A 41051-nucleotide genomic window follows, 5' to 3' on the forward strand; every position below is an offset into this window, starting at 1 on the left:
CTGAGGTTCAACTTTCAGAATCTCCTGGCCTGCAAATTCGGCGACGGAGACGTAATCACTGCTGAGAAGATAATACTCGGTATCGTCCTTTTTCAGTGGAAAAGGATCCTGATATACAAATGGTTTATTCGACATTGTGCTCTCACTTACTGCCTGGATGATTATAATTCGGGCAGACACTCCATTTGCCCGTAGAAAAGCGAGTCAGTTGATTTTACACAATTCTTTAACAAAAACTGAGACAAAGACGACTTTTTCTTCTCCCCGGTTGCTTATCGCCCGTTTGCTGGTTTAATAGAGAGAATAATTATCAAGTGGAACAGGGATTGAGAATGCAAAAACTCATCAACTCAGTGCAAAACTACGCCTGGGGAAGTCACACCGCCTTAACCGAACTGTATGGAATTGCCAATCCAGACAACCTGCCGATGGCCGAACTGTGGATGGGAGCGCATCCGAAAAGTAGCTCGCGGATTCTGGATACTACCGGTCACCAGCGTTCGTTGCGCGAAGTGATCGACAGCGACAAAGCGGCCCTGCTCGGCGCTAAAGTGGCTGAGCGCTTCGGTGAACTCCCTTTCCTGTTCAAAGTTCTTTGTGCTTCACAGCCGCTGTCGATTCAGGTTCATCCAAACAAACAAGCTTCAGAGGTGGGATTCGCGAAAGAGAATGCCGCCGGGATCCCGCTTGATGCCGCTGAGCGTAACTATAAAGATCCGAATCACAAGCCGGAGCTGGTTTTCGCCCTGACGCCGTTCCTCGCGATGAACGCCTTCCGCGAATTTGCCGAGATCGTGAACCTGTTGCAGCCAGTGGCCGATGCTCATCCGGCTATTGCCCAGTTCCTCGCACAGCCGGACGAAGAGCATCTGCGTAAGCTGTTTGCCGGCCTGCTGAATATGAAAGGAGAACAGAAGACGCATGCGCTAAGCGTCCTGCAGGTCGCGCTGGATAACGAACAGGGCGAGCCGTGGCAGACTATTCGCCTGATTGCCGAATTCTATCCAGACGATAGCGGCCTGTTCTCTCCGTTGTTGCTCAATGTCGTCAGGCTTAATCCGGGTGAGGCGATGTTCCTGTTCGCGGAAACGCCGCACGCCTACCTTCAGGGCGTGGCGCTGGAAGTGATGGCCAATTCAGACAACGTCCTGCGCGCGGGGCTGACGCCAAAGTACATCGATATTCCTGAACTGGTGGCTAACGTCAAATTTGCAGCAAAACCGGCGAACGAGCTGCTGACTCAGCCGGTCTCCCACGGAGCGACGCTGGATTTCCCGATTCCGGTTGATGATTTTGCCTTCTCCCTGCACGATCTGTCGGCACAGGCGACCACTATCGCTCAGGATAGCGCGGCGATTCTGTTCTGCGTTGAGGGTGAAGCGGTTATCACTAAAGGCGAGCAGAGTCTGGCGCTGAAGCCGGGCGAATCGGCCTTCATCGCGTGTAACGAATCGCCAGTGCAGGTGAGCGGCTCCGGGCGTGTGGCGCGCGTGTTCAATAAGCTCCAGTAATATACTGAACTTTTTAGCCACAGTTGCCAGACTTTCCCATCATGACAACACAACCAGGTGGTACCCTCCGCCTGGTTTCATTTATGGATAAATACTATGAAAAAATCGCTGGTCGCAGCAGGAGTTATCATCGCGCTGGGCGTCGTCTGGACAGGCGGAGCCTGGTACACCGGGAAACAGCTGGAAAGCCATATTGCTGCTATGGTGCAGCAGGCTAATGCCCAGTTGCAAAATAGCTTACCGCAGGCAGGCGTGGAGCTGACTTACCAAAACTATCAGCGAGGCCTGTTCAGCAGCCATTTGCAACTGGTGGTTAAACCCATTTCCGGAAAAGAGACCGGCTGGCTCGCCGCCGGGCAATCGCTGCTTTTTGACGACGTTGTCGATCACGGCCCCTTCCCGCTGTCTTCACTCAGAAACGGCAATCTCGTCCCATCAATGGCTGCCGTCAAAACCACGTTAGTCAACAATGACACCAGCAAGGCGCTGTTCAATATTGCGAAAGGCGATACGCCATTCACCATTGATACGCGTATCGCATGGAATGGCGATAATCAGTCCGCAATTGTGCTCAAACCACTGGATTACACCAACGGTGAGGAAAAAGTCACCTTCAGCGGCGGCCAGTTCCAGTTGGATACCGACCGCGAGGGCAAAACCATCAGTCTGACCGGCGAGGCGGACAGCGGGCAGATCAACGCAGTCAACGAATATAACCAGAAAGTCCAGTTCACCTTTAATAACCTGAAGGCTGATGGCAAGACCCAATTGACCAGTTTCAACGAGCGCATTGGCAAACAAACCCTCGCGCTGGAAAAGATGTCAATTGGCGTTGAAGGCAAAGAGCTGGCGCGGTTTGAAGGAATGAAAATCGATGGCAATTCTTCGCTGACCACCGATGGTAAAGGCATTAATAGTCAACTGGATTACACCGTGAACAGCCTGAAACTGCAAAATCAGGATATCGGTGGCGGCAGGTTAACCGTGAAACTGGACAATATTGATGGCCAGGCTTTCCATCAGTTCAGTCAAAAATACAATGCCGAAGCGCAGGCGCTGATGGCGGACCCGCAACTGGCGCAGAACCGCGATCTGTATAATCAGGCGCTGGTAAAAACGTTTTTAAATTTGCTGCCGATGATGCTCAAAGGCACTCCGTCACTGACCATTTCGCCGCTGAGCTGGCACAATGCGAAAGGCGAAACCACCTTAAACCTTTCGGTTCTGTTGAAAGATCCGTCGCTGATCACCGCGCCGCCGCAAACCCTGGCGGATGAAGTGGATCGTAGCGTTAAGTCCCTCGACGGCAAGCTGGTGATCCCGGTAGCGATGGCGACAGAGTTTATGACCCGAATTGCCGGGCTTGAAGGCTACCAGCCGGCAGACGCCGCCAAACTGGCAGATCAGCAGGTGAAAGGCCTGGCGGCTATGGGGCAGATGTTCCGTATTACCACCATGGAAGATAACGCCATTACCACCAGCCTGCAGTACGCTGATGGCCAGGTGACGCTCAACGGGCAGAAAATGCCGCTGGATGAGTTTGCCGGGATGTTTGGATTAGGGCTTCCGGTATCTGAGCCAGCAGCGCCGCAAGAAGCGGTTCCGCCAGCCGCTTCACAGCAGTAAGCAACGAATAGCCCCTTACGAGGGGCTATTTCCGGGTAACCAGTCGGGGGGACATTATCTGATTTCTGGCCGTTCCCTGCCCCTCTGTCATACGCCGTAAAATACAATCCGCCAGGCTTTTTCCCATTTCACGCGCAGGGGTTATCACCCAGGTCAGCGGCAGATCGTCCAGCGCGGCTTCGGGTAATTCGGCAAATGCCGCCAGCGCGACGCGCTGTTCAAAATAGCTTTCAACACCATCTTCGCCGCTCTGCCGCCCGGCGCGCATCAGACCAAACCATGCACCGGTAGCAATCACGCTGTTGTAGCATAACACCGCGCTAATCGTTGGATTTTTCCGTAACAGAGCCGTCATCGCTTCTGCCGCCTGCTTCTGGCTCGCATCACACTCAATCACCCATTCGCTATGAAACGGCAGACCATATTTCAGCAAAGTCGCACAGTAGCCGCCTACCCGCTCGGCACGAGTTAAAGATGAACTTTGTCCTCCCAGCCATGCAATGCGCTGATGCCCACGGCGGATCAGATGTTCGGTGACGATTTGAGCCGCCTGCATGTTATCCGGACGGATCAGATCGACATCGTCGAGATAGCTGGCTCGGGAAGCAAATACCAGCGGCATGCCAGCCTCCGCCGCCCGATCGCGCAGTTCCGCGCCCTGGTCAATCGCCCCGGCAATCACAACGCCATCAACGCCTTGCGATACCAGGGTATCAAAACGCTGGAGCATTTTTTCACCACAATGCCCTCCCTGAGTCAGGAAAACCATTTTGCCCTGAGACTCAAGCGCATCGGTCAATCCGGCAGTCATTTCCGCATAGAACGGTTTCGACAGATCGCTGACAATCAGGCCGATAACGCCACTCTGCCCGCCGCGCAGAGATGCCGCCTGCCGGTTACGCACAAAGCCTAATTGCTCAATCGCATGATTGACACGCTCGCCGGTTGCCGACGAGATACGTCCTTTGCCGCTCAGCACCAGCGATACCGTACTGACCGATACCCCCGCCGCCTGCGCGACATCATTAATGGTGATTTTCTTCGCGATAGCCATAACTTCAGGCCGACTCCCTTTGGCTGTCGATAAAACGTTTTATCATCATGCTCTCTTTATAAACCTTATTATCGCTTGAATATGTGATTTTTATCGCACTAAAAAAAGGTAAAACGTTTTATCTTGCCGTCACGTTACCTCCTACCAATAACATAAAGAACCGGGATTCGTGTTATGACGACGAAAACAGCAACCAAAATTACGATGTGGGAATTTTTCCAGCAGTTAGGGAAAACCTTTATGTTGCCCGTGGCGCTCCTCTCCTTTTGCGGGATCATGCTGGGGATCGGCAGCTCTTTAAGTAGCCATGATGTTCTTACTCTCCTGCCATGGCTGGATCTGCCGCTGCTACAGGCGGTGTTTGTGTGGATGAGTAAAATCGGCTCATTCGCCTTCAGCTTTCTGCCCGTGATGTTCTGTATCGCCATTCCATTGGGTCTGGCCCGTGAAAACAAAGGCGTTGCCGCTTTCGCTGGTTTTGTTGGTTATGCCGTCATGAACCTCGCGGTTAACTTCTGGCTGACAGCAAAGGGGATTCTGCCAACCACCGATGCTGCTGTTCTTAAAGCCCATAACATTCAGAATATTATTGGCATTCAATCCATCGACACCGGGATCCTCGGCGCGGTGATCGCCGGGATCATCGTCTGGATGCTGCATGAGCGTTTTCACACTATCCGTCTGCCGGACGCGCTCGCCTTTTTCGGCGGCACCCGTTTTGTGCCGATCATTACCACCGTGGTTCTCGGCTTAATCGGCCTCGTTATTCCTCTTGTATGGCCGGTATTCGCTATGGGCATAAATGCTCTCGGCCGCATTATCAATAGTGCGGGTGATTTTGGCCCGATGATTTTCGGCACCGGGGAACGGTTACTCCTCCCTTTCGGCCTGCACCACATCCTGGTGGCGCTGATTCGTTTTACCGAAGCGGGAGGAACGATGGACGTTTGCGGTCACAGCGTCAGCGGCGCGTTGACTATTTTCCAGGCGCAGCTGAGCTGTCCGACCACCCACGGCTTCTCTGAAAGCGCAACCCGTTTCCTTTCACAAGGAAAAATGCCGGCATTCCTCGGCGGTCTGCCGGGTGCGGCGCTGGCGATGTATCACTGCGCTCGCCCGGAAAACCGCCATAAAATTAAGGGGCTGTTGATTTCCGGCGTCATCGCCTGCGTGGTTGGCGGCACCACTGAACCGCTGGAGTTTTTATTCCTGTTTGTCGCTCCGGTGTTGTACGTTATCCACGCCTTGCTGACCGGTCTTGGCTTCACCATGATGGCTGTCCTCGGGGTTACTATCGGCAACACCGACGGTAACATTATCGACTTTGTGGTCTTCGGCATTCTCCATGGCCTGTCCACCAGGTGGTACATGGTACCGGTTGTCGCGGCAATCTGGTTTGCGGTTTACTACGGCATCTTCCGTTTCGCCATCACCCGCTTTAACCTGAAAACGCCAGGGCGCGATGTTGAAACTCATAGTACATTTGAGAAGGCCGTCACCAGCGTCACCGGAAAATCAGGTTATAACGTTCCGGCAATTCTGGCGGCGCTCGGCGGCGCGGAAAATATCGTTTCTCTCGATAATTGCATTACCCGTCTGCGCCTGTCAGTGAACGATATGAGCAAAGTCGATAGTGCTGCGCTGAAAGCGAATCGCGCTATCGGTGTTGTGCAGCTTAACCAGCACAACCTGCAGGTGGTTATTGGCCCGCAGGTACAGTCTGTGAAAGATGAAATGGCCGTCCTGATGAATACCGTCGAGGCATAAGCTCCGCCCCCTCTGTCATGAGGGGGTGATGATTAAGGAAATTCTGATGTTTGATTTTTCAACACCGGTTGATCGTCATGGAACTTGGTGTACGCAGTGGGATTATGTTGCCGATCGCTTTGGCGCGGCCGATCTGTTGCCGTTTACTATCTCAGATATGGATTTCACCACCGCGCCTTGCATTCTTGATGCCGTCAGCAAACGGCTGGCGCACGGCGTTTTTGGTTATAGCCGCTGGAAAAACGAGGAATTTCTCAACGCGGTGACGCATTGGTTCGCCAGCCGTTTTCATAGCCCAATCGACCGCGAAGTCATTGTTTACGGGCCATCGGTTATCTATATGGTGGCGGAGATGATTCGCCAGTGGTCAGAGATCGGTGACGGTATCGTGGTACACACGCCGGCCTACGACGCCTTTTATAAAACCATCGAAAGCAACCAGCGGCGCCTTGTCCCGGTTCCGCTAACGCGCAATAACAATCAGTGGCACTGCGATATGGCGCAGATGGAACGGGTACTGGCTGAGCCGCGCAATACCGTACTGCTGCTGTGTAGCCCACACAACCCGACCGGCAAGGTGTGGACCGGCGAAGAGCTCGCAATCCTGTCACGGCTGTGTGAAAAGCACGGCGTGAAAGTGATTAGCGACGAGATCCATATGGATATGGTGTGGGACGGGCATCAGCACACGCCGTGGTGCGATGTCGCCCGCAGCCCGTGGGCGCTCTTCACTTCCGGCTCGAAAAGCTTCAATATACCGGCTTTTACTGGCGCATACGGGATGATTGACGATCCCGCCGTGCGTGAAAGCTATCTACATGCGCTTAAAAACCGCGATGGCCTCTCTTCTCCTTCCGTGCCGGCGCTGGTCGCGCATATTGCTGCCTATCGCGAAGGCGCGCCCTGGCTGGATGCCCTGCGTGGATACCTGCAAGAAAATATGCGCTATATCGCCCACCAGCTGAATCAGGCGTTTCCTGAACTGAACTGGCGCCCACCGCAGGCAACTTATCTGGCGTGGATTGATCTGCGGCCGCTGGCCATTGATGACCGCTCCCTGCAAAGAGCGTTAATTGAGGAGCAGAAGGTCGCCATCATGCCCGGCGACACCTACGGAGATGAGGGAAAGGGTTTTGTCCGCCTGAACGCCGGGTGCCCGCGCGCGAAGCTGGAAAAGGGTGTACAAGGGTTGATTGCCGCCCTGCGCGGGTTGCATTAACTGAGGAACGCGGAGACGGTTCAGCGCTTAACTCATCGCGCAAACGGTGATTGATATCAGGGTTTGTAAAGGCCACCAACAACAGTGAGTGGCCTTTGGTATGCGCTTTATTGTTCAATTTGATCCTGTCGAGTGTTTTTAGGCACTAAGCAGCGTATTATCGCATCTCTTCAACCCGCTACGGGTAATACCTTCTGAGTTCAGAGGCATTTTCATGAAATGGCAACAATTCAAACAAACATGGATGATTAAATTCTGGTCACCCGTTCCCGCTGTTATCGCTGCAGGCATTCTCTCCACCTACTACTTCGGCATTACCGGCACCTTCTGGGCCGTGACCGGTGAATTCACCCGCTGGGGCGGGCAATTACTGCAACTGGTCGGCGTGCATAGTGAAGAATGGGGCTACTATAAACTGATTCATCTTGACGGCACACCGCTCACCCGAATCGATGGCATGATGATTATCGGCATGTTTGGCGGCTGTTTCGCCGCCGCACTGTGGGCGAATAACGTTAAGCTACGTTTTCCCCGCAGCCGGATTCGTATTCTTCAGGCCGTCGCTGGCGGGATTATCGCCGGTTTCGGCGCCCGTCTGGCAATGGGCTGCAATCTGGCCGCCTTCTTCACCGGTATTCCGCAATTTTCTCTGCACGCCTGGTTTTTTGCTATCGCGACCGCCATCGGCACCTGGTTCGGCGCTCGCTTTACGCTCCTGCCCGTCTTTCGTATCCCGGTTAAGATGCAGAAAGTGTCGCAAGCGTCACCGCTGACGCAAAAACCTGACCAGGCTCGACGTCGTTTCCGCTACGGGATGGTGGTCTTTTTCGCCATGATCGCCTGGGGGCTGTTGACTGCGGCTAACCACCCCAAACTCGGTATGGCGCTGTTGTTTGGCGTAGGATTCGGGCTGCTTATCGAACGGGCGCAAATTTGTTTTACTTCCGCCTTCCGCGACATGTGGATCACCGGTCGCACCAATATGGCGAAAGCGATTATTTTCGGTATGGCCGCCAGCGCTATCGGTATCTTCAGCTACGTGCAACTGGGTATGGAACCGAAAATTATGTGGGCGGGGCCGAATGCGGTTATCGGCGGTCTGTTATTTGGTTTCGGCATTGTGCTGGCAGGCGGTTGCGAAACCGGCTGGATGTATCGTGCGGTAGAGGGCCAGGTGCATTACTGGTGGGTTGGTCTGGGCAACGTTATCGGATCAACTATCCTCGCATACTACTGGGACGGACTCTCTCCGGCGCTGGCCACGCACTGGGATAAAGTCAACCTTCTGGCGGCCTTTGGCCCTTTCGGCGGCCTGCTGGTGACCTATCTTTTGTTACTGATCGCGCTGATACTGGTTATCGTCTGGGAAAAGCGTTTTTTCCGCCGGAAACCCTTTGCCACAACGGCCATTAAGGAGACAGCATGAAAACTTTCGTTCCTGATTATCGCCTTGATATGGTTGGCGAACCCTGCCCTTATCCGGCTATCGCCACCCTTGAAGCCTTGCCTTCATTAAAGAAAGGCGAGATTCTGGAAGTGGTCAGCGACTGTCCCCAGTCGATTAACAATATTCCGCTGGATGCGAAAAATCACGGCTATACGGTACTTGATATTCAACAGGACGGGCCAACCATCCGCTATTTGATTCAAAAATAGCGATAAAAAGCCGGTAGCGAGCTACCGGCTTCAGATTGCTAAAAAAGTGTCTTTTTCTGTAATTTCCCGGCAGCGCTTCGCTTGCCGGGCCGACAAAAAATCCTGTATTTAACCTTAACGCTACCAGCCTTTAACCGCATCGCCTTTGTACAGTGTTTCTGCAGCGGTTGCGACTTCATCGCTTTGATAGGCTTTAACCAGATTTTTCACTTTTTCGCTGTCTTTATTTTCGATCCGGCTGGCAAAAATATTCACATAAGGTGAATCTTTACTTTCAACAATCAGACCGTTACGCGACGGCGATAACCCCACCTGACTGGAAAAAGTGGTGTTAATAATCGCCAGCGTTATCTGCTTATCGTCCAGCGAACGAGTGAGCTGCGGCGCTTCGATCTCGATGATTTTTAGCTTTTTCGGGTTGCTAATGATATCCAGCGACGTTGGCAACAGCCCTACGCCATCCTTAAGCTTTATAAGCCCCTGTTTTTGCAAAAGAAGCAGTGAACGCCCGAGATTGGTGGGATCGTTCGGCACCGCGACCTGCGCACCATCCGGCAGTTGCGCGATCGCGCTGATTTTCTTCGAGTAGGCAGCTATCGGATAAACGAATGTCCTGCCGACCGGAACCAGCTTATAACCGCGCTCCTGAATCTGTTTGTCGAGATAGGGCTTGTGCTGGAAAGCGTTGACATCCAGATCGCCATTGTTGAGCGCCTCGTTGGGCTGAACGAAATCAGTAAAGGTCACCACCTCAACGTCGAGGTTGTACTTCTCTTTCGCCACCTTCTGCGCCACCGCCCATACATCCTGGTCAACGCCAGCCATGATGCCGACTTTGATATGATTAGGGTCCTGCTCTCCCGGTTTGCAGGCAGCCAACAGCAGCGTACTGGCTACAACCAGCGGTACCGCGAATTTCTTTAACGTGAAAATCATATTCCCAGAGTCCTTTTTAAAATAGCCCGCTACTCAGCGCGGGGAAAAATAGCACTGGAGACTATAGAAAATTTGACAGGCAAAATTAAATACGGATTGACTATGATTAATAGCGTTTTGCTATGAACAATTTCCTTGCCAGAATAATTTTCATCCTGGCTATCCGCGCCACCGCCGGCATACAGATAACGTGAAGTATGACGACGATATGACTCTGATGTACAATGGTGCGCACTTTAACTAAAAAGAGTGCGCCCATGATTGATTTAACTTTGCCATTAACCGACATCCATCGCCACCTTGATGGCAATATCCGGGCCCAAACCATCCTCGATCTTGGCCGTCAGTTTAACCTGCCTCTTCCGGCAACCACTCTCGACACACTGCGTCCACATGTACAGGTCACCAGCAATGAGCCTGACCTGGTCAGCTTTCTCTCTAAGCTTGACTGGGGGGTGAAAGTGCTGGCCTCTCTGGAAGCCTGCCGCCGCGTCGCTTATGAAAACCTCGAAGATGCCGCGCAAAACGGCCTGCATTATGTCGAACTCCGCTTCTCTCCACGCTATATGGCAATGACCCACCAGCTCCCGGTAGCGGGCGTTGTGGAAGCGGTGATCGCTGGCGTAAAAGAAGGCAGCCGCGACTTTAACGTCGAAGCGCGGCTGATCGGTATCCTGAGCCGCACCTTCGGTGAAGCGGCCTGTCAGGAAGAACTGGAAGCCCTGCTCGCCCATCGTGAAGGCATTACCGCCCTTGATCTGGCCGGGGATGAACTCGGCTTCCCTGGACATCGGTTTATCGACCACTTTAGCCGCGCGCGTGATGCAGGCTGGCGTATCACCGTACATGCGGGCGAAGCGGCTGGACCGGAAAGCATCTGGCAGGCAATTCGCGAACTCGGTGCGGAACGTATTGGTCACGGCGTAAAGGCGGTGCAGGATCCGGCGCTGATGGATTTTCTTGCCGCACAGAGAATCGGTATTGAGTCCTGCCTGACGTCAAATATTCAGACCAGCACCGTGCCATCGCTGGCTCAGCATCCGCTGAAAACCTTCCTGGAACAGGGTGTACTGGCCTGTATTAACACCGATGATCCCGCCGTTCAGGGCGTCGATATTATCCACGAATATACCGTCGCTGCCCCGGCTGCCGGGCTGAGTCAGGAGCAGATTCGCCAGGCGCAGATCAATGGCCTGGAACTGGCGTTTTTAAGCCAGCAAGAAAAAAACGCGCTCATTGCGCACGTACGGCAAAGCGCATAGTCGCGCCATTCCCCGTTCCTGGACGGGGAATGCGCTTTTCAGGAGCGAGAGGCACGCCGTACCGTTAATTCAGGCACAGCGTCGCCCGGTGCCTTGCCGACTCCAGCCCAAGTTCTATCAACTCCATTATCTGGATAGCCTGACTCGCCGGGACCGGATTATCACCTACGCCATTAAGGGCGTCGCGAATGGCGGCATAATATGCGGGATAATTTCCCGGCTGCGTGAGCCACGACGCTTCGGTTCGCTCTTCACCGTCTACCCGAGTCAATACCCCATCGCGCATATCGTATCCCCAGTCCTCTTGCGGCAGGCGTTCACCGCTTTTCAGCCGCGCCTCCTGCGGGTCGAGGCCATATTTAACATAGCTTCCCCGTGAGCCATGAATAATATAACGAGCCGTTTCCGCCGCTGCCAGCAACGTGCCGTGCAGCACCACACGGCGCTGTGGATAAGCTAACACGGCATGAAAATAGTCGGTGGACTGGGAGCCCGGCCGCAATTGCGCCAGATCGACGCTCAAGCTGACCGGCAGGCCAAAGAGATTAATCGCCTGATCGAGGAGGTGCGGGCCAAGATCGTACCAGATACCGCTACCTGGCCCGCCTTGTTCGCGCCAGCGATTACGCACCTGCGGACGATAGCGATCAAAATGCGATTCAAAATAGCCGATTTCACCGAGTAAACCGTCATTAATCAGCGCCTTCACCGTGAGAAAATCGCTATCCCAGCGACGATTATGGAAGACGGACAGCAGCCGCCCTGTAGCTTTCGCAATAACCTCAAGCTCACGAGCTTGTGACAGTGTCACGGTAAAAGGCTTATCCACCACAACGTGCTTCCCCGCTTCCAGCGCGGCTCTGGCCAGCGGAAAATGGGTATCGTTTGGCGTAGGAATAACCAGTAGATCCAGCGTTGGGTCGTGAAAAAGTTGCGCTGGCTGCGACACCACCTTCACCATCGGCCAGTCAGCCAGAACCTTGCTTTCATCACTGCTGGAAATCGCTGCCAGCGTCATTCCCGGTGTACCGCTGATCAGTGGCGCATGAAAAGTTTTACTTGCATAACCGTAACCGATTAATCCCACCCGAATAGCATCACTCATTTCTCGGCCCCTTTATCGAAAGATAATTTTGTCACCATAACCTCCGCATCAGCCAGCTCCTGCCGACGGGTTAGACTAATTGCAATTGCTCACCTTTACGCCAGTTGTGCAACAATAATCCGCTACCACTTGCGTTGTTTCAGTCATTTAGTACCATTCTGGTCTGGTTCACTGCTGTTGTAGAGTTATGGAAAACGTTTTTAATCGTATTGTAGAACTTATTGGCTGGATTGTTTTGGGCGTTTCATCCTTGCTTTTAGTTATTGCTCACCATATTGATAACTACCAATCTCCGCCTGCCGTTGATGCTGCCCGGACAACGCCGTTAGCGAAATAAAGCCGTTCCGCTTCGCCGCCGGGCAATCGCTTCAGAAACGGACTGTCCGGCGGCGTGCTTAATGGTGACAACAGCGGTATACGCCGTTCAACAACCAAACCTGGCGCGCAAATGGAAAAAGCGTTTTTTGCGACCAAAACGTTATTGCCAGCCGAGGCGAACAGCGTTAATCTTCTCTTCCAGGCGCCACCCGGCGCCTGATTCAGTTCTGGAATATTCTTAAATTTCTTTTTACCAGGCCAGAAACATCATCTGTTCTTGTCATAGGTATTTACAACCGAAATAATTCCATACAGTCAGCCCGAAAAGGAACTGCTGGTTGAGAACAGGTTTACTAAGAATTGGTATATTCTACTTTTTATTCCCATTATAAAATGGATACGCAAATGACCGTTCAGGACTACTTATTAAAATTCCGTAAAATCAGTTCACTGGAAAGTCTGGAAAAACTTTTTGACCATCTCAACTATTCCCTTACCGACAGTGAAGAGATCGTCAACATGTATCGCGCCGCCGATCATCGTCGGGCGGAGCTGGTTTCCGGCGGTAAATTGTTCAACATAGGCGAAGTCCCTAAATCCGTCTGGCGCTACGTGCAATAAAAGACGGTAATCATTCATGCCCGTTGCTTATACTTTCCGTCCGGCGTTTTATTTACATTGACTAAATAATTTACCTTTGCGGACAAAAAATACGCAGGCGCTTTTTAAACAACGCGGTGCACCCCAAAAACGAGAAGGGCATCACCGGCCGAACGGCATGATAAATCAGCCGGAAGCGGATTAAACACGACTTGCGGCGGCCCGAAGGGCGAAACCCATGGATGGGGTGAATAACCGTAATCAAGAAACACCACACCCCGCAACCCGAAGTATGGCGGGAATCATTTGCATTGAATTCAGGAGTCACAATGTCCTCGCACTCTGCGGAACGTATTGGCGGATGGCTACTTGCGCCGCTGGCATGGCTACTGGTTGCCTTACTTAGCGCCTCATTATCATTGCTTATTTTTGCTCATGCGCTGATCTCTTCTCAGACTTATGCATTACTGAGCGATATGAGTAGCGGACATCTTGCGCTGTGGATTGCATCGCTGATATTCGCCGCTGCCATGTGGTATTATACGCTGTGGCTGACCATTGCCTTCTTCAAACGGCGGAAAATTGTGCCAAAACACTATATCATCTGGTTACTGATAACCCTGTTGCTGGCGATAAAAGCTTTCGCTTTCTCTCCGGTGACGGATACTCTGGCGCTGCGCCAGCTACTGTTCCCCCTGCTTGCTGCGGCGCTGCTGGCGCCTTACTTCAGGCGCTCCCGGCGCGTTAAGCGAACCTTTGTGAATCCGTAATAACCACACAGTTAACCTATTGTCGCCGGTATTGATTTATTCGATAATAGCGGGCTATTTCTATTTCAGGTCGAATGATGGCTGATTATTTACTGCTCTTTATTGGCACTGTCCTTGTTAACAACTTCGTGCTGGTGAAGTTCCTTGGATTGTGCCCGTTTATGGGGGTTTCCAAAAAACTGGAAACCGCGATGGGGATGGGTCTCGCCACCACATTTGTGATGACCCTGGCCTCGATTTGCGCCTGGCTGATCGATACCTGGATCCTTATCCCGCTCGACCTGATCTACTTGCGCACGCTGGCTTTTATCCTCGTCATCGCCGTCGTGGTGCAGTTCACCGAGATGGTGGTACGCAAAACCAGCCCGGCACTGTATCGCCTGTTAGGCATTTTCTTGCCGCTAATCACCACCAACTGTGCGGTGCTTGGCGTTGCGCTGTTAAACATTAACCTTGGACATAATTTCCTGCAATCAGCGCTGTACGGCTTCGCTGCCGCGGTAGGCTTTTCATTGGTGATGGTGCTGTTCGCCGCCATTCGCGAACGTCTGGTGGTTGCGGATGTTCCGGCCCCCTTTCGCGGCAATGCGATTGCATTGATTACCGCCGGTTTAATGTCTCTGGCATTTATGGGCTTTAGTGGTTTGGTGAAGTTGTAATGAACGCTGTCTGGATAGCCGTGATCGCGCTTAGCCTGCTTGGTCTGATTTTCGGCTTAATTCTGGGATACGCCTCACGCCGTTTCGCGGTGGAAGATGACCCGGTGGTTGAAAAAATCGATGCGGTGCTCCCGCAGAGCCAGTGTGGTCAGTGCGGTTACCCTGGCTGCCGCCCCTACGCGGAGGCCGTTGGCACCCAGGGAGAGAAAATTAACTGTTGCGCACCCGGTGGCGAAGCGGTGATGCTCAAAATCGCCGAACTGCTGAACGTTGACCCGCAACCCATTGATGGCGATGAACAAGAGTCAGCGCCTGCCCGAATGCTGGCAGTAATCGACGAAGCGAACTGCATCGGCTGCACGAAATGCATTCAGGCCTGTCCTGTCGACGCCATTGTCGGCGCGACCCGCGCCATGCATACGGTGATGAGCGACATCTGCACCGGGTGTAATCTTTGCGTGGCCCCTTGTCCGACGCAATGTATCGAATTGCGCCCGGTTGCCGCGACGACAGCAAGCTGGAAATGGGATCTTCAAACCATTCCGGTACGCAATATTCCTGTGGAACAACATGTTTAAGTTATTTTCCGCTTTTCGCAAAGACAACATATGGGATTTCAACGGCGGCATTCATCCGCCTGAAATGAAAACCCAGTCCAACGGTACGCCGCTGCGCCAGGTTCCTCTGCCGCAGCGTTTTGTCATTCCGTTGAAACAACATATTGGCGATGAAGGGGTTTTGTGCGTACAGCCTGGCGATCGTGTGCTGCGCGGCCAACCATTGACGCGCGGCTGGGGCAAAATGCTGCCCGTTCACGCCCCGACCTCCGGTACGGTGACGGCTATCGCGCCCCACTCGACCGCCCATCCTTCTGCGCTGGCGGAGATGAGCGTCATTATTGATGCCGACGGCGAAGATCGCTGGATTGAACGCGACGGCTGGAGTGATTACCAGAATAGATCCCGTGAAGAGCTGATTGAGCGCATTCATCAGTTCGGCGTCGCCGGTCTGGGCGGCGCCGGTTTCCCGACCGGATCGAAGCTGCGCGGTGGCGGCGATAAAATTGAGACATTAATTATCAACGCCGCCGAGTGCGAGCCCTATATCACCGCCGATGATCGCCTGATGCAGGACTGTGCGGCGCAGATTGTTGAAGGTATCCGCATCCTTGCCCATATCCTGCAACCGCGTCAGGTGCTGATCGGTATTGAGGATAATAAACCGCAGGCGATTTCAATGCTGCGGGCGGTACTGGCCAACACGCATGGTATTTCACTGCGCGTGATCCCGACAAAATACCCCTCCGGCGGCGCGAAACAACTGACGCAAATTCTGACCGGGAAACAGGTACCTCACGGTGGCCGCTCCTCCGATATCGGCGTGTTAATGCAAAACGTCGGCACGGCCTATGCGGTAAAACGCGCGGTGGTGGACGGTGAACCGCTGACAGAACGCGTTGTAACGCTCACTGGTGAAGCGGTTGCGCGTCCGGGTAACGTCTGGGCGCGTCTCGGTACCCCGGTCAGCCATCTGCTAAAAGACGCCGGTTTCTGTCCCGGCACTGAACAAATGGTCATTATGGGCGGCCCGTTAATGGGCTTTACCCTGCCCTGGCTCGATGTGCCGGTGGTAAAAATCACCAACTGCCTGCTCGCGCCATCGGCCAGCGAAATGGGTGAAGCGGCGGAGGAAAAAGGCTGCATCCGTTGCAGCGCTTGCGCTGACGCCTGCCCGGCCGATCTCCTGCCGCAGCAATTATACTGGTTCAGTAAAGGCCAGCAGCACGACAAAGCCATCAGCCACAATCTGCAAGACTGCATTGAGTGCGGCGCCTGCGCCTGGGTATGCCCGAGTAATATCCCGCTGGTACAGTATTTCCGTCAGGAGAAAGCCGAGATCAGCGCCATTGCGCAAGAAGAGAAGCGCGCAGCGGAAGCAAAAGCGCGCTTCGAAGCGCGACAGGCGCGTCTGGAGCGAGATAAAGCAGCGCGTCTGGCGCGTCATAAGCAAGCAGCCGTACAACCGGCAGCCAAAGATCAGGATGCCATCAATGCCGCCCTCGCCCGCGTGCGCGACAAGCAGCGTGATGCTGCGCAGCCGATAGTGGTGCAGCCAGGTGCAAAACCGGATAACAGTGAAGCTATCGCCGCGCGTGAAGCCCGTAAGGCCGAGGCTCGCGCCCGCAAGGCGGCGCAGCTGACGGCTGCGGCTGAACCCGCCGCAACCGAACTGCCCGCTGCCGACGTTGACCCGCGTAAAGCCGCCATCGAAGCCGCCATTGCCCGGGCGAAGACGCGTAAAGTAGCGCAGCAGACCGAGGCGGCTGAGCCTGCTGCAACCGAACCGCCCGCTGCTGACGTTGACCCGCGTAAAGCCGTCGTCGAAGCCGCCATTGCCCGCGCTAAAGCGCGTAAAGCAGCGCAGCAGGCCGAGGCGGCTGAGCCCACCGCAGCTGAACCGCCCGCTGCTGACGTTGACCCGCGTAAAGCCGCCGTCGAAGCCGCCATTGCCCGCGCTAAAGCGCGTAAAGCAGCGCAGCAGGCCGAGCTAACTGAGCCCGCCGCAACCGAACCGCCCGCTGCCGACGTTGATCCGCGCAAAGCCGCCGTCGAGGCCGCCATTGCCCGGGCGAAGGCGCGTAAAGCAGGGCAACAAAATGCAGTTCCCACGTCGGCAGCCAATGACGACGCCCGTAAAGCGGCAGTCGCTGAAGCAATCGCCCGCGTTCAGGCCCGGAAAGCATCCCGGCAGGCAGTTAACGAGGATTAAATGGTTTTCAGAATCGCAAGTTCCCCTTATACCCACAATCAGCGCCAGACTTCCCGCATTATGCTGCTGGTGCTGCTCGCCACCGTACCTGGTATTGTGGTTCAGACCTGGTTTTTCGGCTGGGGCACGGTATTACAAATTATCCTCGCCGCTTTAACGGCCTGGGGCGCCGAAGCCGCCATCCTCAGGCTGCGTAAACAAAATATTCCCGCGATCCTTGCTGACAATTCAGCGCTGCTGACCGGTCTGCTGCTGGCGATCAGTATCCCACCCTTTACCCCATGGTGGATGATTATCTTAGGTACAGCCTTCGCAGTGATTATTGCCAAACAATTGTACGGCGGTTTGGGTCATAACCCATTTAACCCGGCGATGATTGGCTATGTAGTGCTGCTGATCTCCTTCCCCGTACAGATGACATCCTGGCTCCCGCCGCACGAGATCGCCGCGACTATTCCGGGCTTCCGTGATGCACTGCATATTATTTTTACCGGGAGCACTACCACGGGCGGCGATATCAATAGCCTGCGGATCGGCATTGACGGCATCAGCCAGGCGACGCCGCTGGATACCTTTAAAACGTCGCTGCATGCGGGTCATCAGGTAAAAGAGATCCTGCAATATCCTATTTATGGCGGTGCACTGGCTGGCCTCGGCTGGCAATGGGTCAATGTGGCCTGGCTGGCGGGCGGCGTGTTCCTGCTTTGGCAGAAGGCCATCCGCTGGCATATTCCGCTGAGCTTCCTGCTAAGCCTTACCGTTTGCGCCACATTGGGATGGTTATTTTCACCGGATAGCCTCGCCTCGCCGCAGATTCATCTGTTGTCCGGCGCGACCATGCTGGGCGCATTCTTTATCCTGACCGACCCGGTGACAGCCTCCACCACCAATCGGGGACGTCTGATTTTTGGCGCCCTGGCAGGGCTTTTGGTATGGTTGATTCGCAGCTTTGGCGGTTATCCTGACGGTGTGGCCTTTGCCGTGCTGCTGGCGAATATTACCGTTCCGTTGATCGATCACTACACGCGCCCGCGCGTGTACGGCCACCGCTGAGGACCCGAACATGTTAAAAAGCATGCGTAAACACGGTATCACGCTGGCGCTCTTTGCCGCAGGGTCTACCGGGCTGACGGCGGCCATCAATGAACTGACCAAAAGTACAATTGAAGGCCAGGCCAGCCTGCAGCAAAAAGCCCTGTTCGACCAGGTGATGCCCGCGAATCTTTACAACAACGATTTGCTGAAAAACTGCTACCTGGTTAGCGCGCCGGCACTGGGTAAAGGCCAGCATAAAATATGGATTGCGCAAAACGATGGGCGGCCAGTAGGGGCAGTGATGGAAGCCACCGCGCCGGACGGCTATTCTGGCGCTATTCAGCTCCTGGTCGCCGCTGATTTTAACGGTACGGTGCTGGGAACCCGCGTCACAGAGCATCACGAAACGCCGGGGCTGGGTGATAAAATCGAACTCAGAATTTCTGACTGGATCACCCTGTTTGCCGGTAAAGTGATCCACGGGCCCAGCGACAGTCACTGGGCGGTAAAAAAAGATGGCGGCGATTTTGACCAGTTTACCGGGGCCACGATTACTCCCCGCGCGGTGGTCAACGCCGTTAAGCGCGCCGGGCTCTATGCCCAAACGCTGCCGACGCAGATTTCCGCATTCACGTCCTGTGGAGACTAGACCATGAGTGAAGTAAAAGACGTTATTGTTCAGGGGTTGTGGAAAAACAACTCCGCACTGGTCCAGTTGCTGGGGATGTGCCCTCTGCTGGCCGTCACCTCTACCGCCACCAACGCCCTTGGGCTTGGGCTGGCGACCACCCTGGTACTGACGCTGACGAACCTGACCATCTCCAGCCTGCGCCGCTGGACGCCTGCGGAAATCCGTATTCCGATTTACGTGATGATCATCGCGTCGGTGGTGAGCGTGGTGCAGATGTTAATTAATGCTTACGCCTTTGGCCTTTACCAGTCGCTGGGGATCTTTATCCCGCTTATCGTCACCAACTGCATTGTGGTCGGGCGCGCGGAGGCCTTCGCCGCGAAAAACAACCCGGCGCTGTCAGCGCTGGATGGATTTTCAATCGGAATGGGGGCAACCTGCGCCATGTTTGTCCTCGGTTCAATGCGCGAAATTCTTGGGAACGGCACCCTGTTTGACGGCGCCGATAGCCTGCTCGGCAGTTGGGCCAAAGCGCTGCGGATCGAAGTATTTCATACCGACACGCCGTTCCTGCTGGCGATGCTGCCGCCGGGCGCATTTATTGGCCTCGGCATGATGCTGGCGGTAAAATATCTCATTGATGAACGTAGCAAACAGCGCAAAGCAAACGCGGTACAAACCGGTATCGCCGCACCTACTGATGTGACGGGAAAAGCATAGGATGAATAAGAGTAAACGCCTTGAGATCCTCATCCGACTCAGGGATAACAACCCGCACCCCACTACCGAACTGAATTTTAACTCGCCGTTTGAGTTACTCATCGCCGTACTGCTCTCAGCACAGGCGACCGATGTCAGCGTCAATAAAGCGACGGCAAAACTTTATCCACGCGCCAACACCCCTGCGGCGATGCTGGAGCTGGGCGTTGAGGGTGTAAAATCGTATATCAAGACCATCGGTCTTTTTAACAGCAAAGCGGAAAATGTCATTAAAACCTGCCGGATCCTGCTTGAACAGCATAATGGTGAAGTACCGGAGGATCGGGCGGCGCTTGAGGCGCTACCTGGCGTCGGGCGAAAAACCGCCAATGTGGTGCTGAATACCGCTTTCGGCTGGCCGACGATTGCCGTCGATACGCACATTTTCCGCGTTTGTAATCGGACACAATTTGCGCCGGGCAAGAACGTTGAGCAGGTCGAAGAAAAGCTGTTAAAAGTCGTTCCTGCCGAATTCAAGGTAGATTGCCACCATTGGTTAATTCTGCATGGTCGTTACACCTGCGTTGCCCGCAAACCGCGCTGCGGCTCCTGCCTGATCGAAGACCTTTGTGAGTTCAAAGAGAAGGTTTATCCCTGAAAGCAGACAGAGCCATCACCCGCCGTTTGGCAATGGCTCTGTTTAGCGACGCATTTTTATGCTGCTTTCGCAATAAAGCCGTTTTAAACCGGCGATTATTCTCTTATATAACCAATTATCAGATTATTGGTTTTTTTAAGAGATAAAATTTCTATGCATTTGTCCCCCTCTTCATTCTGCACAAGTATTGTTGATATCTTGTTACTGAACTCAGAGGCAGCATGACCGATTACAGTTCCTACAGGCCACAATCCGAAATAATAAACCATTAATTTTTTCTATTTCGACTCATATCTCTGGATAAACACCTTATCAGCAGAATATATACCCACTGCATAGGAAAAATTCCATCCAATAAGATAAAAACGCTATCATTAGCACATGGTCGAAATTTAACTCTGCATAACATTTAAATCAGCCGAGTATTATAACGCCAAGGAGATATGTAACAGATCATTACAAAACACTTGCCTGAACCACCAGGATAGTGAACATTACCTGCCGTTTTTCCTCCAGAATAACTATAAAGGCGATGCGCTTCGCAGACGTCGCCCTGAACAGCCCCCTTAAGACGGGACGTAAAAAAAGAGGTATTTGTGTCTACTGCAAACAATAAACCAACAGAAAGCGTGAGTTTGAACGCTTTCAAACAGCCACGCTCGTTCTATCTCATCTTCTCTATTGAGTTATGGGAGCGTTTTGGTTTCTATGGCCTACAAGGAATTATGGCCGTCTACCTGGTTAAGCAACTGGGTATGTCAGAAGCGGACTCGATCACCCTGTTCTCCTCCTTTAGCGCGCTGGTCTACGGCCTCGTCGCCATCGGCGGCTGGCTGGGGGACAAAATACTGGGTACCAAACGCGTTATTATGCTCGGCGCCATCGTTCTGGCTATCGGCTATGCTCTGGTCTCCTGGTCGGGTCACAATACTTCCATTGTGTATGTCGGCATGGCGACTATCGCCGTCGGCAACGGCTTGTTTAAAGCCAACCCGTCATCACTGCTCTCCACCTGCTATGATAAGAACGACCCCCGTCTGGACGGCGCATTTACGATGTACTATATGTCCGTCAATATTGGATCCTTCTTCTCTATGCTGGCAACGCCCTGGCTGGCCGCAAAATTTGGCTGGAGCGTGGCGTTCGCGCTGAGCTTTGTTGGACTGATGATTACCATCGTAAACTTTGCTTTTTGTCAGCGCTGGGTTAAGCAGTACGGTTCCAAACCTGATTTTGAACCGCTGCATGTGGGTAAACTGCTGGCCACTATCGCTGGCGTCGTGGTTCTGATTACCGTGGCGACCTGGCTGCTGCACAACCAGGGAATCGCGCGTATGGCGCTGGGCGTCATTGCGCTGGGCATCATCTTTATCTTTGCTAAAGAAGCCTTTGCGATGCAGGGCGCGGCCCGTCGTAAAATGATCGTCGCGTTTATTCTGATGCTGCAGGCGATCATCTTCTTCGTGCTCTACAGCCAGATGCCAACGTCTCTCAACTTCTTTGCGATTCGTAACGTTGAGCACTCCCTGCTGGGTATCGCTTTCGAACCCGAGCAGTACCAGGCGCTGAACCCATTCTGGATCATTATCGGCAGCCCAATTCTGGCCGCCATTTATAATAAAATGGGCGACACCTTACCGATGCCAATGAAGTTTGCTATTGGCATGGTCCTCTGTTCCGGCGCGTTTCTCGTGCTGCCGCTGGGCGCTAAATTCGCCAGCGACGCAGGCATTGTGAATGTCAGCTGGCTGGTTACCAGCTATGGCCTGCAAAGCATTGGTGAGCTGATGATTTCCGGGCTGGGCCTGGCAATGGTCGCCCAGTTGGTGCCGCAGCGTCTGATGGGCTTCATTATGGGGAGCTGGTTCCTGACCACCGCGGGCGCGAACATCATCGGTGGCTATGTTGCAAACATGATGGCAGTGCCGGAAAACGTCACAGACCCGCTAATGTCTCTCGACGTGTATAGCCGTGTGTTCCTGAACATCGGCGCCACAACCGGCGTTATCGCGCTTCTGATGCTGCTGACGGCACCGAAGCTCAACCGGATGACCCAGGACGAGGACAAAGCGGCAAGCGTCAGCGATACCGCTACGGCGTAAGCTATCCAGGGGCACATCAATTTAACCCGTTAACCCGCTTGTGTTTGTGAGGCATCTTCGTCACTCAGGCCAGCGGGTTTTTCACACATTTTTCTCTGCAACGTGAGCCGCATTTCCGCTTACCTGGCGACGGATAGCGTACTTTTGTTTTGCCCCATCTTACTTCTCGTGCCGTTGACCATAAAACCTCCCCATCTATGCAAGGCGTGAACGACGCGCGACCACCCCGTATCACTCGCGCGCGGTTAGCAGTTTTTTTTTATTACAGGGAGGACTAACATACACAGAACTGCAGCCACGAGGAATTACCGATGAAACTGTTCTACAAACCCGGCGCTTGCTCTCTTGCTTCGCATATCGCCCTACGCGAAAGTGGTCTGGATTTCACTTTGCAAGGCGTCAACGTCATGACAAAACGCCTCGAAAACGGGGGAGATTATCTGCAGATCAACCCGAAAGGTCAGGTACCGGCGCTCCTGCTTGACGATGATGTGCTGCTGACAGAGGGCGTCGCCATTATGCAATATATTGCTGACCGGGTAGCCGATCGTCAACTGCTGGCACCGGTGGGAAGCATCGCCCGCTACCAGACGCTGGAATGGTTAAACTACGTGGCGACAGAGCTGCATAAAGGCTTTACGCCCCTGTTTCACCCGGATACTCCGGAGGATTACAAACCCGTCGCGCGCGCGCAGCTGGATAAAAAAATGCGCTATGTCGATGAGTGTCTGCAGGACAAAGAGTGGATTAACGGACACCGTTTTACCATCGCCGATGGCTATCTGTTCACCGTACTGCGCTGGGCGTATGCCGTGAAGCTGGATATGTCTGGCTACGGCAATATTGCGACGTGGATGCAGCGCGTTGCCGCGCGCCCTGCTGTTGCCGCGGCCATGGAAGCGGAAGGTCTGAAGTAAGAAGAATACTTGCCCGACGCGGGTCGGGCAATTTCCCGATGCTTATAGCTGCGTAGCGCTAAAATTATGTTCGGGACAGGCGATACGATCCTGCGCCGCCACAACCTGCAGCTCATACTCTTGCATATTTTTCGTCGCCAGCATAATTTCATATACTGCTGCGGTAACGTGCTCCAGCGCATCGCGCAAGTTCGCGCCCTGCAACAGTTTTACCAGCAGCAATCCGCTGGTCACGTCGCCAACGCCTACCGGCTGACGCATACCAAAATCCACCAGCGGACGGCTAATGTGCCAGGACTCATGAGCCGTCACCAGCAACATCTCGAAGCGATCCATACTCAGGCCAGCACGGGAAAGATGTTTTACCAGCACCACTTCCGGCCCCTGGGCAATTAACTCGCGCGCGGCTGCAACCGCGTCACGCACGTTAGCCACCGGGTGTCCACAGAGGATCTCCAGTTCAACTAAATTTGGCGCAATGATATCACTTGCCGGTAGCGCATAGCGCACGTGAAACTCCGCCACACCGGGCGCCACAATGCATCCCTTTTCCGGGTGCCCCATTACCGGGTCGCAAAAATATTTCGCCGCCGGATTTGCAGCCTTGACCTGACGCACGATCCCGAGAATATGTTCGCCCTGTTCAGCCGATCCAAGATATCCGCTTAACACCGCATCGCAGCGCTGTAGCTGATTAATATCGGCGATCCCCTGCACAATTTCCGTTAAATGCGCTGGCGGCATCACGCATCCCGTCCATTTGCCGTATTGGGTATGGTTAGAGAATTGTACGGTATTAAGCGGCCACACATTGGCGCCGAGACGGCGCATCGGAAATTCAGCAGCGCTGTTGCCCGCATGGCCAAAAACGACGTGAGACTGGATGGCGAGAATATTCTTCATTTTGATTACCTGAGAGCAAAAATAAGGGGCGTGGTTTCCCACACCCCTGCCTTTACGCAACTACTTCCAGCAAACCAGACAGTAATTTTTCTTACCGCGACGGAGTAAGGTATAGCGGCCAAACAGGCGATCGCTATCGGCAAAGACATATTCCGGATCGGACTGTTTTTCACCGTTGATGGTCACCGCATTAGAGGCGATGGTTTTACGCGCCTGACCACGAGACGGTTGCAGTTCGGAATCCACCAGCGCCTGCATCAGATCCGCGCCTTTGTCCATCTCGATCATCGGCACGCCATCTTGCGCCAGTTGTTCGAAATCAGCTTCGCTGAGATCGCTCAGATTACCGTTGAACAGGCTTTCAGTAATACGTTTCGCCGCAACCAGACCATCTTCGCCATGCACCAGGCGCGTGACCTGCTCTGCCAGCACATACTGGGCGCGCGGCGCTTTACCGCTGTTCTTATCTTCTTCTTCCAGCGCATTGATCTCGGCAATGTCCATGAAGGTGAAGAATTTCAGGAAGCGGTACACGTCAGCATCTGCGGTGTTGATCCAGAACTGGTAGAACTTGTACGGACTGGTCTTTTTCGGGTCCAGCCATACCGCGCCGCCTTCGGTTTTACCGAACTTGGTGCCATCCGCTTTGGTGATCAGCGGAACGGTCAGACCAAACACCTGGTTCTGATGCAGACGACGGGTCAGATCGATACCGGAGGTGATGTTGCCCCACTGGTCAGAGCCGCCGATTTGCAGCGTAACGCCGTGCAGTTTATTCAGGCAGGCAAAGTCATAACCCTGCAACAGGTTATAGGAGAACTCGGTAAAGGAGATGCCCTGATCGTCACGGTTCAGACGCTGCTTCACCGCTTCTTTGTTGATCATCTGATTGACGGAGAAGTGCTTGCCGATGTCGCGCAGGAAGGTCAGCACATTCATGCCACCAAACCAGTCGTAGTTATTCGCCGCAATGGCGGAATTATCACCACAGTCAAAATCGAGGAACGGTGCAACCTGCTTGCGGATTTTATCCACCCACGCCTGCACCGTCTCTTCGGTGTTCAGTTTACGCTCAGCGGCTTTAAAACTCGGATCGCCAATCAGACCGGTCGCGCCGCCCACCAGCGCAACGGGCTTATGGCCCGCCAGTTGAAAGCGTTTCAGGCATAACAATGGAACAAGATGCCCCAAGTGCAAGCTATCGGCGGTAGGGTCGAAGCCGCAATAGAGCGCGATCGGGCCTTGCGCCAGTCGCTCTGCTAACGCTTCTTCGTCCGTCACCTGGGCTATCAGCCCCCGTTCCTGCAATTGTTTAATCAAGTTACTGCTTGCCATCAAATTCTCCATGTATAAAACGACTGCACCTTGGCCGGTACACGACTTTTCGCCAGACGCGAAAAAATATCTACATAAAATTATTCAGGTTGCATTGCGCGGCGGGCATGTAAGACACCGGGACCTGGATCAGGAAAGTCCCCGGTGGACAAGCGCAGCTGACGAAGATGCAGCATGAAAAATGAAGCGTATAGAATAAAGCGCCGGGCCACATAGCACCAGCGCTTAACACAACATTTTTGTGCCCTTTATGGCGCCAGACGGTCGATCTGCCAGCCGCTGTTTTGCTGCTGGTACAAAAAACGATCGTGCAGTCGATGTGCGCCGCCCTGCCAGAACTCCATTTGTTCAATGCTGACGCGGAATCCGCCCCAGAAGCTCGGCAGGGGGACCTCACCCTGTTGGAATTTTTGCTTCAGCTCAAGGAACTTACTCTCGAGGATACCGCGCGCCGAAATGCGGCTGGACTGCTGCGACACCCAGGCGCCAATCTGGCTGTCACGCGGACGACTGTGGAAATACTTGACCACGTCCAGCGTCGACAAACGTTCCGCTTTGCCGACAACCATCACCTGCCGCTCCAGCATATGCCAGGGGAAAAGCAGACTGACACGGGGATTTTTTTCAATCTGATGCGCTTTGCGACTTCCCATATTGGTATAAAACACCAGCCCTTTTTCGTCATAGTGTTTTAACAAAACGGTACGCTGGTAAGGCTGCAGATTTTCATCAACGGTCGCCACCACCATCGCCGTCGGGTCAGCGAGTTTGGCATCGCAAGCCTGGCGCAGCCAACGCTCAAATAGCGCCAGCGGTTCGGCAGGAAGGTCGCGGCGACGCAGGCCGCCACGGGTATATTCACGGCGCAGATGCGCAATTTGCTGCAATTCGTCGTAATCAGGCATGGCAAATGAGAAAGTAGTCAACGGGTGGCGCCATTGTGCGCTCCCCAGGCTGAAATCTCAACGGCTGGCGGTCTGCAACCGGCAGTTTTCCAGCACAATGCGATCGCGTTTATAGACGGTGGCGCTGTCGCCTTTCGACCAGAAGACATAAATTCCATCGGTATAGCGCGCGCCCGAGGCGGATAACCCCTGCTGCAAATTTAACAACTGGTTATCGTAAATAAAGCTGACCTGCTGGCGGACATTATTGAGGTGAACGGTTAACGGTTTCTGGTCGCACTGATACGCCAGGGTATCCGTATTCATCCGCTCCACAAACTGGTTGTAGTAGCTACAACCCGCGAGCATAAAAGGTACAGCAAGGATAAGTATTTTTTTCATCAATTTTCCTTCAACTTTCCCGGCCCGGGAGAACATCATGCTCTCTCACAACGCCATCCAGTTTACGGACAAACCCGCGCGGATAATTTCAGTTAACTCTTATTCTGTGCTGGATTGGCCGGGAAAATGGCACCCAATATTGACGCTTGCGACGCACCGGTAACCGACGGGAGATTCCCGGGTAACCCGGCGAGCGTCCGCCAGGCCAGCCATGCAAAAGCCAGTGCTTCCATATCGTCACCGCGAATGCCTGCTTCATCGGTGGTCGACACTTCGGTTCCCGGCAGCAGCGCCGCCAGACGCGCCATCAGCAGCGGATTGCGCGCACCGCCGCCGCATACCAGCAAACGCTCGCAGCCACCGCTTAGCAATACCTGTTCACTGATACTTACCGCCGTCAGTTCAGCCAGTGTCGTCTGTACGTCCTGGGCGCGAAGCGCCGGATAACGTGTCAAATGCTGCGCGAGCCAGCCATAGTTGAAGTATTCCCGGCCGGTGCTCTTTGGCGCGGGGAGCGCAAACCACGGATCGCTTAACATATCCTGCAGCAATGGCAGAATAACTTTCCCTTCGCTGGCCCACTGGGCATCTTGATCGTAGGGCTTACCGCACTGACGCCAGATCCACGCATCCATCAACATATTGCCGGGGCCGGTATCGTAGCCGCGTACCGGCTGCCCCGGCACCAATAAAGAGAGATTGGCGATACCGCCAATATTGAGAATCATGCGGCGCTCCACCGGATGCGCCAGCAGCGCATGGTGGAATGCCGGAACCAGGGGCGCTCCCTGCCCGCCCAGCGCCATATCGCGGCGGCGAAAATCGCCAACCACCGTTACGCCGGTGCGCGCGGCGATCTGATTATTATCGCCAATCTGCATGGTATTCGGCGCATCGCCTGTCGGCTCATGCCAGACCGTCTGCCCGTGGCACCCAATCGCGACGATTTCCGCTGCCTGCAACTTCTCCTGCCGCATCAGAGCCAGAACCGCATCAGCGAACAGTCGCCCCAGTCGCGTATCAAGTTGCCCGAGCTGTGATAGCGTCAGCGACTGTCCCTGGCAAATAGCCAGAATCTCATCTTTGATGGCGATCGGGATGGGGTACGTCAGGCTGGCCTGCTGGGCGACCAGGTTTTCATTAATTGCCGCGAGAACAACATCAATACCATCAAGGCTGGTGCCGGACATGACGCCGATAAAACGACCCGATTTCATACGCGTTCCTTCATTCCATGATTGTCGTAGAACTCACACTCCACCATAAAGCGGGGGACAATACTATGCCGCGATAATATTTTTTAACAATGATGTACCGTGATAATTCTTCGCGTAAAGATAGGATGTTTAGTTCATGTTGAGACAACTCTGATTATTATTTTTTGTATAGTCACTGCATCTGCTATGCCAGCAGACGCTTAAATGCCATATAATTGGCTACAAGGAAGTTCAACAGAACGCTTCTTGGTGAACAGGAGATTCATAAATGATTTTACGTGTTTTGGCTGTCTCGATGATTGGTTTTACGCTTGCAGGCTGCGTCAGTAGCAGCGGCCTTTCTGGTGATGTTTACTCCGCATCTGAAGCTAAACAGGTCCAAAGCGTGACCTACGGCACCATCGTGCATACCCGCGCAGTCCAGATTCAGGGCGGCGATGAGAACAACGCGATTGGCGCTATCGGCGGCGCGGTACTGGGCGGCTTCCTGGGTAATACCATTGGCGGCGGCGCAGGTCGCTCGCTGGCAACGGCGGCAGGCGCCGTCGCGGGGGGCGTCGCTGGCCAGGGAGTTCAGAGCGCCATGAACAAAACCCAGGGCGTCGAGCTGGAAATCCGCAAAGATGATGGTAATACCATCATGGTGGTACAGAAACAAGGCGACACCCGCTTCTCCGTCGGCCAGCGCGTAGCAATTGCCGGCAGCGGCAGCCAGGTCACCGTATCGCCACGTTAAAACATGCTGGTGCGGCCCTCTTCGGGCCGCGTAACGTTGCCAGTGGCTTAATGGCTTCGCTGTGGATTTCCCCTCAGGCAACCGCCAGACGCTTCGACACCCCACCCTCTGCGGTGAAATCCGGCCTTGAGCACACGCCAGGCCACATGAGCTTAATCTTTTGCCTGAAGATCAAGGATATTTTGTTCGAGCTTACGAATTAAATTCAGCAATGTTTCCACTTCTTGCGACGAGACGCCTGCCAGAATTTCATGGCGCGTTTTCCCGATGACCTCTTCCATTTTATCGATCAACGGTTCCGCTTTATCTGTAAGCCTGATGCGCTTCGCACGGCGATCGTTTGCGCATGTCTGCCGAGAAATAAGCCCTTTCTCCTCCAGCTGATCGAGCGTGCGAACCAGTGACGGTTGCTCGATACCAATGGCTTTCGCCAGCTGAATCTGCGACTGCTCAGGCGGGAGCTGATGAATGTTATGCAGCGTGACCCAGTGCGTCTGCGTTAACTCCAGAGGTTTCAGGCGATGGTCGATTAGCGCACGCCAGACGCGGACTAAACGAGCCAGATCAGAACCAAGTGGCGATTCCAATTTCATCTCCTTATAATTAGCTTGCTAAGTTATTATGCTGATTTTAGAATAGTGTGCAGCATTTAAATTACCAAAACAAATGAATTACCAGATTCATTAAAATCAAAATAATGATTTATCATGTAAATAGTCGCATCGCATTAACATTCATCCTGCAACGGCAAAGGATTTTTGCTTGTGAAACTGAGTCTTAACACTGACGGATTGTCGCTCCAGGACCTGGTGTTCGGCGCTTCGGTCTACTTCCCTCCTTTCTTTAAGGCAGTGCTGTTGGGCTTTTTTATCTGGTTGATCATCCATCGCCAGCTTCGCGACTGGATGTACGCCGGTGAGATCTGGCACCCGCTGCTCATGGATCTGTCGTTCTTTGCGCTCTCAGTCTGTCTGGCGCTGGTTTTACTGACCATCTGGTAATGTTCATTGCATGAAAACACTAAAATATCTCTCCACGCTGCTGATCACCGCGCTTGCCATTATTGCCGCCTGGCTGGTCTGGAACTACTACACTCAATCGCCATGGACAAGGGACGGCAAGGTACGCGCCGAACAAGTCAACATTACGCCCCAGGTTTCCGGCAGCATCATGCAACTGAATGTGCACGACAACCAGTTGGTTAACGCTGGCGACGTGTTGTTCAGAATTGATGACGCTCCCTATAAAATTGCCATTCTCAACGCCCAGGCACAACTGGCTAAGGCCCAGGCGGACGTCGCCACGGCCCAGGCTGAACAGAAAAATGCCGCCAGCGTTGCCGGGCGCAGGCGTCATCTTACGCAGAACGCCATCTCAGCGGAAGATCTGGAAAACGCCAATACCGCACTGAATACCGCGAACACGAATCTTGAAGCGGCGAAAGCGGCGGAGGATGTGGCCCGCGCCACGCTCAAACACGCCCAATGGCAGTTGGCGAAGACCGAGATCACTGCACCGGTTGATGGCTGGGTAACCAATCTCTCGACCCGTGTCGGTGATTACGCCACCACCGGCACCCCGGTTTTCGCGCTCATCGATAGCCACTCCTTCTACGTAATAGGTTATTTTGAAGAAACGAAATTGCGTAATATTCATTCCGGCGATCGGGCGCAAATTATTCTCTACAGCAATCAGAAAAAGTTACAGGGTCACGTAGAGAGTATCGGTCGCGCGATTGTCGACCAAAGCGTAGAGAGCAGCGATGCGCTGGTGGCGGATATTAAGCCGAATATTCCATGGGTTCGTCTTGCCCAGCGCGTACCGGTTCGTATTGCGTTTGACTCTCTCCCGCCCGATACCACACTGGTCTCAGGCACCACCTGTACCGTGGCAATTGGCGCGCCATAATGAAACTGCAGGCGCTGACATGGCGCTCGCTGCCGTGGGTTAAAGCCAGTCGTGCGCAGTGGCGCTATGCCCTGCGTAACGGCATCGCGATGTGTCTGGCGCTGAGTATCGCCTACTGGCTGGATCTTGATGAGCCCTACTGGGCGATGACCTCTGCTGCCGTCGTCAGCTTTCCCACCGTCGGTGGCGTGATCAGTAAAAGTTTTGGCCGTATTGCCGGTAGCCTGCTCGGCGCCGGAGCGGCGCTGCTGCTGGCCGGGCATACGCTCAACGATCCCTGGCTGTTTCTCTTTAGCATCTCAGCGTGGATAGCCCTCTGCACCTGGGCCTGCGCAATGTTCACCAATAACGTCGCCTACGCCTTCCAGCTTGCCGGCTACACCTGTGCGATTATCGCCTTCCCGGTGATTAATATCACTGACGCAAACGAACTTTGGACCATCGCCCAGTCTCGCGTCTGCGAAGTTATCGTCGGTATTCTCTGCGGCGGACTGATGATGATGATATTACCCAGCACCTCCGATGGCACAGCCCTGCTGAGCGCGCTAAAGAACATGCATGCCCGTCTGCTGGAACACGCCAGCCTGCTATGGGTCCCGGAAACCACCGAGGCGATCCGCGCCGCGCACGAAAGCGTCATTGGGCAAATAATGACCATGAATCTGCTGCGTATTCAGGCATTCTGGAGCCACTATCGTTTTCGTCGGCAAAACCCGCTGCTGAATTACTTGCTGCACCGGCAGTTGCGCATGACCAGCGTTATTTCAAGCCTGAGACGCATGCTGCTCAACTGGCCCACGGCACCCGCAGGCACACGCCAGATCCTGGAAACCCTGTTAAGCGAACTGGCCAATTCACATACCGACAGCTATAGCATTTCCCGTCTTATCGCGCCTCTGGCTCCGCCTGCCGACGCAGACTACCGGCATATTGCCTTCTGGAAGCGCCTGCGCTATTTCTGCCGCCTCTATCTGGAAAGCAGCCGCTGGCTTACGCGTATCGAAAACGCAACCGCCATCACCGAATTTAATGTCCCTTCCGCACCTGCGCTGACCCGCCACACCGACCAGGCCGAAGCCCTGTGGAATGGCGTACGTGCTTTTTGCGCGCTGGTCATGGTCGGCGCGTGGGGGATCGCCACCCAATGGCAATCCTGCGCCGCGGCGTTAACCCTCGCGGCTATCTGCTGCGTGCTCTATTCGCTGTCACCCTCTCCGTTCAAATCATTAACGCTGTTAATGCGCACCCTGATCCTGCTGTCATTGTTCAGCTTTATCGTTAAATTCGGGCTGATGGTGCAGATAACCGATTTATGGCAGTTTCTGCTGTTCCTCTTTCCATTGCTGACGACCATGCAGTTACTTAAACAGCAGATGCCGACGCTGGCTGGCCTATGGGGACAGCTTATTGTTTTTATGGGATCTTTTATTTCGGTGACCAATCCACCGGTTTATGATTATTCGACATTTCTCAACGACAATCTCGGGAAAATTATTGGCGTCGGCCTTGCGTGGCTGGCGTTCGCGGTTATCAGCCCCGGTTCCGATGCCCGTAAAAGTCGCCGCCACATCAGAACGTTACGGCGTCACTTTGTTGACCAGCTTAGCCACTATCCGCAGCATAGTGAACATGAGTTTGAATCGCTGGTTTACCATCACATCAGTCAGTTAAGTCATAGTCAGGATGCGCTGGCGCGCCGCTGGCTGCTGCGCTGGGGCGTGGTATTACTTAACTGCTCCCATGTCGTCTGGCAATTGCGCGAATGGGAAACCCGCTCCGACCCACTCTCGCAAGTGCGCGATTTGTGTATTAGCCTGCTGCGGGATGTGATGAGCGAGCGAGGCGTGCAGCAGCGGCCCCTCGCCGCAACGCTTGAAGAACTACAGAAAATCTGCGATGCCCTTAACCACCACCACCAGCCAGCGGCAAAAGCGCTGGCGGCGATTATCTGGAGACTGTGGTGCGCACTCTCGCAGCTTGAACAGGCGCCGGTGGCCGGGACGATTAGCGAAAGAACACGCTAATGTGCCCGAACCCGGAATGCTCAACGCACAATGCGCCGAAGCAACGCCTGCTTCAGATGATTACGGCACGTCGTAACCCAGCGCCGCCTTACGGATGCGGAACCACTGCTGGCGGGACATCTTCAGTCTCTCCGCGACAATGGCGGCACTCACGCGCTCAATTTTTCCTGACCCAATAATCGGCAGCGGCAGCGAAGGCAAACGCAGGATCCAGGCGTAAATGACCTGCTCGATACTTTCCGCATTAAGCTCCCCGGCAACCCTGACCAGCTCATCACGCAGCGGCTGGAAGCTTTCGTCGCTAAACACTCGCCCACCACCAAGACATGACCAGGCCATTGGCCGGATACGCAACTGCTGGAGCTGATCCAGCGTACCATCAAGCAGCAATGATTGATGCACCGGAGAAATTTCCACCTGGTTAGTTGCCAGCGTAAACGGCAGTCGCGACTGCAACAGGCTAAATTGGGCGGGTGTGAAGTTGGATACGCCGAAATGACGCACCTTCCCGCTATGATGTAAACTGAGAAAAGCTTCTGCCACTTCATCGGCATCCATCAGCGGGTCAGGCCGATGAATAAGCAGCAGGTCGAGACGATCGGTTGCCAGATTGCGTAACGATTGCTCTGCGCTGAGCACAATATGATTGCGGTCGGTAATATAGTGACCGATGGTATTTTCCGCCCGCGCCCTGGTGGCAATCCCGCATTTGGTGACAATTTCCATCCGTTCACGCAGGTGCGGGGCCCGCTTCAACGCTTCGCCAAACGCCGCCTCACAGCGATAGTCACCATAAATATCGGCGTGATCGATGGTTGTGATCCCCAGATCCAGGTGTTGCTCAACAAAGCTCACCAGCGCTTCGATGGACATATTCCAGTCCATCAAACGCCAGTAGCCCATCACAAAACGAGAGAATTCCGGCCCCTGCGGGGCCATAGCAATACGCTGAACCATAACCGCTTCCTCAACAAAAAAGTCTCCTGAGTATACGCAATTTTATGCTTAAAACAGTGAGGGTTGCTGAGGTTCTTCCGCACTATCCTGTTTCGCTGCACGCAGTTTGCGCAGCAGCCGCTGGCGGCATAAACGCAGAACCTCCTGCTTCTGCGCATCGCTCATCTTCAGCCAGTTAAAACGCTCATCCCGACTACGCAGACACCCCCGACAGTAGCCGCGTTCATCAGACTGACAAATCCCCCGGCACGGGCTTTGTATCGGGAAGAATTCCAGTTGTTCAGGCACCATACCTCTCCTGTCAGCGCGTACTTATTTTATTGAAGACGTTTCAGCCGTCGTTCGCAAATTTTGTTTATCATCACTCGCGTCAGACGACATTTTATTTATCACTTGTAATAGACCAATCGGTCTATTACAGTGGGCGCTATGAATAGATACAGCGAATGTAATACCCGAGAACATATCCTGGCCACGGGCGAGCAACTCTGCATGCACCGTGGTTTTACGGGTATGGGTCTGAGCGAACTACTGAAAACAGCGGAAGTGCCGAAAGGCTCTTTCTACCACTATTTTCGCTCCAAAGAGGCCTTTGGCGTCGCGCTGCTAGACCACCATTACGCCGGGTATCTTCAGCGCCTGGTGGCACTTTTTAACCACGGCGAAGGTAACTATCGCGACCGCCTGCTGGCCTACTATCAGCAGACGCTGACGGAATTTTGCCTGACGGGGGTAATCAGTGGGTGTCTGACGGTAAAACTGTCGGCTGAGGTGTGTGATTTATCGGAGGATATGCGCACCGCGATGGATAAAGGCGCCAGCCAGATTATCGCCCTGCTGAGCGACGCGCTGGAGAAAGGCCGCCAGGAAGGGAGCCTGGCGTTTAATGGTGATGCATTGATGCTCTCTCGGGTGCTTTACTCCCTGTGGTTGGGAGCCAACCTGCAGGCCAAGATTACGCGCTGCGCAACGCCGCTGGAAAGCGCGCTTGCCCACGTCAAAAATATTATTTCGTCGCCAGGCATGTAACAGGCGTTTTTATTTAATCAATTTCAAGACGACCGGTCTACTCAGGAGTTATTATGTCAGAATCAACGTTGTTTACCCCGTTGCAAGTGGGTGCGGTAACCGTAGCCAATCGCGTATTTATGGCTCCGCTGACACGTCTGCGGAGCATTGAACCCGGCGATATTCCAACCCCGCTGATGGGCGAGTACTATCGCCAGCGCGCCAGTTCCGGCCTGATTATTTCCGAAGCCACCCAGATTTCAGCGCAGGCCAAAGGCTACGCGGGGGCGCCAGGTCTGCATAGCCCGGAACAAATTGCCGCCTGGAAAAAAATTACCGCTGGCGTGCACGCCGAAAACGGGCATATGGCCGTTCAACTGTGGCATACCGGACGCATTTCACATAACAGTCTGCAACCTGGCGGCGCAGCCCCGGTTGCGCCATCCGCCATTAGCGCCGGTACCCGGACCTCACTGCGCGATGAAAACGGTCACGCTGTTCGCGTTGATACCTCAATGCCGCGCGCGCTCGAAACCGAAGAGATCCCGGGGATTGTCGATGATTTTCGCCAGGCGGTGAGAAACGCCCGCGATGCCGGTTTCGATCTTGTCGAACTGCACTCCGCCCACGGCTACCTGCTGCACCAGTTTTTGTCCCCTTCTTCTAACCATCGTACCGACCAGTATGGCGGCAGCGTTGAAAATCGCGCTCGCCTGGTGCTGGACGTGGTTGATGCGGCCTGCAAAGAGTGGAACGCCGATCGTATCGGTATTCGCGTCTCGCCAGTCGGCAGCTTCCAGAATGTCGATAACGGCCCGAATGAAGAAGCCGACGCGCTGTATCTGATTGAAGAGCTGGCTAAACGCAACATTGCTTATTTGCACATGTCTGAACCGGACTGGGCTGGCGGTCAACCGTACAGCAATGAATTCCGCCAGAAAGTGCGCGACCGTTTCCCTGGCGTGATTATTGGCGCGGGCGCGTATACGCTTGAGAAGGCCAATAACCTTATCGGTAAAGGGTTGATTGATGCGGTAGCCTTTGGTCGCGACTATATTGCCAACCCGGATCTGGTCGCTCGCCTGCAGAACAAGGCCGCACTGAATCCGCAACGCCCGGAAAGCTTCTACGGCGGCGGCGCGGAAGGCTATACCGATTACCCGACGCTGTAATCGCTTAATTGATAGCGGCGGGCTATCGCCGCTATACTCAACGTTCTGATGTATCAAAACTCATTGCATAGGGGACATTATGCGCCTACTTCACACCATGCTGCGCGTTGGCGATCTACAACGTTCAATTGATTTTTACACCAATGTACTGGGCATGAAACTGCTGCGCACCAGTGAAAACACGGAGTATAAATACTCGCTGGCATTCGTGGGTTACGGCGAAGAAAGCGATACCGCTGTTATTGAGCTGACCTATAACTGGGGTGTTGATAAGTACGACCTCGGTAGCGCCTATGGTCATATCGCGCTGAGCGTCGAAAACGCAGCGGAAGCCTGCGAGCGTATTCGTCAGAATGGCGGTAATGTGACGCGTGAGGCGGGCCCGGTTAAAGGTGGCACCACGGTCATCGCTTTCGTCGAAGATCCGGACGGTTACAAAATCGAGCTGATTGAAGAGAAAGATGCCGGCAAAGGCCTCGGCAACTGATCTGCTTCGGGCACCCAGGGTGCCCGCTGTTTTCTCCCCTTCCTGCTGCAAGGCGCGACAAAATTTGCCATAATGCGCGCTACTTTTTTTCCGCTAAGAGAATCTGATGTCCGAGAACGCTCAACTTAATGGTCTGTGCGACCGCTTTCGCGGTTTTTATCCCGTGGTAATTGATGTTGAAACCGCCGGATTTAATGCCAAAACCGACGCCCTGCTGGAGATCGCCGCTATTACGTTGAAGATGGATGAGCAAGGCTGGCTGAAGCCGGACGAAACGTTGCATTTTCATGTTGAACCTTTCGCGGGCGCGAATCTGCAGCCCGAAGCCCTGGCGTTTAATGGGATAAATCCAAACGACCCAGAACGCGGTGCGGTGAGCGAATATGATGCGCTGCACGCCATTTTCAAGATGGTACGTAAGGGGATGAAAGAGAGCGAGTGCAGTCGCGCCATCATGGTGGCGCATAATGCCACGTTCGATCACAGTTTTACGATGGCGGCGGCAGAACGCGCGGCCCTGAAACGTAACCCATTCCACCCGTTTGTCACCTTCGATACCGCCGCGCTAAGCGGGCTGGCGCTCGGTCAGACGGTCTTGTCAAAGGCCTGCATTGCCGCGGGAATGACTTTTGATAGCGCCCAGGCGCACTCGGCGCTGTATGATACTGAGCAAACCGCGCAGTTATTTTGCGAAATCGTTAACCGCTGGAAGCGTCTTGGCGGCTGGCCACTGGCCAAAACTGAAGAATAAGCGATAAAAAAGCGACTACATCAGCAGTCGCTTTTTTATTATTGGCAGCCGAATTACTCTGCTTTCGGCTCGTCGGTCTTGTACTTCGCGGCCGTTTCTTTGATCAACTGCTGCAGTTCGCCGCGCTGATACATTTCAATCACGATGTCACAACCGCCGACCAGCTCTCCATCAACCCACAACTGCGGGAAGGTCGGCCAGTTAGCATATTTCGGCAGCTCTGCGCGAATATCCGGGTTCTGCAGGATATCAACATAGGCAAAACGTTCGCCACAGGCAGAGAGCGCTTGTACAGCCTGGGCGGAAAAACCACAGCTCGGTAGTTTCGGCGACCCTTTCATGTACAGCAGGATTGGGTTTTCAGCGATTTGACGCTGGATTTTTTCTACAGTCGTACTCATTGTCGTGCTTCCTTAAACTTCTCTACGGCAGTAATCTGTCATTGTAGCGCTCTGAACGCAGGACCGATAATAACATTTTTTTCACTTGTCATATCTTATCTTCTGTCGACAAAAGTTGCCTTAAAAATATTATTTTATTGCCATCGGCGGCAACGCATTGCGTACTTTTCACCCGGCGAAACGGCTGCCGGACGTATTTTTTTGCAAATGTTAACCAAACGAGACTTTAGATACAAAAGAGTATTAACTTTCCGGGATTTTATGTTTTAGAATCGATGCGTTTTGTCTTTCATCGTCAGGCATCTGTATGTGTCTGTAATTTAACCAGAGGATTGCTCAGTGGCGCGTCTTAATAAAACCGCGATTTCGCTCTGTGCATTACTTTTCACATCGTTTTCTCTTACCCCCCTGGCGCATGCTTCCGGGCATACGCACACTTCTGCTTCACTAAAATCACATCAGGCCAAAGGCACTACCCCGGAGCGTAAGAAAAAAGCCGTAAGTTCCAGAAGCAAGAGCAGCGCCAGAACCTCCAGCAAGAAAACCTCGACCACCAGACGGATAACACACCCCACTTCCGGTACGCCATCAACCCAAACCGCGCTTCATCGTCAGGTCGCCAGCGCCACGAAAAAATGTGTGCTCCGCAAAGGCTATAAAAAATTGTGCGCAGGCCCGGCAAAACCGGTGGCTGAAAACAGGGTTGTCCGGGCCAGCGTCCAGAAAAAGTGCATCGTGCGTAAGGGGTATAAAACCCGCTGCCGCCCCATCGCCGACGAACGGAAGATCACCCTTTCCGAAGCGCACAAAATTCGGGTACAAAAAGCACAGAACACCGCCATGTCAAAACTGATGAATCAGATTGGCAAGCCCTATCGCTGGGGCGGTACCTCGCCGCGCACCGGGTTTGACTGCAGCGGTCTGGTGTATTACGCCTATAAAGATCTGGTAAAAATCCACATTCCGCGCACTGCCAATGAGATGTATCACCTGCGCGATGCCCGTCCGGTCGATCGCGACGAGCTGCAAAGCGGAGATTTAGTCTTCTTTCGTACCCGTGGGCGCGGTACCGCCGATCACGTCGGCGTCTATGTGGGCAACGGCAAGTTCATTCAGTCCCCGCGCACCGGTCGCGATATTCAGATAACCTCATTAAGTGAAGATTACTGGTTACGTCACTATGTTGGCGCCCGACGCGTTATGACGCCAAAAACGATTCGCTGATTCTGCCCCGTCGTGACGACGACGGGGTAACGTTCTCTTTTGTCACATCTTTTAATTTGCTACTATCACCTTGCGAAATACATGGTTATTACGCGTCCAATGCCCTGAATAATTTGCGTTGCATAACGAAGCGGGGAGCCGTTTTGTACAACGCCCGCGCGGTCCTTCATAGGGCACGCCTGGAGCGGACAAACTGCACGGGATGCAGCCGAAGTATGACGGGTATAACGATAAAAAGGAGAGTAGCAATGTCGTTTGAATTACCTGCATTACCATATGCAAAAGACGCCCTGGCGCCGCACATTTCCGCAGAAACCCTGGAATACCATTATGGCAAACACCACCAGGCCTATGTCACCAACCTCAACAACCTGATCAAGGGGACTGCGTTTGAAGGCAAAACCTTAGAAGAGATCGTGCGTTCTTCCGACGGCGGCGTCTTTAATAACGCAGCCCAGGTCTGGAACCACACCTTCTACTGGAACTGCCTGGCACCCAATGCGGGCGGCGAACCGGAAGGCGCACTGGCGGCAGCTATCGCTAAATCCTTCGGCAGTTTTGCGGATTTCAAAGCCAAATTCACCGACGCAGCCGCTAAAAACTTCGGCGCAGGCTGGACCTGGCTGGTGAAAAACGCCGACGGCAGCCTCGCTATTGTCTCCACCAGCAACGCGGGCACGCCGCTGACTGGCGATGCCACGCCGCTGCTGACCGTGGATGTCTGGGAACATGCTTACTATATCGACTACCGTAACGCTCGCCCGAACTATCTGGAGCACTTCTGGGCGCTGGTAAACTGGAAGTTTGTTGCCGCTAATCTGGCCGCCTAAAAGCAAACCGCAGAAAGATTGCCCTTTCTGCGGTTATTTTTTCAGTTCATGCAATATTAGTGGTTGGCGAAGGCTTCTTCCTGTTGCGTCCCGCCGCTGAACAGCACCAGCAAGAACGCGAGGCCAGCAATAATCGCGCCCATCACCGGGACAAACGCGTACCCCAGCCCAGCGGAAATCACCGCGCCGCCGACAGCCGCGCCCAGCGCATTCCCAAGATTGAAGGCACCGATATTCACTGATGAGGAGAGCCCTGGCGCCTCGTGAGCCAGCCGCATTACGCGCATCTGTAAAGGCGGCACCACCGCAAAGGTCGCCATGCCCCAGACAACCATACTGATAGCCGCGCCAGTCTGCGATTTGGCCAGCAGCGGAATGGCCAGCATAATCGCCATCAGCAACAACAAAAAGCCTTTTAACGTTCCGGTGACAGAACGGTCCGCAAATTTCCCGCCAAGGTAGTTACCCAATGAGAAGCCCACGCCAATCAGCACCAGCATGGCTGTAATAAACAGCGGAGACGCATTGTTGATCGTCCGCAGCACGGGCGAAATATAGGTATAGAGCGTGAACATCGCGCCAGCCCCCAGTACGGTCGTGAGCAAGGCCGATAGTACCTGCGGGCGCATCAGCACCGACAGTTCCTGCTTCACGTTCGGACGCTCCCCACTACTGCCTTTCGCCAGGGAAAACCACAGGCCTGTCATCGCCACGATACCCAGACCCGCCATAGCCAGAAACGACATACGCCAGCCGATGGTCTCACCCAGCCAGGTTGCTGCGGGAACACCGCCGATATTGGCAATCGTCAGCCCCATAAACATTGTCGCCACAGCGCTGGCCTGTTTATGTTTTGGCACCACGCTCGCCGCCACCACCGAACCTAAGCCAAAGAACGCGCCATGATTAAGACTGGTGATAATACGCGACAGCAGCAGCATGGTGTAATCCGGCGCAATTGCCGAGAGCACATTGCCTAAAGTAAAAATAGCCATCAGAAAAACCAGCGCATTTCTGCGCGCCCGATGAGAGAGCAATAACGTCATCAGCGGCGCACCGATCATGACGCCGATGGCATAGGCGCTAATCAACATTCCCGCCACCGGAATTGAAACATCCACGCCTTTGGCAATAACCGGTAACATGCCCATTGGGGAGAACTCGGTCGTACCGATACCGAAAGCCCCGATCGCCAGAGCAAGCAAGGGGAAATTAATTTTCATGCAAAACACTCCATCAGGCCGCCTTCTACAACGGCATTGCGTCAGAAGCTAAAAGCATGACATCAATCACAGAAAAGCAGAAGTAAACGAAATGGCAAAAGATTTTTGCAAAACGGATAATAATCGTCAGATAAAAAAGGGAGCGCGATGTCTCCCTGACGTGAAATTAGTTGTATTAGCTCAGACCTGATCTGACAGTTACCGGTTATTTATACAGGTATCTGTCAGATTACATCTGGCTTAAATTTTTCTCAGCCCAGATGCGTTTTCCATCAAGTAACGTTTCTATTGGCGT

43 protein-coding genes are annotated in these 41051 nt (G+C 53.9%); 29 read left to right on the forward strand and 14 right to left on the reverse strand.

Annotated elements, in window-relative coordinates; genetic code table 11:
* The coding region (locus ABK821_RS22615) for a hypothetical protein (protein WP_308561560.1) at window positions 1-135 on the reverse strand (135 nt) is incomplete at its 3' end.
* A 197-nt stretch (window positions 136-332) separates the two neighbouring features.
* On the opposite strand from ABK821_RS22615, the gene manA reads away from it, so the two are divergent.
* Both manA and ABK821_RS22625 read left to right on the forward strand, forming a co-directional pair.
* The gene (gene manA, locus ABK821_RS22620; protein ID WP_142501367.1) at window positions 333-1511 is read left to right on the forward strand and encodes a mannose-6-phosphate isomerase; all 1179 of its coding nucleotides are present in this window, start codon (window positions 333-335) and stop codon (window positions 1509-1511) included.
* 96 nt (window positions 1512-1607) lie between these two features.
* On the forward strand, window positions 1608-3137 hold the full coding sequence (locus ABK821_RS22625) for a YdgA family protein (protein ID WP_343178314.1): 1530 nt from the start codon (window positions 1608-1610) through the stop codon (window positions 3135-3137).
* A 25-nt stretch (window positions 3138-3162) separates the two neighbouring features.
* Here the strand turns inward: ABK821_RS22625 and ABK821_RS22630 are convergent, their stop codons facing one another.
* On the reverse strand, window positions 3163-4191 hold the full coding sequence (locus tag ABK821_RS22630; protein ID WP_138358933.1) for a Mal regulon transcriptional regulator MalI: 1029 nt from the start codon (window positions 4189-4191) through the stop codon (window positions 3163-3165).
* A 174-nt stretch (window positions 4192-4365) separates the two neighbouring features.
* On the opposite strand from ABK821_RS22630, the gene malX reads away from it, so the two are divergent.
* From malX to yedF, 4 genes are all read left to right on the forward strand, one after another.
* Complete coding sequence (malX, locus tag ABK821_RS22635) at window positions 4366-5958, forward strand: maltose/glucose-specific PTS transporter subunit IIBC (protein ID WP_138358931.1); 1593 nt, start codon at window positions 4366-4368, stop codon at window positions 5956-5958.
* 46 nt (window positions 5959-6004) lie between these two features.
* The gene (locus tag ABK821_RS22640; protein WP_138359025.1) at window positions 6005-7177 is read left to right on the forward strand and encodes a MalY/PatB family protein; all 1173 of its coding nucleotides are present in this window, start codon (window positions 6005-6007) and stop codon (window positions 7175-7177) included.
* Window positions 7178-7391: 214 nt separating this feature from the next.
* Window positions 7392-8603 (forward strand): selenium metabolism membrane protein YedE/FdhT, encoded by a 1212-nt coding sequence (gene yedE / locus ABK821_RS22645; RefSeq protein WP_138358929.1) that lies wholly within the window; start codon window positions 7392-7394, stop codon window positions 8601-8603.
* Window positions 8600-8833, forward strand: a complete 234-nt coding sequence (gene yedF, locus ABK821_RS22650) for a sulfurtransferase-like selenium metabolism protein YedF (RefSeq protein WP_138358927.1) — start codon at window positions 8600-8602, stop codon at window positions 8831-8833. Before yedE ends, yedF begins: the two co-directional genes overlap by 4 nt.
* A 120-nt stretch (window positions 8834-8953) precedes the next feature.
* On the opposite strand, the gene metQ is transcribed toward yedF, so the two are convergent.
* The gene (gene metQ, locus ABK821_RS22655) at window positions 8954-9769 is read right to left on the reverse strand and encodes a methionine ABC transporter substrate-binding lipoprotein MetQ (RefSeq protein ID WP_138358925.1); all 816 of its coding nucleotides are present in this window, start codon (window positions 9767-9769) and stop codon (window positions 8954-8956) included.
* 257 nt (window positions 9770-10026) lie between these two features.
* Between metQ and add the strand changes: the two genes are divergently transcribed.
* Window positions 10027-11031 carry an adenosine deaminase gene (gene add, locus ABK821_RS22660; protein ID WP_138358923.1) on the forward strand — a complete coding sequence of 335 codons (1005 nt, stop codon included), beginning with the start codon at window positions 10027-10029 and terminating at the stop codon, window positions 11029-11031.
* A 64-nt stretch (window positions 11032-11095) separates the two neighbouring features.
* Here the strand turns inward: add and ABK821_RS22665 are convergent, their stop codons facing one another.
* Entirely contained in the window at window positions 11096-12136 is a 1041-nt protein-coding gene (locus tag ABK821_RS22665; RefSeq protein WP_138358921.1) for an oxidoreductase, read from the reverse strand.
* Window positions 12137-12323: 187 nt separating this feature from the next.
* On the opposite strand from ABK821_RS22665, the gene blr reads away from it, so the two are divergent.
* From blr to gstA, 12 genes are all read left to right on the forward strand, one after another.
* Window positions 12324-12473 (forward strand): division septum protein Blr, encoded by a 150-nt coding sequence (gene blr, locus ABK821_RS22670; RefSeq protein WP_138358919.1) that lies wholly within the window; start codon window positions 12324-12326, stop codon window positions 12471-12473.
* A gap of 386 nt (window positions 12474-12859) precedes the next feature.
* Window positions 12860-13075: a transcription modulator YdgT gene (gene ydgT, locus ABK821_RS22675; protein WP_138358917.1), complete on the forward strand. Its 216-nt coding sequence runs from the start codon at window positions 12860-12862 to the stop codon at window positions 13073-13075.
* A 308-nt stretch (window positions 13076-13383) separates the two neighbouring features.
* A complete protein-coding gene (locus ABK821_RS22680; RefSeq protein ID WP_138358915.1) occupies window positions 13384-13824 on the forward strand; it encodes a DUF2569 domain-containing protein in 441 nt (146 codons plus the stop codon).
* 77 nt (window positions 13825-13901) lie between these two features.
* Window positions 13902-14483, forward strand: coding sequence for an electron transport complex subunit RsxA (gene rsxA, locus ABK821_RS22685; protein ID WP_138358913.1), 582 nt, complete (start codon window positions 13902-13904; stop codon window positions 14481-14483).
* Window positions 14483-15061, forward strand: a complete 579-nt coding sequence (gene rsxB, locus ABK821_RS22690; RefSeq protein ID WP_343178313.1) for an electron transport complex subunit RsxB — start codon at window positions 14483-14485, stop codon at window positions 15059-15061. Before rsxA ends, rsxB begins: the two co-directional genes overlap by 1 nt.
* Window positions 15054-17252: an electron transport complex subunit RsxC gene (rsxC, locus tag ABK821_RS22695; RefSeq protein ID WP_138358909.1), complete on the forward strand. Its 2199-nt coding sequence runs from the start codon at window positions 15054-15056 to the stop codon at window positions 17250-17252. Before rsxB ends, rsxC begins: the two co-directional genes overlap by 8 nt.
* Complete coding sequence (gene rsxD, locus ABK821_RS22700) at window positions 17253-18305, forward strand: electron transport complex subunit RsxD (protein WP_142501373.1); 1053 nt, start codon at window positions 17253-17255, stop codon at window positions 18303-18305.
* 10 nt (window positions 18306-18315) lie between these two features.
* Window positions 18316-18936 carry an electron transport complex subunit RsxG gene (gene rsxG / locus ABK821_RS22705; protein ID WP_138358905.1) on the forward strand — a complete coding sequence of 207 codons (621 nt, stop codon included), beginning with the start codon at window positions 18316-18318 and terminating at the stop codon, window positions 18934-18936.
* Between the two features lie 3 nt (window positions 18937-18939).
* Window positions 18940-19638 carry an electron transport complex subunit E gene (locus ABK821_RS22710; RefSeq protein ID WP_138358903.1) on the forward strand — a complete coding sequence of 233 codons (699 nt, stop codon included), beginning with the start codon at window positions 18940-18942 and terminating at the stop codon, window positions 19636-19638.
* Window position 19639: 1 nt separating this feature from the next.
* Window positions 19640-20275 carry an endonuclease III gene (gene nth / locus ABK821_RS22715; protein WP_138358901.1) on the forward strand — a complete coding sequence of 212 codons (636 nt, stop codon included), beginning with the start codon at window positions 19640-19642 and terminating at the stop codon, window positions 20273-20275.
* A gap of 596 nt (window positions 20276-20871) precedes the next feature.
* Window positions 20872-22377, forward strand: a complete 1506-nt coding sequence (gene dtpA / locus ABK821_RS22720; RefSeq protein WP_138358899.1) for a dipeptide/tripeptide permease DtpA — start codon at window positions 20872-20874, stop codon at window positions 22375-22377.
* A 311-nt stretch (window positions 22378-22688) separates the two neighbouring features.
* Window positions 22689-23294, forward strand: coding sequence for a glutathione transferase GstA (gene gstA / locus ABK821_RS22725; RefSeq protein WP_138358897.1), 606 nt, complete (start codon window positions 22689-22691; stop codon window positions 23292-23294).
* Between the two features lie 42 nt (window positions 23295-23336).
* On the opposite strand, the gene pdxY is transcribed toward gstA, so the two are convergent.
* The 5 genes from pdxY to anmK all read right to left on the reverse strand — a co-directional run bounded on the left by pdxY (window position 23337) and on the right by anmK (window position 28035).
* Entirely contained in the window at window positions 23337-24197 is an 861-nt protein-coding gene (pdxY, locus tag ABK821_RS22730; RefSeq protein WP_395034170.1) for a pyridoxal kinase PdxY, read from the reverse strand.
* Window positions 24198-24257: 60 nt separating this feature from the next.
* Window positions 24258-25532 carry a tyrosine--tRNA ligase gene (tyrS, locus tag ABK821_RS22735; RefSeq protein WP_138358893.1) on the reverse strand — a complete coding sequence of 425 codons (1275 nt, stop codon included), beginning with the start codon at window positions 25530-25532 and terminating at the stop codon, window positions 24258-24260.
* Window positions 25533-25780: 248 nt separating this feature from the next.
* Window positions 25781-26437, reverse strand: coding sequence for a pyridoxamine 5'-phosphate oxidase (gene pdxH / locus ABK821_RS22740; RefSeq protein ID WP_138359023.1), 657 nt, complete (start codon window positions 26435-26437; stop codon window positions 25781-25783).
* Between the two features lie 57 nt (window positions 26438-26494).
* The gene (mliC, locus tag ABK821_RS22745; protein WP_138358891.1) at window positions 26495-26818 is read right to left on the reverse strand and encodes a C-type lysozyme inhibitor; all 324 of its coding nucleotides are present in this window, start codon (window positions 26816-26818) and stop codon (window positions 26495-26497) included.
* A gap of 92 nt (window positions 26819-26910) precedes the next feature.
* Complete coding sequence (anmK, locus tag ABK821_RS22750; RefSeq protein WP_138358889.1) at window positions 26911-28035, reverse strand: anhydro-N-acetylmuramic acid kinase; 1125 nt, start codon at window positions 28033-28035, stop codon at window positions 26911-26913.
* Between the two features lie 268 nt (window positions 28036-28303).
* Between anmK and slyB the strand changes: the two genes are divergently transcribed.
* Window positions 28304-28771: an outer membrane lipoprotein SlyB gene (slyB, locus tag ABK821_RS22755; RefSeq protein ID WP_138358887.1), complete on the forward strand. Its 468-nt coding sequence runs from the start codon at window positions 28304-28306 to the stop codon at window positions 28769-28771.
* Between the two features lie 152 nt (window positions 28772-28923).
* Here the strand turns inward: slyB and slyA are convergent, their stop codons facing one another.
* Window positions 28924-29364 (reverse strand): transcriptional regulator SlyA, encoded by a 441-nt coding sequence (slyA, locus tag ABK821_RS22760; protein ID WP_138358885.1) that lies wholly within the window; start codon window positions 29362-29364, stop codon window positions 28924-28926.
* A 171-nt stretch (window positions 29365-29535) separates the two neighbouring features.
* Here slyA and ABK821_RS22765 point away from each other — a divergent pair, with 171 nt between their 5' ends.
* The 3 genes from ABK821_RS22765 to ABK821_RS22775 are packed head-to-tail and all read left to right on the forward strand — an operon-like array spanning window position 29536 to window position 32703.
* Entirely contained in the window at window positions 29536-29772 is a 237-nt protein-coding gene (locus ABK821_RS22765) for a DUF1656 domain-containing protein (protein WP_138358883.1), read from the forward strand.
* 10 nt (window positions 29773-29782) lie between these two features.
* Entirely contained in the window at window positions 29783-30679 is an 897-nt protein-coding gene (locus ABK821_RS22770) for an efflux RND transporter periplasmic adaptor subunit (protein WP_395034171.1), read from the forward strand.
* Complete coding sequence (locus ABK821_RS22775) at window positions 30679-32703, forward strand: FUSC family protein (protein WP_138358879.1); 2025 nt, start codon at window positions 30679-30681, stop codon at window positions 32701-32703. Before ABK821_RS22770 ends, ABK821_RS22775 begins: the two co-directional genes overlap by 1 nt.
* Window positions 32704-32763: 60 nt before the next feature.
* Here ABK821_RS22775 and ABK821_RS22780 read toward each other — a convergent pair whose 3' ends face one another.
* Window positions 32764-33660: an aldo/keto reductase family oxidoreductase gene (locus ABK821_RS22780; protein WP_395034172.1), complete on the reverse strand. Its 897-nt coding sequence runs from the start codon at window positions 33658-33660 to the stop codon at window positions 32764-32766.
* Window positions 33661-33708: 48 nt separating this feature from the next.
* The gene (locus tag ABK821_RS22785; protein WP_171034808.1) at window positions 33709-33951 is read right to left on the reverse strand and encodes a DUF1289 domain-containing protein; all 243 of its coding nucleotides are present in this window, start codon (window positions 33949-33951) and stop codon (window positions 33709-33711) included.
* A 138-nt stretch (window positions 33952-34089) separates the two neighbouring features.
* Here ABK821_RS22785 and ABK821_RS22790 point away from each other — a divergent pair, with 138 nt between their 5' ends.
* The 4 genes from ABK821_RS22790 to rnt all read left to right on the forward strand — a co-directional run bounded on the left by ABK821_RS22790 (window position 34090) and on the right by rnt (window position 37078).
* Window positions 34090-34689 (forward strand): TetR/AcrR family transcriptional regulator, encoded by a 600-nt coding sequence (locus ABK821_RS22790; protein ID WP_138358875.1) that lies wholly within the window; start codon window positions 34090-34092, stop codon window positions 34687-34689.
* A 53-nt stretch (window positions 34690-34742) separates the two neighbouring features.
* On the forward strand, window positions 34743-35840 hold the full coding sequence (locus ABK821_RS22795; protein WP_138358873.1) for an alkene reductase: 1098 nt from the start codon (window positions 34743-34745) through the stop codon (window positions 35838-35840).
* A gap of 79 nt (window positions 35841-35919) precedes the next feature.
* Complete coding sequence (gene gloA, locus ABK821_RS22800) at window positions 35920-36327, forward strand: lactoylglutathione lyase (protein ID WP_138358871.1); 408 nt, start codon at window positions 35920-35922, stop codon at window positions 36325-36327.
* 106 nt (window positions 36328-36433) lie between these two features.
* Window positions 36434-37078 carry a ribonuclease T gene (gene rnt, locus ABK821_RS22805; protein ID WP_138358869.1) on the forward strand — a complete coding sequence of 215 codons (645 nt, stop codon included), beginning with the start codon at window positions 36434-36436 and terminating at the stop codon, window positions 37076-37078.
* A 53-nt stretch (window positions 37079-37131) separates the two neighbouring features.
* Here the strand turns inward: rnt and grxD are convergent, their stop codons facing one another.
* Window positions 37132-37479, reverse strand: a complete 348-nt coding sequence (gene grxD, locus ABK821_RS22810) for a monothiol glutaredoxin 4 (protein ID WP_004862717.1) — start codon at window positions 37477-37479, stop codon at window positions 37132-37134.
* A 339-nt stretch (window positions 37480-37818) separates the two neighbouring features.
* Here grxD and ABK821_RS22815 point away from each other — a divergent pair, with 339 nt between their 5' ends.
* Window positions 37819-38703 carry a C40 family peptidase gene (locus tag ABK821_RS22815; RefSeq protein ID WP_138358867.1) on the forward strand — a complete coding sequence of 295 codons (885 nt, stop codon included), beginning with the start codon at window positions 37819-37821 and terminating at the stop codon, window positions 38701-38703.
* 248 nt (window positions 38704-38951) lie between these two features.
* Entirely contained in the window at window positions 38952-39533 is a 582-nt protein-coding gene (gene sodB / locus ABK821_RS22820; RefSeq protein ID WP_142501385.1) for a superoxide dismutase [Fe], read from the forward strand.
* A 56-nt stretch (window positions 39534-39589) separates the two neighbouring features.
* On the opposite strand, the gene ABK821_RS22825 is transcribed toward sodB, so the two are convergent.
* Window positions 39590-40756: an MFS transporter gene (locus ABK821_RS22825; RefSeq protein ID WP_138358863.1), complete on the reverse strand. Its 1167-nt coding sequence runs from the start codon at window positions 40754-40756 to the stop codon at window positions 39590-39592.
* Window positions 40757-41051 lie beyond the last annotated feature (295 nt).

This window comes from Klebsiella sp. KE9456 (assembly GCF_043832615.1).
In the GTDB taxonomy this organism is placed as follows: domain Bacteria; phylum Pseudomonadota; class Gammaproteobacteria; order Enterobacterales; family Enterobacteriaceae; genus Klebsiella; species Klebsiella indica.

Coding starts and splice junctions, on each gene's coding strand:
- manA (WP_142501367.1), top strand. CDS start 333: ATGCAAAAACTCATCAACTCAGTGCAAAACTACGCCTGGGGAAGTCAC.
- ABK821_RS22625 (WP_343178314.1), top strand. CDS start 1,608: ATGAAAAAATCGCTGGTCGCAGCAGGAGTTATCATCGCGCTGGGCGTC.
- ABK821_RS22630 (WP_138358933.1), bottom strand. CDS start 4,191: ATGGCTATCGCGAAGAAAATCACCATTAATGATGTCGCGCAGGCGGCG.
- malX (WP_138358931.1), top strand. CDS start 4,366: ATGACGACGAAAACAGCAACCAAAATTACGATGTGGGAATTTTTCCAG.
- ABK821_RS22640 (WP_138359025.1), top strand. CDS start 6,005: ATGTTTGATTTTTCAACACCGGTTGATCGTCATGGAACTTGGTGTACG.
- yedE (WP_138358929.1), top strand. CDS start 7,392: ATGAAATGGCAACAATTCAAACAAACATGGATGATTAAATTCTGGTCA.
- yedF (WP_138358927.1), top strand. CDS start 8,600: ATGAAAACTTTCGTTCCTGATTATCGCCTTGATATGGTTGGCGAACCC.
- metQ (WP_138358925.1), bottom strand. CDS start 9,769: ATGATTTTCACGTTAAAGAAATTCGCGGTACCGCTGGTTGTAGCCAGT.
- add (WP_138358923.1), top strand. CDS start 10,027: ATGATTGATTTAACTTTGCCATTAACCGACATCCATCGCCACCTTGAT.
- ABK821_RS22665 (WP_138358921.1), bottom strand. CDS start 12,136: ATGAGTGATGCTATTCGGGTGGGATTAATCGGTTACGGTTATGCAAGT.
- blr (WP_138358919.1), top strand. CDS start 12,324: ATGGAAAACGTTTTTAATCGTATTGTAGAACTTATTGGCTGGATTGTT.
- ydgT (WP_138358917.1), top strand. CDS start 12,860: ATGACCGTTCAGGACTACTTATTAAAATTCCGTAAAATCAGTTCACTG.
- ABK821_RS22680 (WP_138358915.1), top strand. CDS start 13,384: ATGTCCTCGCACTCTGCGGAACGTATTGGCGGATGGCTACTTGCGCCG.
- rsxA (WP_138358913.1), top strand. CDS start 13,902: ATGGCTGATTATTTACTGCTCTTTATTGGCACTGTCCTTGTTAACAAC.
- rsxB (WP_343178313.1), top strand. CDS start 14,483: ATGAACGCTGTCTGGATAGCCGTGATCGCGCTTAGCCTGCTTGGTCTG.
- rsxC (WP_138358909.1), top strand. CDS start 15,054: ATGTTTAAGTTATTTTCCGCTTTTCGCAAAGACAACATATGGGATTTC.
- rsxD (WP_142501373.1), top strand. CDS start 17,253: ATGGTTTTCAGAATCGCAAGTTCCCCTTATACCCACAATCAGCGCCAG.
- rsxG (WP_138358905.1), top strand. CDS start 18,316: ATGTTAAAAAGCATGCGTAAACACGGTATCACGCTGGCGCTCTTTGCC.
- ABK821_RS22710 (WP_138358903.1), top strand. CDS start 18,940: ATGAGTGAAGTAAAAGACGTTATTGTTCAGGGGTTGTGGAAAAACAAC.
- nth (WP_138358901.1), top strand. CDS start 19,640: ATGAATAAGAGTAAACGCCTTGAGATCCTCATCCGACTCAGGGATAAC.
- gstA (WP_138358897.1), top strand. CDS start 22,689: ATGAAACTGTTCTACAAACCCGGCGCTTGCTCTCTTGCTTCGCATATC.
- pdxY (WP_395034170.1), bottom strand. CDS start 24,197: ATGAAGAATATTCTCGCCATCCAGTCTCACGTCGTTTTTGGCCATGCG.
- tyrS (WP_138358893.1), bottom strand. CDS start 25,532: ATGGCAAGCAGTAACTTGATTAAACAATTGCAGGAACGGGGGCTGATA.
- pdxH (WP_138359023.1), bottom strand. CDS start 26,437: ATGCCTGATTACGACGAATTGCAGCAAATTGCGCATCTGCGCCGTGAA.
- mliC (WP_138358891.1), bottom strand. CDS start 26,818: ATGAAAAAAATACTTATCCTTGCTGTACCTTTTATGCTCGCGGGTTGT.
- anmK (WP_138358889.1), bottom strand. CDS start 28,035: ATGAAATCGGGTCGTTTTATCGGCGTCATGTCCGGCACCAGCCTTGAT.
- slyB (WP_138358887.1), top strand. CDS start 28,304: ATGATTTTACGTGTTTTGGCTGTCTCGATGATTGGTTTTACGCTTGCA.
- slyA (WP_138358885.1), bottom strand. CDS start 29,364: ATGAAATTGGAATCGCCACTTGGTTCTGATCTGGCTCGTTTAGTCCGC.
- ABK821_RS22770 (WP_395034171.1), top strand. CDS start 29,783: ATGAAAACACTAAAATATCTCTCCACGCTGCTGATCACCGCGCTTGCC.
- ABK821_RS22775 (WP_138358879.1), top strand. CDS start 30,679: ATGAAACTGCAGGCGCTGACATGGCGCTCGCTGCCGTGGGTTAAAGCC.
- ABK821_RS22780 (WP_395034172.1), bottom strand. CDS start 33,660: ATGGTTCAGCGTATTGCTATGGCCCCGCAGGGGCCGGAATTCTCTCGT.
- ABK821_RS22785 (WP_171034808.1), bottom strand. CDS start 33,951: ATGGTGCCTGAACAACTGGAATTCTTCCCGATACAAAGCCCGTGCCGG.
- ABK821_RS22790 (WP_138358875.1), top strand. CDS start 34,090: ATGAATAGATACAGCGAATGTAATACCCGAGAACATATCCTGGCCACG.
- ABK821_RS22795 (WP_138358873.1), top strand. CDS start 34,743: ATGTCAGAATCAACGTTGTTTACCCCGTTGCAAGTGGGTGCGGTAACC.
- gloA (WP_138358871.1), top strand. CDS start 35,920: ATGCGCCTACTTCACACCATGCTGCGCGTTGGCGATCTACAACGTTCA.
- rnt (WP_138358869.1), top strand. CDS start 36,434: ATGTCCGAGAACGCTCAACTTAATGGTCTGTGCGACCGCTTTCGCGGT.
- grxD (WP_004862717.1), bottom strand. CDS start 37,479: ATGAGTACGACTGTAGAAAAAATCCAGCGTCAAATCGCTGAAAACCCA.
- sodB (WP_142501385.1), top strand. CDS start 38,952: ATGTCGTTTGAATTACCTGCATTACCATATGCAAAAGACGCCCTGGCG.
- ABK821_RS22825 (WP_138358863.1), bottom strand. CDS start 40,756: ATGAAAATTAATTTCCCCTTGCTTGCTCTGGCGATCGGGGCTTTCGGT.